Source organism: Promicromonospora sp. NPDC050249 (genome assembly GCF_040656015.1).
Classification (GTDB): Bacteria; Actinomycetota; Actinomycetes; order Actinomycetales; family Cellulomonadaceae; genus Promicromonospora.
Genome location: NZ_JBFAKY010000019.1, coordinates 1 through 57,671 on the forward strand (window position 1 = coordinate 1; position 57,671 = coordinate 57,671).

Annotated in this window: 45 protein-coding genes (1 of these 45 running past the window's edge); 18 read left to right on the forward strand and 27 right to left on the reverse strand. The window is 71.7% G+C overall.

Annotated elements, in window-relative coordinates:
- Positions 1–1,200, forward strand: a 1,200-nt coding sequence (locus AB0I32_RS16445; RefSeq protein ID WP_357507808.1) for a DUF222 domain-containing protein, incomplete at its 5' end; no start/stop codon positions are given.
- A 160-nt stretch (positions 1,201–1,360) separates the two neighbouring features.
- Here AB0I32_RS16445 and AB0I32_RS16450 read toward each other — a convergent pair.
- Positions 1,361–2,377: a LacI family DNA-binding transcriptional regulator gene (locus tag AB0I32_RS16450; RefSeq protein WP_357507810.1), complete on the reverse strand. Its 1,017-nt coding sequence runs from the start codon at positions 2,375–2,377 to the stop codon at positions 1,361–1,363.
- Positions 2,378–2,464: 87 nt separating this feature from the next.
- Here AB0I32_RS16450 and AB0I32_RS16455 point away from each other — a divergent pair, with 87 nt between their 5' ends.
- On the forward strand, positions 2,465–3,220 hold the full coding sequence (locus AB0I32_RS16455) for an aminotransferase class IV (RefSeq protein WP_357507812.1): 756 nt from the start codon (positions 2,465–2,467) through the stop codon (positions 3,218–3,220).
- A gap of 13 nt (positions 3,221–3,233) precedes the next feature.
- On the opposite strand, the gene AB0I32_RS16460 is transcribed toward AB0I32_RS16455, so the two are convergent.
- The gene (locus AB0I32_RS16460; RefSeq protein WP_357507814.1) at positions 3,234–3,710 is read right to left on the reverse strand and encodes a helix-turn-helix domain-containing protein; all 477 of its coding nucleotides are present in this window, start codon (positions 3,708–3,710) and stop codon (positions 3,234–3,236) included.
- A gap of 71 nt (positions 3,711–3,781) precedes the next feature.
- Here AB0I32_RS16460 and AB0I32_RS16465 point away from each other — a divergent pair, with 71 nt between their 5' ends.
- Positions 3,782–5,209, forward strand: a complete 1,428-nt coding sequence (locus AB0I32_RS16465; protein ID WP_357507816.1) for an MFS transporter — start codon at positions 3,782–3,784, stop codon at positions 5,207–5,209.
- A gap of 253 nt (positions 5,210–5,462) precedes the next feature.
- Positions 5,463–9,281, forward strand: a complete 3,819-nt coding sequence (locus tag AB0I32_RS16470) for a phosphodiester glycosidase family protein (RefSeq protein WP_357507818.1) — start codon at positions 5,463–5,465, stop codon at positions 9,279–9,281.
- 167 nt (positions 9,282–9,448) lie between these two features.
- On the opposite strand, the gene AB0I32_RS16475 is transcribed toward AB0I32_RS16470, so the two are convergent.
- A complete protein-coding gene (locus AB0I32_RS16475) occupies positions 9,449–13,450 on the reverse strand; it encodes a S8 family serine peptidase (protein WP_357507820.1) in 4,002 nt (1,333 codons plus the stop codon).
- A 350-nt stretch (positions 13,451–13,800) separates the two neighbouring features.
- Between AB0I32_RS16475 and AB0I32_RS16480 the strand changes: the two genes are divergently transcribed.
- Complete coding sequence (locus AB0I32_RS16480; protein ID WP_357507822.1) at positions 13,801–14,211, forward strand: nitroreductase/quinone reductase family protein; 411 nt, start codon at positions 13,801–13,803, stop codon at positions 14,209–14,211.
- A gap of 76 nt (positions 14,212–14,287) precedes the next feature.
- Here the strand turns inward: AB0I32_RS16480 and AB0I32_RS16485 are convergent, their stop codons facing one another.
- The 4 genes from AB0I32_RS16485 to AB0I32_RS16500 all read right to left on the reverse strand — a co-directional run bounded on the left by AB0I32_RS16485 (position 14,288) and on the right by AB0I32_RS16500 (position 17,742).
- Positions 14,288–14,887 carry a TetR/AcrR family transcriptional regulator gene (locus AB0I32_RS16485; RefSeq protein WP_357507824.1) on the reverse strand — a complete coding sequence of 200 codons (600 nt, stop codon included), beginning with the start codon at positions 14,885–14,887 and terminating at the stop codon, positions 14,288–14,290.
- Positions 14,888–14,957: 70 nt separating this feature from the next.
- Complete coding sequence (locus AB0I32_RS16490) at positions 14,958–15,752, reverse strand: strictosidine synthase (RefSeq protein WP_357507826.1); 795 nt, start codon at positions 15,750–15,752, stop codon at positions 14,958–14,960.
- A gap of 59 nt (positions 15,753–15,811) precedes the next feature.
- A complete protein-coding gene (locus tag AB0I32_RS16495) occupies positions 15,812–16,678 on the reverse strand; it encodes an alpha/beta hydrolase (protein WP_357507828.1) in 867 nt (288 codons plus the stop codon).
- 68 nt (positions 16,679–16,746) lie between these two features.
- Positions 16,747–17,742 (reverse strand): NADP-dependent oxidoreductase, encoded by a 996-nt coding sequence (locus AB0I32_RS16500; protein ID WP_357507830.1) that lies wholly within the window; start codon positions 17,740–17,742, stop codon positions 16,747–16,749.
- A 60-nt stretch (positions 17,743–17,802) separates the two neighbouring features.
- Here AB0I32_RS16500 and AB0I32_RS16505 point away from each other — a divergent pair, with 60 nt between their 5' ends.
- Complete coding sequence (locus tag AB0I32_RS16505; RefSeq protein WP_357507832.1) at positions 17,803–18,768, forward strand: NAD(P)-dependent oxidoreductase; 966 nt, start codon at positions 17,803–17,805, stop codon at positions 18,766–18,768.
- A gap of 30 nt (positions 18,769–18,798) precedes the next feature.
- Here AB0I32_RS16505 and AB0I32_RS16510 read toward each other — a convergent pair whose 3' ends face one another.
- Positions 18,799–19,824: a DUF6879 family protein gene (locus AB0I32_RS16510; RefSeq protein ID WP_357507834.1), complete on the reverse strand. Its 1,026-nt coding sequence runs from the start codon at positions 19,822–19,824 to the stop codon at positions 18,799–18,801.
- A gap of 115 nt (positions 19,825–19,939) precedes the next feature.
- Between AB0I32_RS16510 and AB0I32_RS16515 the strand changes: the two genes are divergently transcribed.
- Positions 19,940–23,755 (forward strand): S8 family serine peptidase, encoded by a 3,816-nt coding sequence (locus AB0I32_RS16515; protein ID WP_357507836.1) that lies wholly within the window; start codon positions 19,940–19,942, stop codon positions 23,753–23,755.
- A gap of 4 nt (positions 23,756–23,759) precedes the next feature.
- Here AB0I32_RS16515 and AB0I32_RS16520 read toward each other — a convergent pair whose 3' ends face one another.
- The 8 genes from AB0I32_RS16520 to AB0I32_RS16555 form a co-directional block, all read right to left on the reverse strand.
- A complete protein-coding gene (locus AB0I32_RS16520) occupies positions 23,760–24,713 on the reverse strand; it encodes a sugar phosphate isomerase/epimerase (RefSeq protein ID WP_357507838.1) in 954 nt (317 codons plus the stop codon).
- Positions 24,710–25,384, reverse strand: coding sequence for a nucleoside deaminase (locus AB0I32_RS16525; RefSeq protein WP_357507840.1), 675 nt, complete (start codon positions 25,382–25,384; stop codon positions 24,710–24,712). The genes AB0I32_RS16520 and AB0I32_RS16525 overlap by 4 nt, the downstream gene beginning before the upstream one ends.
- Before the next feature lie 70 nt (positions 25,385–25,454).
- Positions 25,455–26,969: a GMC oxidoreductase gene (locus AB0I32_RS16530; RefSeq protein ID WP_357507842.1), complete on the reverse strand. Its 1,515-nt coding sequence runs from the start codon at positions 26,967–26,969 to the stop codon at positions 25,455–25,457.
- A gap of 70 nt (positions 26,970–27,039) precedes the next feature.
- The gene (locus AB0I32_RS16535) at positions 27,040–28,182 is read right to left on the reverse strand and encodes an ROK family transcriptional regulator (protein ID WP_357507844.1); all 1,143 of its coding nucleotides are present in this window, start codon (positions 28,180–28,182) and stop codon (positions 27,040–27,042) included.
- Between the two features lie 13 nt (positions 28,183–28,195).
- Entirely contained in the window at positions 28,196–29,089 is an 894-nt protein-coding gene (locus AB0I32_RS16540) for a carbohydrate ABC transporter permease (RefSeq protein ID WP_357507846.1), read from the reverse strand.
- Complete coding sequence (locus tag AB0I32_RS16545; protein ID WP_357507848.1) at positions 29,086–30,042, reverse strand: sugar ABC transporter permease; 957 nt, start codon at positions 30,040–30,042, stop codon at positions 29,086–29,088. Before AB0I32_RS16545 ends, AB0I32_RS16540 begins: the two co-directional genes overlap by 4 nt.
- Before the next feature lie 7 nt (positions 30,043–30,049).
- Entirely contained in the window at positions 30,050–31,348 is a 1,299-nt protein-coding gene (locus tag AB0I32_RS16550; protein ID WP_357507850.1) for an extracellular solute-binding protein, read from the reverse strand.
- A gap of 209 nt (positions 31,349–31,557) precedes the next feature.
- The gene (locus AB0I32_RS16555) at positions 31,558–32,160 is read right to left on the reverse strand and encodes an XRE family transcriptional regulator (RefSeq protein ID WP_357507852.1); all 603 of its coding nucleotides are present in this window, start codon (positions 32,158–32,160) and stop codon (positions 31,558–31,560) included.
- Between the two features lie 69 nt (positions 32,161–32,229).
- Between AB0I32_RS16555 and AB0I32_RS16560 the strand changes: the two genes are divergently transcribed.
- Positions 32,230–33,279 carry a 2-oxoglutarate and iron-dependent oxygenase domain-containing protein gene (locus AB0I32_RS16560; RefSeq protein ID WP_357507854.1) on the forward strand — a complete coding sequence of 350 codons (1,050 nt, stop codon included), beginning with the start codon at positions 32,230–32,232 and terminating at the stop codon, positions 33,277–33,279.
- A 4-nt stretch (positions 33,280–33,283) separates the two neighbouring features.
- Here AB0I32_RS16560 and AB0I32_RS16565 read toward each other — a convergent pair whose 3' ends face one another.
- Both AB0I32_RS16565 and AB0I32_RS16570 read right to left on the reverse strand, forming a co-directional pair.
- A complete protein-coding gene (locus AB0I32_RS16565; RefSeq protein WP_357507856.1) occupies positions 33,284–34,576 on the reverse strand; it encodes an MFS transporter in 1,293 nt (430 codons plus the stop codon).
- Between the two features lie 306 nt (positions 34,577–34,882).
- Positions 34,883–35,476, reverse strand: coding sequence for an XRE family transcriptional regulator (locus tag AB0I32_RS16570; protein WP_357507858.1), 594 nt, complete (start codon positions 35,474–35,476; stop codon positions 34,883–34,885).
- A gap of 92 nt (positions 35,477–35,568) precedes the next feature.
- Between AB0I32_RS16570 and AB0I32_RS16575 the strand changes: the two genes are divergently transcribed.
- Together AB0I32_RS16575 and AB0I32_RS16580 are read left to right on the forward strand one after the other, a co-directional pair.
- On the forward strand, positions 35,569–36,552 hold the full coding sequence (locus AB0I32_RS16575; protein WP_357507859.1) for an NAD(P)/FAD-dependent oxidoreductase: 984 nt from the start codon (positions 35,569–35,571) through the stop codon (positions 36,550–36,552).
- Positions 36,549–38,153, forward strand: a complete 1,605-nt coding sequence (locus AB0I32_RS16580) for an MFS transporter (protein ID WP_357507861.1) — start codon at positions 36,549–36,551, stop codon at positions 38,151–38,153. Before AB0I32_RS16575 ends, AB0I32_RS16580 begins: the two co-directional genes overlap by 4 nt.
- An 80-nt stretch (positions 38,154–38,233) precedes the next feature.
- On the opposite strand, the gene AB0I32_RS16585 is transcribed toward AB0I32_RS16580, so the two are convergent.
- Together AB0I32_RS16585 and AB0I32_RS16590 are read right to left on the reverse strand one after the other, a co-directional pair.
- The gene (locus AB0I32_RS16585) at positions 38,234–38,797 is read right to left on the reverse strand and encodes a hypothetical protein (RefSeq protein WP_357507863.1); all 564 of its coding nucleotides are present in this window, start codon (positions 38,795–38,797) and stop codon (positions 38,234–38,236) included.
- A 239-nt stretch (positions 38,798–39,036) separates the two neighbouring features.
- The gene (locus AB0I32_RS16590) at positions 39,037–40,059 is read right to left on the reverse strand and encodes an aldehyde reductase (RefSeq protein ID WP_357507865.1); all 1,023 of its coding nucleotides are present in this window, start codon (positions 40,057–40,059) and stop codon (positions 39,037–39,039) included.
- A gap of 54 nt (positions 40,060–40,113) precedes the next feature.
- Between AB0I32_RS16590 and AB0I32_RS16595 the strand changes: the two genes are divergently transcribed.
- A complete protein-coding gene (locus AB0I32_RS16595) occupies positions 40,114–40,767 on the forward strand; it encodes a TetR/AcrR family transcriptional regulator (protein ID WP_357507867.1) in 654 nt (217 codons plus the stop codon).
- Positions 40,768–40,854: 87 nt separating this feature from the next.
- Entirely contained in the window at positions 40,855–41,463 is a 609-nt protein-coding gene (locus tag AB0I32_RS16600; RefSeq protein ID WP_357507869.1) for a class I SAM-dependent methyltransferase, read from the forward strand.
- An 11-nt stretch (positions 41,464–41,474) separates the two neighbouring features.
- Here the strand turns inward: AB0I32_RS16600 and AB0I32_RS16605 are convergent, their stop codons facing one another.
- The 6 genes from AB0I32_RS16605 to AB0I32_RS16630 all read right to left on the reverse strand — a co-directional run bounded on the left by AB0I32_RS16605 (position 41,475) and on the right by AB0I32_RS16630 (position 49,406).
- Positions 41,475–42,203, reverse strand: a complete 729-nt coding sequence (locus AB0I32_RS16605; RefSeq protein WP_357507871.1) for an SDR family oxidoreductase — start codon at positions 42,201–42,203, stop codon at positions 41,475–41,477.
- 115 nt (positions 42,204–42,318) lie between these two features.
- Positions 42,319–44,004 (reverse strand): ribonuclease J, encoded by a 1,686-nt coding sequence (locus AB0I32_RS16610; RefSeq protein WP_357507873.1) that lies wholly within the window; start codon positions 44,002–44,004, stop codon positions 42,319–42,321.
- A 355-nt stretch (positions 44,005–44,359) separates the two neighbouring features.
- Positions 44,360–45,553 (reverse strand): AI-2E family transporter, encoded by a 1,194-nt coding sequence (locus tag AB0I32_RS16615; RefSeq protein ID WP_357507875.1) that lies wholly within the window; start codon positions 45,551–45,553, stop codon positions 44,360–44,362.
- Between the two features lie 146 nt (positions 45,554–45,699).
- Positions 45,700–46,110 carry a hypothetical protein gene (locus tag AB0I32_RS16620; protein WP_357507877.1) on the reverse strand — a complete coding sequence of 137 codons (411 nt, stop codon included), beginning with the start codon at positions 46,108–46,110 and terminating at the stop codon, positions 45,700–45,702.
- Positions 46,111–46,238: 128 nt separating this feature from the next.
- Positions 46,239–47,516, reverse strand: a complete 1,278-nt coding sequence (locus AB0I32_RS16625) for a hypothetical protein (RefSeq protein ID WP_357507879.1) — start codon at positions 47,514–47,516, stop codon at positions 46,239–46,241.
- Between the two features lie 297 nt (positions 47,517–47,813).
- Complete coding sequence (locus AB0I32_RS16630) at positions 47,814–49,406, reverse strand: peptide chain release factor 3 (protein ID WP_357507881.1); 1,593 nt, start codon at positions 49,404–49,406, stop codon at positions 47,814–47,816.
- Between the two features lie 191 nt (positions 49,407–49,597).
- Between AB0I32_RS16630 and AB0I32_RS16635 the strand changes: the two genes are divergently transcribed.
- The 6 genes from AB0I32_RS16635 to AB0I32_RS16660 all read left to right on the forward strand — a co-directional run bounded on the left by AB0I32_RS16635 (position 49,598) and on the right by AB0I32_RS16660 (position 56,217).
- Positions 49,598–50,119 (forward strand): PadR family transcriptional regulator, encoded by a 522-nt coding sequence (locus AB0I32_RS16635; RefSeq protein WP_357447535.1) that lies wholly within the window; start codon positions 49,598–49,600, stop codon positions 50,117–50,119.
- A gap of 47 nt (positions 50,120–50,166) precedes the next feature.
- Entirely contained in the window at positions 50,167–50,850 is a 684-nt protein-coding gene (locus AB0I32_RS16640) for an ABC transporter ATP-binding protein (RefSeq protein ID WP_357507883.1), read from the forward strand.
- Positions 50,847–53,129: an FtsX-like permease family protein gene (locus AB0I32_RS16645; protein WP_357507885.1), complete on the forward strand. Its 2,283-nt coding sequence runs from the start codon at positions 50,847–50,849 to the stop codon at positions 53,127–53,129. The genes AB0I32_RS16640 and AB0I32_RS16645 overlap by 4 nt, the downstream gene beginning before the upstream one ends.
- Positions 53,130–53,290: 161 nt before the next feature.
- A complete protein-coding gene (locus AB0I32_RS16650; RefSeq protein WP_357507887.1) occupies positions 53,291–54,370 on the forward strand; it encodes a DUF418 domain-containing protein in 1,080 nt (359 codons plus the stop codon).
- Between the two features lie 9 nt (positions 54,371–54,379).
- On the forward strand, positions 54,380–55,552 hold the full coding sequence (locus AB0I32_RS16655; protein ID WP_357507889.1) for a histidine kinase: 1,173 nt from the start codon (positions 54,380–54,382) through the stop codon (positions 55,550–55,552).
- Positions 55,549–56,217: a response regulator transcription factor gene (locus AB0I32_RS16660; RefSeq protein ID WP_357507891.1), complete on the forward strand. Its 669-nt coding sequence runs from the start codon at positions 55,549–55,551 to the stop codon at positions 56,215–56,217. The genes AB0I32_RS16655 and AB0I32_RS16660 overlap by 4 nt, the downstream gene beginning before the upstream one ends.
- 54 nt (positions 56,218–56,271) lie before the next feature.
- Here AB0I32_RS16660 and AB0I32_RS16665 read toward each other — a convergent pair whose 3' ends face one another.
- Positions 56,272–57,671, reverse strand: partial view of a family 43 glycosylhydrolase gene (locus tag AB0I32_RS16665; protein WP_357507893.1) — the final stretch only. The gene runs 1,981 nt beyond the window's last position; the window shows 1,400 of its 3,381 coding nt (coding positions 1,982–3,381); its start codon lies beyond the right edge, outside the window — the gene reads right to left on this strand; its stop codon occupies positions 56,272–56,274.

Sequence of the window (57,671 nt, forward strand, 5' to 3'; positions counted from 1 at the left end):
ACCGGGACTCTGGTCACGGGTGAGGGTCTGGTGCTGCGGGAGGCCACTGTGTTGAACGCGGACCAGTTCCGCAAGGTGGCCCGCCGGTTCGCGACGGTCATCGACCCCGACACCGACGACCTCGATGATGACAAGGCCGCTCAGGGCGAGTTCCTGGACCTGGCCAAGACGTTCGGTGGGTACCACGTCGCCGGGTTCCTCACCGACGAGCACGGCCTGCAGCTCACCACCGCGATCAACGCGGTCCTGGGCGCACCCTCCGCGGAAGACACCCGCACCACCACGCAGCGTCGCGCGCAGGGTCTCGCGGATGTGGCGCGGGTGGTGCTGGACACCAACCAGGCCTCCCCGGGGGCGGCGATCGCGCCGCACCTGAACGTGACGGTGTCCTGGAACGAGTTGGTCGCTCAGGTCACCAGGACCCGTGACGGGCTGTGCCTGTCCTGCGGACAGGCCACACCCGGTCGCGGCAACCGCCCGGGCGCTGGTGCGAAGGTCCCCGGCACAAGCACCGGTGCAGGTGCAGGCACCGGCACCGGCGCGGATGTTGGTGCAGGCGCGCTGGACACACGCCCTGCGGCCGGTAGCCCGACCAGTAGTTCGACCGGTAGTCCGAGTCCGGGTGGAGGTCCGGGTGGAGGTCCGGGTGGCTGGGATACAACGGAGCCGACACTGTCCACGCTGCTGTCGCCCGGCGGTCCGGTGTTCACCGAGACCGGCGGCCGCGCCCCACGCGCCCTGCTGCGCCGGTTGGCGTGTCACAGTGCGATCACCCGGATCGTGTTCGGACCCGACGGCGCAGTCCTGGACGTGGGTCGTGCCCAGCGCACGGTGTCGGGGCAGATGCGACGCGCTGTCATCGCCCGCGACCAGCACTGCGTCTATCCGGGGTGTGACCAACCGCCGTCACGGTGCGAGGTCCACCACGCCATCACCCACTGGGCTGATGGTGGGGACACCTCGGTGACCAACAGTGCGTTGCTGTGCTGGTACCACCACCAGCTCGTCGACACCAAGGGCATCACCATGCACTGGACCGGCAAGGCCCCGGCCGACACCACGGCTGGTGCTCTGCTGGAGACCGGGTGGGCCTTCACCGACGCCTACGGGCACCGCATCCACCTACCCGAACTCATCGAAGCCCAACTCCGACCGGGCACGGACGCGACCGCCGATCCGCCGGACGCCGGAGCCGCCTGACCAGGCCGGACCCGGCACGACCGCGGGCAATCCACCTGATCCGGCTGCCGGGCCCGCAGAAGCCGCCGGCCGCCGAAGCCGCCGTCCGGCGACTCATGGCCGAGGTCGCGCCGGGACCAGACCAACGCCGTCCGACGGGCCTCCGCCCGGGGATCCTCGGCTAAGCGCTCGCGCGCACCACCAGCTCGGGGGCGAGCACCACCTCGCGCGACGCGCGGCCGGGCTGCGCGATCTCGTCCAGCAGGAGCCGGGCCGCGGCGGTCCCGATCTCCGCGATGGGCTGGCGCACGGTGGTCAGCGGCACGGCGGCGACGGCGGCGAACGGGATGTCGTCGTACCCGACCACCGCTATGTCGTCGGGGACGCGGACGCCCGCGGACGTCAGACCCGCGATGATGCCTATCGCGTGCAGGTCGTTGCCTGCCACCACCGCGTCGGGCCGGCGGTCGGGCGGCAGGTCCGCGATCCGCAGCCCCACGGCGGTCCCGTCGGCGAGGTCGAGGTCAGGCGCACGGACTATCTCCAGGTAGACGCCCGGCGTCTGCCCCACCGCGAGCCGGCAGCCGTCGAGACGGCGTTCGACCTGACGCACGCCCTCGGGTCCCGCTGCGAAGAGCAGGCGTCGCCGCCCGGCGTCGAGCAGGTGCTGCGCGGCGAGCCGGCCGCCCTCGCGATGGTCGAGCGAGACGGACGACAGGCGGTGCTCCGGGTCCTCGTGGTCCACGAGGACGATAGGGGTGCCCTGGTCCCGGCGTCGGCGCAGCGGCTCCAGGTCGTCGTCCGAGGGCGAGACGACGACGCCGTCGAACCGGAGCTGCTCGAACAGGTCGAGGAACCGCTTCTGCTGGACCGCCGACTCGTGCGTGCTGCCCACCACCACGGCGAGCCCGTTGTCCGCCACCAGCTTCTCGACCGCCGTGGCGATGCCGCCGAAGTACGGGTTGGAGGCGTTGACCAACGAGGCGCCGACGATCCCGCTGGGCCGGCCGCGGAGCTGTCGCGCGGCCATGCTCGGCACAAAACCGAGGCTGTCGATGGCGGCAGCGATGCGTTCCTTCATCGCCGTCGAGACCCGGTCCGGCCAGTTGAGGAAGTTCGAGACCGACGCCACCGACACCTCGGCCTGGCGAGCGACGTCATAGATCGTTATTGGGCCTTCGTCGCTACGCCGATTCACGCCTCCCATCTCATCACGGACCGCGGCCGAAGACGGCGCAATTAATCCCTACCAGCAGAGATCACGGCGATTCACTAGGGTCCGAGGGTGCATATCGAGACCGACGGCCGCCCCGCGACGGCAGCAGAGCTGTTCAGCACCTACGGGCACTTCACCGCCATGCAGGTGCGCGACGGCGGGGTCCAGGGGCTGTCGAACCACCTCGACCGGCTCGACGCGGCGCACCGCGAGCTGTTCGGACGCCGGCTCCCGGGCGAGCGGGTCCGCGACCTGGTGCGGCACGCCCTGGCCGGCGCTGCCGATGCTGCCGGTACCGCCGCTACCGCTGACGCCTCGGTGCGGGTCCTGCTGCGCGACGCCGAGCGGATCTCGGTGTCGGTCGCCGAACCGAACCACCCGCCCGCCGCCCCACAGCGCCTGCGTTCCGTGCAGTACCTGCGCCCGTTCCCGCACCTCAAGCATCTGGGCAGCTTCGCGCAGCTCGAGTGGGCACGCCGGGTCCGCCTCGACGGGTACGACGACGCCCTCCTCACCGCGCCCGACGGTGCCTTCGCCGAGTCGTCGATCGCGAACATCGGGTTCCTCCGGGACGACGGCACCGTCGTCTGGCCGGATGCGCCGCAGCTGCACGGCATCGCGATGCAGCTGGTGGAGGCCACCACGCCGTCTACCCGACGAACGGTGCGGCGGGACGACGTCGCCGCGTTCGCGGGGGCGTTCCTGATCAACTCGACAGGGGTCGTCGCCGTCACCTCGATCGACGACGTGCCGCTGCCCGAGCCCGGGCCACTCCTCGCCGGAGTGGTCGAGCGCCTCGCCGACGTCCCGTGGGAGCGCGTCTAGGCGGAAGCCCGCGTCAGCCGGCGGCGTTGGCCGCCTCGAACTTCTGACGGGCGTTGGCGATCTCCTCCTGGTGCTCCTCGGACCAGCTCACCAGGGCCTGCGTGGTGCCGAGCAGCGTGCGGCCCAGCGCGGTCAGCTCGTACTCCACGCGGGGCGGCACCTCGGGGTACACGGTGCGGCCGACGAGACCGTCCCGCTCGAGGTTGCGCAGGGTCACCGTCAGCATCCGCTTGCTGATCCCGTCGATCTCCCGGACGAGCTCCCCGAACCGGAGCGTCTTCTCGTCCAGCAGCGCGATCACCAGCAGGGACCACTTGTCGGCGATCCGGTCCAGGATCTGCCGCACCTGGCAGTCCTCGCGGGCGTCCCACTGGAAGGGGTCACGCTCGAACCTGCACGCCTCGGCGTCCTCCCGGCCGACGTCCGTGGTGCCGACGGGCTTGGTTCCCTCGAGGGAACCGGGTGACGTCAAAGTGCCTTCTTGTGCCATCCGTCGATCGTGCCCAAGGATCGTCATGGTTACAAGTGGTAACCATGCGGGACTTGAGCGAGGAGATCCTTGTGACAGACGTGCGAGATTCCGTACGGCCGGCAGCGAACCCGTCGGCGAACGCCGCACGAACCGGCTGGGGAGTACTGGCCGTCGTGTGCGGTGCGCTGTTCCTCGAGGGGATCGACATCGCGATGCTCAACGTCGCGGTGCCGGCCATCGCCGCCGACATCGGCCTGGCCACCGCCGACGCGCACTGGGTGATCAGCGCCTACGTGCTCGCCTACGGCGGCTTCATGATCTTCGGCGGGCGCACGGCAGACCTGCTGGGCCGACGTCGGACGTTCCTGGTCGCCCTCGCCGTGTTCGTCGCCTTCTCCGGGCTCGGCGGCCTCGCCGACGAGGCCTGGGTGCTGATCGTCGCCCGGTTCGTCACCGGCGCCACCGCGGGGTTCATGACGCCCGCGGGCTTCAGCCTCCTGACGACGAGCTTCCCCGAGGGGCCGCTGCGCGACCGGGCGCTGGCCATCTACGGCGCCATCGGCGCCGGCGGGTTCACGCTCGGCGTGGTGGCGGGCGGCTTCCTCACCGACGTCGGCTGGCGCTGGGTGTTCTTCGCACCGGTCATCGTGGGCGCCGCGCTCTGGATCGCCGGACGGGCCGTGATCCGGCCGGACACCGTCTCCGAGCTGCCGCGCCGCGGGTTCGACCTGGGCGGCGCGATCACCCTGACGTCGGCGATGGTCGCGCTGATCTACGGGGTCGTGGCGATCGGTGAGGGCGAGACGGCCGCTGCCGGGGTCATGTCGTTCGTGGCCGCCGCCGTGCTCATCTCTCTGTTCGTGGTGATCGAACGCCGGGTGGCGGACCCGCTGCTGCGCCTCGCGGTGCTGCGTGAGGGGCTGCTGCTGCGGTCGAGCGCCGCGGGGCTGCTGTTCATCGGGGCGTTCTTCGCGTTCCAGTTCCTGGTCACGCTCTACCTGCAGGAGTTCCAGGGCTGGTCCCCGATCGCGACGGGCCTCGCGTTCGCCGTCATGGGCCTGGACATGATCCTCGCTCCCCTGGTCACGCACCGGCTCGTCAAGCGGTTCGGGAACGCGCCGGTGATGGTCGCCGGCCTCCTGGCCGGCGCGGTGGCCTTCGCCCTGGCGCTGCGCATCGACGGCTCGTGGGGATACCTCGACCTGCTGCCGTCGCTCATCCTGATCGGTGTGATGTTCGCGCTGGTCTACGGGCCGCTGACGGCCGCAGCCACCGCGGGCCTCGACGAGTCCGAGCACGGGGTCGCCGGCGGCGTCGTCTACACGGCGTTCCAGTTCGGCGCGGCGCTGGGCGTCTCGATCGCCACCATCGCGCTCGTCGAGGGGCACGCCGCGGACGCCGACTGGTCCGACTACCGGCGCGCTCTCCTGGTCCCGGCGATCGGCGCGGCGCTGGCCCTTGCTCTCGGCATCTCGACCTGGGTCCGCGCCCGCCGGCCAGCCGTGGCAGCGCGCTGACGGTCCCCAAAGTCTCTTCCCGGCAAGTCCTTGCGCATGCTTCCGCACCCAGGAGCATGCGCAAGGACTTGCTCGGGACGAACCTTGGGGACCAGCCGAGCGGCGGGTGATTCCCGGATAAGTTCATCGGCCTGACGGAACCTGTTCATCGGTGCGTGGCCGGAGGGATCGATCGTGTGCGTGCGCCGCCGTCCGACGGCGGCGCGACGGCGTGCACCATGCGCCCGCCTCCCCCTGCACACGAGGAACCCCCATGAGTACAACGACCCCGAATCGCCGGTGGTCCAGGTCCCTGGCCGTGGCTGTCGCCGCGGCCACCCTTATGACAGCGCTGCCGTCCGTCGCCCAGGCGGACGAGCTGACCCTGACCGACACGGTCGAGGACGTCGGCCCGGGCATCAGCCTGCGACACCTGAAGGCGGTGGACGAGGCCGGCTGGTACGACGCCCGCTTCCTGACCGTCGACCTCGCCGAGGACGCCGTCAGCACCGACCTGCTGACGGCCGGCCCGGTCGCGTCGGCCGGTCCGCTGACCACCGCCGCCAACCGGGCGGGCGCCGTCGCGGGTGTCAACGGCGAGTTCTTCGACATCGGCAACAGCAACGCCGCGCTCGGCGGCGAGGTGCAGGACGGCGTCCTGCGCAAGTCCGCGGACGTCGGCGGGCGTGAGCACGTGGGCGTGACCCGCGACGGGATCGCGCAGCTCGTCGACCTCGCCGTCGACGCGAGCGCCGACCTGGCGGGCGCCGCGCACGACGTGCTGGCGGTGAACGCCGCGAACGGCGGTGGCGTGCCCGCGAACGGCATGGTCGCGTACACCCCCGTGTGGGGCGAGTACAGCCGCAACCGCGGGTTCACGGGTGTCGCGGCCGACCGGATCGCCGAGGTGATCGTCGACGACGGCGCCGTGGTGTCGGTCGCGCCGTCCGGTCCGGCCGGTTCCGGGACGCTGCCCGAGGGCGGGTTCGCCCTGGTCGGGAGGGACAGCGCGGCCGACGCCCTGCGTGCGCTCACGCCGGGCGACCCGGTGTCGCTCAGCTACGAGCTGGCTGACGACGCCGCCCGCGACCTGGAGTTCGCGCTCGGCCACGGCGGCACGATCGTGCGTGACGGCAAGGTGGTCGACGGCCTGCAGACGTCGGTCGCACCGCGCACCGCGCTCGGCTTCCGCGACGACGGCCGCACGCTCGTCCTGGCCACCTGGGACGGCCCGGGCGGTACGGGCAAGGGCGGCGTGGGCATCGACAAGGCCGCGCGCGACCTGGTCCGGCTCGGTGTCGAGACCGCGGTCAACCTGGACGGCGGCGGCTCGACCACCATGGTCGCGCGGGCGCTCGGCGACCAGGACGCGACCCTGCGGAACGTGCCATCGGACGGGCACGAGCGCAACGACCCGAACGGCGTGGGCGTGTTCGTCGCCCCCGGTGACGGGCGCCTGCACGACCTGCTGCTCGCACCGGCCCCTGGTACGGCCTCGGCCGACGGCGACGTCAAGGTCTTCCCTGGCCTGCGGCGCACCCTGGTGGCCAAGGGCGTGGACGACCACGAGACGCCCGTCGTGGTGGACCCGCGCTCGGTGCGCTGGGACGCCCACGGCGCGTCCGTGGACGGCGGGGTCGTCGAGACCTCCGAGAAGGCCCGCGGCGAGATCGAGGTCACCGCACGCTCCGGCCGCGAGCGCGACGCCCTGGACGTCCAGGTGCTCGGCCCGGTCGACGACGTCGAGCTGTCGACCGACCGCCTGTCGATCGCCGACGCCGCGACGTCGTCCGCCGTCACCGTGGTCGTGACCGGACGCGACGGCCAGGGCTTCACCGCACCGATCGAGGCGTCCGACCTGGAGCTGGACTATGACCGCTCCGTCGTGCGCGTCGAGGCGGCGGCCGGTGGGCTCCGGATCACCCCGCTGAAGGACGCGGCGACGATCCTGACGGTGTCCGTGGCGGGCGAGCAGGTGCAGCTCCCGATCACGATCGGCGTGGAGAACGTCACCGCCTACGACTTCGACGACGACGTGCTCGCCCGCTGGCGCAACAACAGCACCCGGGCCACGACGTTCTCCGCGGACCCGGACGGGCTGCGGGTCGACTTCGAGGGGATGCGCAACGTCGGCATCTCCGCGGCGTCGGCGGCCGTGCGCGTCCCGGTGCCCGGCCAGCCGCTGCGCCTGCGGATGCGGCTCAGGTCCAGCATCGCGGTGCCCAGCGGGCTCACCTACCTGGCCTACGTCGACGCCACCGGCAAGAGCGGCGGCGTCTACGGCACCGGGCTGACGGCGTCGGACGACTGGCAGCAGGCCACGTTCACGCTTCCGGCGGCCACGGCCTACCCGATCGCGGTCTCCGGCTTCCAGGGCATCAACACCAACGCCGCCCAGCAGAAGCCGGGCACGTTCGTCCTGGACCGCATCGAGGCCGACGTGCCGACGTCGATCGAGCTGCCCCCGCGCCCCGACCTGGAGCCGGACCCGCTCGTCTCGGCCGACGGCGCGGGGCTCGACGGCCGCGGCACGTGGAACTTCGCCACGCTGTCCGACGTCCAGTTCACCGCCGACAACACCGAGCTGACCCAGGTCGCCACCACGGCGCTGCACACGATCCGCGCCACCAAGCCGGACCTCGTGGTCCTCAACGGTGACATCACCGACCGCGGCCTGCCGCAGGACATCGCGCTGGCCCGCCAGGTGCTGGAGGACGCCGGGTGCGACCTGGTCCCGGTCGGCGAGGAGCCGCCGTCGGGCAGCACGCCGGACCCGCGCGGCGGCACCGTGCCGTGCTACTACGTGCCGGGCAACCACGAGTCGTACGGGCTGAACAACACGCAGGCGACGCTCGACCCGTTCGTCGCCGAGTTCGGGCAGCCGTACCGGACGTTCGACCACAAGGGCACGCGGTTCGTGCTGCTCGCCAGCTCGTACGGCACGCTCCGCGGCACGGCGTGGGACCAGCTCCCCATGCTCCGCAAGGCGCTGACCGACGCCGAGCAGGACCGGTCGGTGCGCAACGTCGTCGTCTTCGCCCACCACCCGGTGGCCGACCCGGGCGACACCGCCGCCAGCCAGCTCGGCGACGGCAACGAGGTGGCCCTGGTCCAGAACATGCTCACCGGCTTCCGGGAGCGCACGGACAAGGGTGCCGTCATGGTGGGGTCGCACGCCCAGATCGTGGACGTGCACCGCGAGGAGGGCGTGCCCTACGTGGTGCTGCCCTCGTCGGGCAAGAGCCCGTACGGCACCCCGGACCGGGGCGGCTTCACCGGCTGGGTGAACTGGTCGGTGGACCCGGGCGAGGACGCGGACGAGCAGTGGGTCGAGGCCGACGTCCGCGCGTTCGCGCAGTCGGTCGCGCTGACCACGCCCGAGACGCTCGAGGTGGGCGCGACGGCACAGCTCAGCGGCAGCGTCGTGCAGCCCAACGGCGTCGCGCCGGGCACGCGGGTGGTGCCGCTGCGCTACCCGATGTCCGTGCACTGGAGCGGGTCGCGCAACCTGGCGATCGGCACGGGCGAGCGCGCGGTCGAGTCGGCCCGCAAGGCCGGCAAGACGGCGGTCCTCGACCCGGAGACCCGCACCCTGACGGCGCTGCGCCGCGGCGAGGTGACCGTCTCGGTCACGAACGACGCGATGCGGCCCTACGCCGGATCCGGTTCGCTCGCGCCGGTCACGACGTCGGAGACGATCGCCGTCGTCCCGGCAGCGAACGCCGGACCGCGGATCACCGCAGAGGCTCCGGTGTTCACGGCGCAGCCCGTGGGCACGCGCGGCCAGGTGCAGAAGGTGACGATCACGAGCAACGGCACGCAGCCGGTGCGGATCCGCTCGGTGGACGTCGTGGACGACGAGCGGCGCGGCCCGTTCACCGTCGACCACGACCGCTGCGACGACCGGACGCTCGCCCCGGGACGCACCTGCGAGGTGTGGGTGCGGTTCGACCCGGAGCGTCCGGACGTGACGTCGACGGCGGAGCTCCGGCTCACGACGGACGGCGTCGACCGCACCGTGACGGTGCCCCTGACCGGCACGAGCACCAGGCTCACCTGGGCCTGGGGTGACGACGGTCCCGCGCGTCACTGAGACGCGCGGCCGGCTGGTGACATGAGAAGGTCCGCTTCCAGGATGCCGTTGGGCGCGATTCCGGCGTGAAGACCGTGCCCGACCGTGTCCTGGAAGCGGACCTCTGTCACCCGGGGCCGGACCGACGCTCACGCGCCGGCCCGGCCTCCGTCACGAGTCCGAGCGGACTAGCCGCAGAACTCGTTCAGCTCGAAGTTGTGCACCACCGTCGTGCCCTTGATAATGCGCGCGTTCTTCGACTCCGGCGGGTACCCGGTCGCCGAGCTGAGCAGCGTCAGCCGGTTGTTGGAGACCCCCATCCAGCGGGCGTAACCACCGTCCGCCCCGGTCACGAGCGTGACGTCGTACTCGGACCCGTCGATGACCACGAAGGCGCCCTTCAACGGGACGGTCTCGTCGTCACAGGTCGCGCCCGTCACCGTGCCGGCGATCTTGCCCCAGCTGGGGGGCGGGGTCACCTTGAGCGACACCTGCACGCGCGGCTCGTCGTACGGCGTGCTGCCGTTCGCGATGACACCAGCGGTGTAGGTGCCTGGCTGGTCCACGCGGCTGCTGTCGAGGTCGACGTACACCTTCGCGGACTGTCCGGGCTCCAGCGTGAACGCCGGCGGCTGGACGTCGAGCCACGGCACGTCGACGGTGGTCTCACCCGTCACGTTCAGCACCGTGTGCATGAACGGGAAGCCGAGCTCGGCGACCGTCGTGGGCTCGGGCGTGTTGCAGTCCGTGGACGCGATGTACGACGGCGCCGTCTCCGGCTCGGCGTTGGACCCGATGAAGAACCCGGGCTCCGCGACCACCTCGACCACGAGCGTGCCGCCCGCCGGCGCGGTGCCGGTGACCGGCACGTCCACCATCGTGAGCTCCTGCGGCTCGATGGACACGACGGACGAACCGAGCAGGGTCATGTTGTCGTAGACGAACTCCCCGTCCAGCTCGTACAGGTTGACCGTGACGTCGGAGGCGCTGTCGGCGAGCTCGATGCCGAAGGACACGTTCGTCACCGCGAACTCACCCTCGATCTCGAAGTCCTCCAGGGTGAACGTGCGCAGGAACTTTGTCAGACCGGCCGGGCACGCCGCGGAGTTGCCCGGTGTGATGTCCTGCGACGAGGAGTGGGTGATGGTGGTTCCCTCGCCCGCCAGCAGCGACGGCGGGGCCGCCGGAGTCACTGCCTTCCCCGGGCGCTTCCCGTTCCGTGCCAGGCGGTCGCCGTCCTTCGCGGCGGCCGTTCGGTCCGCGACCGCTGCCTGTGTGCCCGACGTCGCCGTGCGCACCTCGGTCGCCTCACCGGTGGCACCCTTGATGACGCCGGAGCCGCCCTTCGACCCGAGGATCTCGAAGTCGGACGATCCCGGAGCCACCTCGACGGCGGCGGGCGCGGTGCCCTCGTTCGTCACGGTGAAGCTGCCGGACCTGGTGCCGCCCAGCTGCACCTCCCTGGCCAGGGAGCCCGGGGAGACGGTGAGGAGCGGGGCCGCCAGCTTCACGTCCTGCCGGACGATGGCGTCGGCGACGACCTTCACCGAGGCGTTCTTGGACTTGTAGTCCTTGGCCGCGTAGCCGATCTTCTGCGCACCGACCTTCGGCGAGAACAGCGAGTAGTACCCGGCGCCCGCCTTCGGGTTCTCGGGGTCGGTGGACTCGGCGCTGTGGTCGGCGCCAGCCGTCACCGTGGCGCCGTTGACGCCGTCACCGGTGTTGCGGTCCTTGACGAACCCGGCCACGAGGCCGCCGTCGACCGGCGTGCACGCCCCGAGAGCGACGTTGTCGACCTGCCACCATCCCGACCACGCGGCGTCGCCGTAGTGGAACTGGACCCGTACGTCGGACTGACCGCCCGCGCCCGGCAAGGCGACGATCGTGCGGCCGAGCCCGTCGGAGGTCTGGTGCAGCGCCGTCGCCCAGGTCTCGCCGCCGTCGACGCTGACGTTGACGTCGGCGAAGTCGTCCACAGCGAAGTAGCTCTGGTCGAACGTCAGGAGCGGCGACTCCAGGTCGCTCAGGTCGTACGAGGGCGACGTGAGCGTCGTGTCCTGTGCCCCGTCCTCGCCGTAGGCATCGCTGTTCACCTCGGCGAACAGCCCCTCGCCGCCGGTCATGTTGCCGTACTCGAAGGCGTCGTCGAAGGTCCAGACCTGCTCGGTGCCCTCGAGGTCCTCGACGGTCCAGCCGTCGGGCACCTCGCCGGACTCGAACTCCTCGGTCCCTGCACCCGCCCCGGTCATGGCGTAACCCGGGGCCGTGCACTCGTTGAGGACGGGCAGCGCGGCGTTGGCGGACGTCGGCTCCGTGCCCACCTCGATCTCCTGCCTGAACGCCCCGTACCCGGTCACGGACGGCTGCACGACCAGCGTGTGCGTCGCCTCCTCAGGAAGCTTGATCGAGTACTTGCCGGTGAACGGGTTGGTCCAGGCGACGACGCTGCTCGGTGCGCCCTGCACGGAGATCTTGGCGTCGAGCGGCCAGCCGTGCCCGGAGCCGTCGGTGACGGTGCCGCTGACGGTGGTGGTGGGCGCGGCCTCCAGGGTGACGTCGACAGTGGTGGTCTCGCCCTCGACGACGTCGGCCTGCGCGGTCCCGGTCAGGAAGCCGAAGGCGGAGACGCTCAGCTCCTGGGCGCCCTCCTCGAGGCCCAGGCGGTAGGCGCCCTCCGCGTCGGTGGTGTCGGAACGCTCACCGGCGGTGACCCGCGCGCCGGCGACCGGCTCGCCGTCGGGCCCGGTGACGGTGCCAGCGACGAAACCGAAACCGTCGATCGGCGCCTTGGCGATCAGCGCCTCGACGTCGAGCTTGCCCTCGCCCCACACGTTGTTGTCGGCGGGGGTGCCGCCGCAGGAGTCGTCGGCGACGTCGGTGGACGTCTGGTCCAGCAGCTGCTTGGTGAACTCGATGTCGCCCACCAGGACCGGAGCGGCGCTCCACAGGAGCGCGACGGCGCCCGCGAGGTGCGGGGACGCCATGGAGGTTCCGCTGAACGCGGCGTAGTCGCCACCGGGGACGGAGGAACGCACCTCGTCACCGGGTGCGGACAGGTTCGGCTTGGTCTCGCCCTCCTCGCCCGGGCCGCGGGAGGAGAACACGGCGATGTCGCCGCTCTCCCCGAACGCGCCCGCCGCGTAGGTGGCCAGGTTCGCCCCGGGGGACGACGTCGACTGGCAGCCCGCCTCGCCCGCGTTGCCCGCAGCCCACGCGCCGAAGATGCCCGCGGCCTCCCAGGCCGCGATCTCCTCGGACATGAAGTCGTTGATGGCGCCGGGCTCCTGCATGCCCCACGAGTTGTTCACGACGTGCGGGCGCTGGGACGGGTCGGGGTCCGAACCGTCGGCGCGCGTCGGCGCGAGGATCCACTGCCCGGAGGCGAGCAGGTCCGCGTCGGAGCAGGTGGCGCAGCCGTTGGCCGCGATCCAGTCGGCGTCGGGTGCGACGCCGATCTGGTTGCCCTCGCCGTCGTCGCCCACCATGGTGCCCATCACGTGGGTGCCGTGGGCGTCGATGTCGCACGGCGCTCCGTCGCACGAGCCGCTCGCGTCGAACCAGTTGTAGTCGTTGCTCAGGCCGTCGTCGCCCAGGTAGCCGCGGTAGTGCTGCAGCAGGGCCGGGTGCTCGACGTCGACGCCGGAGTCGATGTTGGCCACGGTGATGCCCTCACCCGTGTACCCCTGGTCCCACACGTCGGGCGCGTTGATGGCGTCAAGGCCCCACTCGGTGGCGAGCGGCGCGTTGGCGGTCGGCGCCTTGCGCTCGACCGGCTCGATGGGCTGGGCCACGAACCGCTCGTGGACCTGCTTGACCTCGCGGCTGGCGGCGACCTGCTTCGCGAGGGCCTCCGTGCCGTCCTCGACGAGGATCGCGTTGCTGATCCAGTAGGTCTCGTAGTCCGCGCCAGCGGCCTTCAGGTCGGCGACGACGTCCGCCTGCGACGCCTTCGCCGTGCTGGTCAGGGCGTCGTAGACGAACTGGCCGCGCTCGCCCCAGTCGGCGATGTCCTTGGCCGGCTCCAGGTCGGGCGAGTCCGCGAACCGGATCCAGAAGTCGGCGGACTCCTTGGTGTCGAACCGGGTCTGCACGGCGGGCGTGATCTTGTCCGCCGCCCGCTCCGGGACGTCGGCGGTGACCGCGGGCCGTGGCCCGGCCGACGTCGGCGTACTCGCGAGTGCAGGTGTCACGCCCACCGCTGTTGCCAACAGGGCGCCGACCGCTGCGACAGCGATAGGCGCGCGTCGTCGTGGCATGCGACTGTGCATTCTTGCCTCCGGGGTGCAAGCGCCCCGCGCGGGGCGCGACCACTGGCCCACGAGCGTGTGCCAGGTCACACTCTGTGAGGCGGGGGTACAAAGGGCAACGAAAGTCACCCGGGTGAGAGGCCCGGGGATGCCGTCGGTGGTCCGCTCCGGGAACGCGGTTCGGCTTGATTCCGGGCACGGGAGCATGCCGGACGACGTTCTCACCACGGACCGGGTGAATTAACGAGCACGTGCTCGGAATGTCCTGAGCAGACGGCGACGTTGGGGCCGACATGGACTTCAACCAGCAGATCATCGACACCTTCCGCGCCAACGGCGGAGAGGTCAACGAGCCGATCCAGTTCGGCAAGGGGCTCGTCCTCGTCCACGTGCCCCGCAAGGACGGCAGCATCCGCATCGCGCCGCTCGCGGCCATCCACGACGACGGCGCCTGGCACATCGTCGGGTCGGCGGGCGGCTCGCCCAAGAACCCCGCCTGGGTCTACGGCCTGCGCCGGGCCGAGCAGGTGGACCTCGAGGTCCCCGGCGACCCCGTCCAGACCCTGCAGACCAAGGTCGAGGAGCTCACCGGCGACGAGCGCGACGCCTGGTGGGAGCGTTTCAAGGCGTTCTCGAGCGGCTTCGCCGCCTACGAGAAGACGGCGGAGGGCCGCGTCTTTCCGATCTTCCGGCTCGTCCCCTGACGGATCCGGCCCGGCCGGCGACCGCCGGCCGGGCCGTCCCGCTCGCGGTTGACGGCCACGCCGGCCGTCGGCGGCGTCACACCGGAAGGATCACGCGGACCTGGGCCCGGATCTCCTGCACGACGTCGTCCACCGGGTTGGCGCTGTTGATGGTCGGCGCCATGGCGACGAACATGATCGCCGACACGATGTGCGCCAGCGTGGCGGCGTCCGGCGCGGTGCGATCGTCACGGAGCAGGACCGCGACGATCGCCTCCTCGGTCTGGATCGTCAGGCCGAGCGCCTCGCGGTGATGCGGTTCGGCGGGGTCGCCGAAGACGATCTCGCGCAGGTAGGTCCGCCCGTTGTCGACCTGCTTGCGGTTGCACTCCACGACCGGCCGGACGATCGCCATCACCGCGTCGAGCGGGTCGGTGATGCCCTCGGCCGCCTGCTTTCCCTGGACGAGGGCTTCGGCGTACAGGGAGTTCTGCACGAGCAGCAGGAGCTCGCCCTTGGTCTTGGCGTAGAGGAACAGCGTGCCCGCCCCGATGTCTGCCTTGTCGGCGATCTCCTGGGTGGTGACCTCGTCGACGCCGCGCTCGGCGAAGAGCTCGCTGGCGGCGGCCATGATGCGTTCACGCTTCAGCTGCTTGTTCCGCTCGCGCCGTCCGACCGGCTTGGAGGCGAGTGGCATGGCTGCCCTCCTTCGTTGCTGGGTGGGATCAGTACTGAGCGCGGTCATTCTTCCACGGTGACCAGCGCCGTCATCGCTCGTACTGCTGGAGCACCTTGCCGTCCTTCACGAACGTGAGCGCATCGGTCACCTCGTAGGCGTGAGCGGCGGAGGCGTGCGGGGCGAGCATGTCGGACAGCCTCGCGAGCTCGGCGCTCCCGAAGAAGGCCGCCCGCGCCGCCGGGTCCGCGAAACCGAGGATGAGGGACGCGTGGAACTGCTGGTCGACAGGGTTGTCGTGCGCGACGTTCGGGGTGTCCCAGAGCTTCTCGTTCCAGGGCAGGAAGACCTGGGTGCGCAGCTCCCGCAGTACCCCGGTCTCCGCCAGGGCGGGTACGAGCTCGTTCGTGAGGAACTTCCGGAACGCGCCGGTCCGGACGCCGTCTCGCCGCCTCAGGTAGACGAGGGCCCGGGCGCCGACCTGCTGGCCCGGCCCGGCGACGTCGTACCAGCGCGCCGAGCTCGGCGGCCCGGCGTACAGGAAGGTGCGCCGGAAGACGTTGATCTCGTCCTGGTAGGCCAGCTTGGTCTGCTTGCGGCCCAGCAGCGGCGACAGCACCGACCGGAAGGTGACCTCGGCGACGCCGTCGATCCGGCGGTCGGCGGGGATGGCGGTCTGGACACCGGGGGTCGCCGGCCACAGCCCGGGGTTGTGCTCCGCCAGATGGATCTGGCGGTACTCCTCGAAACCCGGCGTCGCGGAGATGATCTTCGAGTGCGGGCCCTTCCAGTAGTCCACGCCAGTCTGGCGCGGCTGGTCGGTGCGGAACCACAGCGGGATCGAGGAGACGAACGCCTTCTTCGTCGCGCGAGGTGCAGTACCCATGTCCTTGCCTTCGTTCTGTCGGTCGGGGCGTTCAGGGCGGGGTGGGGTGGGACGAGCGGTCAGCCGGCGAGGAACTCGGCCGCGACCGGTGCGAACTTCTCGTGGAACTGGAAGATGCCGCCGTGCCCGGAGTCCGGGTAGATGACGAGGGTCGAGTTCTTGATGCGGCGGTGCAGGTCCTCGGAGAGGACCGAGGGCACCATCCGGTCGTTGTCGCCGTTGGCGATCAGGGTGGGTTGCGTGAGCTTCGACAGGTCGGACGGCGCCGAGCGCCCGAACTTCTGGATCGCCTTGAGCTGCGTCCGGAACCCCTTCAGCGGCATGTCCGTGTCGCGGTCGATCGTGCGCTCCTGGAGGCGCTTGATGAACGCCTTCGCGGCGGGCTTGCCGGTGGCGTTGCGGTTGAAGAACAGGAACTCCTTCGGGTCCGACCGGGTCAGGGTCGCGCGCAGGATGTCGTAGTAGGTGACGCCGACGACCTTGTCCATGTCCTTGCCACCCCGGGGTCCGGTGCCGGTCAGGACGAGCCTGCGGACCAGCTCGGGGTGCTTGACCACCAGGTCCTGCGCGACCATGCCGCCCAGGGAGAACGAGAAGATGTCGATGGTGTCGAAGCCGAGGGCCTTGATGAACGTGTAGGCGTCGTCGGCCATGGCCTCGACGCTGTCGGGCACGCTGCCCGTCGAGCTGCCGACACCCCGGTTGTCGAAGGTGATGACGTGGCGGTTCTGCGCGATGGCGTCCACGATCCGGGGGTCCCAGTTGTCGAGGGTCCCGGCGAGGTGCACGAAGAAGACGACGGGGATGCCGCCCTTCGGGCCGAGCTCCCGGTAGGCGTAGGTGATGCCGCCGGCGTCGATCGTGCGAGCCGGGGCCAGCGCGTACGAGGTGATGACGGATTCGTTCGAGGTGTCGTTGGTGCTCATGGTGCTCTCCTGTTTCAGCTTCTGCGATGGGTGGTAAAGAGTGGAAGGTGGGGCGTTGAGAAGGCTGGTCAGGCCCTGGTGATGACTGCCTTGCCGCGGATGCCGCCCCTGCCGATCGACTGCACGGCCTCCAGGGTCTGGTCGAAGTCGTAGACCCGTCCGACGACGGGGCGCAGCACGCCCTTGTCGACGAGGGCGCCGATCTGGCGGAGCTGGTCGCCGCTGGGCTGCATGAAGAGGAACTCGTAGGCCACCCCGAGCTTGCGCGCCTGGCGGCGGACCTTCCCGCTGAGCGCTGCCATCACGAGGCGCAGCACGGGGTTCAGGCCTCGCTCCCGGGCGAACGCGGCGTCAGGCGGCCCGACGATCCCGATGACCTTGCCCCCCGGACGCAGCACCCGGAGGGACTTCTCGAGGGTCTCCCCGCCAACGGTGTCCAGCACCAGGTCGTACCCGTCCAGGAGCTGCTCGAAGTCCTGGTTGCGGTAGTCGACGACACTGTCGGCGCCGAGCTCCCGGACGAAGTCCGCGTTGCCGGCGCTGGCCGTGGTCGCGACCGTGGCGCCGAGGTGCTTGGCGAGCTGGATCGCGATGCTCCCGACGCCGCCGGCGCCGCCGTGGATGAGCACCCGCTGACCGGGCCGCACGTTGCCCCTCTCGACGAGCGCCTGCCACGCGGTCAGAGCGACCATCGGCAACGAGCCCGCCTCCTCGAGCGAAGCCGTCTCCGGCTTGAGCGCCAGATCGGCCTCGTGCACCGATATCCGCTCGGCGAACGTCCCGATGCGGTCCATGCGGGGCTGGGCGTACACCTGGTCGCCGAGCGCGAAGTCCCGCACCTTCGCGCCGACGCCGATCACCGTTCCGGCGACGTCACTGCCCATGACCTGCGGCAGCTCGAACGGCAGGAACGCCTTGAACGCCCCCGACCGGATCTTCTCGTCCACGGTGTTGAGCCCGGCGGCCTGGACCTGGACCAGCACGTCGTGCTCCCCGACGACGGGCTCGGGAACGTCCGCCTCCTGCAGCGGCTGCTGGTACCTGGTCATGACGAACGCGCGCATGGTGTCTTCCTTCGAGGGTGTGTTTCTGAGTTGACTCAACTTTGAGCGCACTCACTGAAATTGTCAAGAGATGGCGCACTGAGACGCGCGTCACCGCTCGACAAATGCCATACGAATGCCGTCGAACGCGGGCAGAATGACTCCCGACATCCACCCGAGGAGGACGCCATCACCCGGTTTCAGCGCGTACTGGTCACCGGAGCCGCAGGCCGCATCGGCCGCGCGGTCCTCGACGTGCTCGCCAGGGAGTCGGTGCCCGCCACCGCGCTGGTCCTGGAGGATCCGGGCGACCTGCCCGCCGACCGCGTCGTCGCGGGCGACGCCCGGTCGCCGGAGGTGGCGGAGCGGGCGATGGAGGGGGCCGACGGCGTCATCCATCTCGCGGCCATCCCGACCCCGCTCGACGACCCGCCGGAGGTCGTCTTCGGGACCAACACGCTGTCGACCTTCACCGTGCTCGACGCGGCGGGGCGCGCCGGCGTCCGCCGTGCGGTGATCGCTAGCAGCCAGGCCGCCTCAGGTCTCCCGTTCGCGGGGCGCGAGCTGCACCCGGTCTACGTGCCCGTCGACCAGGACACGCCCGACCAGGCCGCCGACGCGTACGCCCTCTCGAAGCGGGCGGACGAGCTCACCGCCGACATGATGGCGCGGCGCTACGGGATGCCCGTGGTCGCGCTGCGGTACCCGTTCATCGGGGGCACCGACGAGCGGCTCCCCGAGTACGCGGACGCCGTGGCGAAGGACCCGGCGATCGGCGCGGGGAGCCTGTGGGCCTACCTGGAGACGCGCGACGCCGCGGACGCGGCCTGGCTGGCGCTCGGCTGTGCCGCCGACGGCGCCGTCGTCATCCACGTCGCGGCGCCCGAGACGCTGGTGCCCGCGCCTACTGCGGAGCTGCTGCGCCGGTACCACCCGGACACTCCGGTGCGCCGGCCGATCGAGGGGCGCGCGGTGCCCTACGACCTCACGGCCGCCGAGCAGGTGCTCGGGTTCCGCGCCAGGCACCACGTGGTCGGCACGCCGTAAGGGAGCCGCTTCGAGCCGGGGGCGCAGGCCTCAGACCGGAACGGTGACCGCCGACGCCGGCGCCCCCGCCCGCACCCAGCCGTGCGTCGCGGCGTGCCACCCGAGCTGCACGCGCGTCTCGACGTCCGCGAGGTCCATCAGTGCTCGCACCCGCCGCTGCACGGTCCGCAGGGACGTGCCGAGCTGCTTGGCCACCGCCTGGTCGGTCAGGCCGGCGAGCATCAGCCCGAGGATCCGCGCGTCGTCGTCGTCCACCTGGTGCGCCACGCCACCCGCCAGCCCGTCCGTACCGACGAGCAGCGGCGTCGCGTGCTCCCAGACGATCTCGAAGAGCGCCATCAGGGCGTCGAGCAGCGCGCTCTCGCGCACCAGCAGGGCGCCGACGACGTCGCCGGACGACGTGAGCGGCATGAGGGCGAGCTGCCGGTCGATGACGATCAGCTTGAGCGGGACCCGCTGCGCGAACCGGACGTCCTCCCCGGCCTCGGTCGCCTCCACCGCCTCGTCGACCGTCACGGCCTGGGTCTCGAGCATGCTGCGCTCGACCACGACGCGGTACCGCACCCCGCGCGCCACCGCCTGGTCCTCGGCGGAGTTCTCCTGGCTCGACGTCACGATCACCGGCGGCCGCACGAACGCGTCGACCCGCTCCCGCGCCCCCAGCTGGAGCTGCTCGAACCGGTGCCGCACGGCGTCCTCGCCCCGGACGACGTCGACCACGTCCGTGGGGCCCCGGCCGGCGGCGGCCACCCGGTAGACCTCCTCCAAGCGGTTCAGCTCGACCTCGGCGTGCCGCACCTCGTTCTGCCGCCGGGCAAGCAGCGCGCCGAGCGCGATGGCGGGCGGCGCGGCAGCGAACCGCCGCTCGTCCCCCGTGATCCGGGCGGCCAGGCCGTGGTCCTCCAGCCGCCGCAGCAGGCGGTGCGCGTCACCCAGCGACGTCCCGTAGGCGCTGAGCGCCGCCGCGAGGTCGGCGACGGTCGCCGAGGGCATGGCGACGAGCTCGCTGTACGCGAGGGTCTCGTCAGGGGTCAGTCCGAGCACGTCGCCGAGCATGGCACTCCTCCGTCAGGTTGCGGGCGGCCCCACTCTGGCGGAGTCACGCCATGCCGTAAAGCCGCCAGGACGCGGCCCTTGTGAGGTGTCGTGCCCGCTGGGAGTGTCCACCACCATGAGATCCAGAACCCGCCGCGCCCTACCGGCGGTCACCAGAGCCGCCACCCGGACTGTCGCAGCAGTCACCGCGTCCGTCCTGGCGGCCGCGGTGATGAGCAGCGCGCACGCATCCACGGCTCCCGAGCCGCCCCCCGGCACGACCAGGGCGGGTGGCACCAGCACCGCGGCCGGCACCGCGCCGCGCACACCCGCCCTGGCCGACGGCCGGACCACGGTCACCCTGGTGACGGGTGACGTCGTCGACGTCGGCACCACCGACTCGGGCGCGCTGACGATCGGCGTCGAGCCGGCCGACGGCGGAGCCGTGCGGACCCAGCAGGTCGGCGACCACCTCTATGTGCTCCCCGACGCCGCGCTGCCGTACCTGTCGGCGGGCACGCTCGACCGGCGGCTGTTCGACGTCACCGCGCTCCTGGAGCTCGGGTACGACGACGAGACCATGGACGCCACGCCGCTGATCCTGGAGCGGGCCCCGGCCCGCGCGCGCTCGGCCGAGCTGCCCGGTGCCACGCGGACGCTCGACCTGCCGAGCATCGACGCCGACGCCGTGACCGCGGACAAGTCCGCGGCCGACGCCTTCTGGTCGGCGGTGGCCGCTCCCGGCGACCGTGCCTCCGCGCGCTCCGCCGCGGCGGACGCCGGCTCGTTCGCCGGCGGGATCGAGAAGATCTGGCTCGACGGCAAGGCCGAGGCCACCCTGGACCGCAGCACGGCGCAGATCGGCGCGCCGGAGGCGTGGGCGGCCGGCCTGGACGGCACGGGCGCGACCGTCGCGGTGCTCGACACGGGCATCGACGCCACGCACCCGGACGTCGCGGACTCGGTCACCGAGGCGCGGTCGTTCGTACCCGGCGAGGAGGCGGCCACCGACGTGCAGGGCCACGGCACACACGTCGCGTCCACCGTGCTCGGCTCGGGCGCCGCGAGCGACGGCCTGTACCGGGGCGTCGCGCCGGGTGCCGACCTGCTGGTCGGCAAGGTGCTGGACAAGGACGGCTACGGCCTCGACTCCTGGATCATCGCGGGCATGGAGTGGGGTGCCGCCAACGCGGACGTCGTCTCCATGAGCCTCGGCGACTCCAGCCTGAACGACGGCACCGACCCCATGGCGCAGGCGCTGAACGCGCTGAGCGCCGAGACGGGTGCGCTGTTCGTCGTCGCGGCGGGCAACAGCTACGCCGAGGGTTCGCTGGGCAGCCCGGGCACCGCGGACGCCGCTCTCACGGTGGGCGCGGTGGACGACGGCGACGTGCGCGCCGACTTCTCCAGCTACGGCCCGCGCGTGGGTGACCACGCGATCAAGCCCGACCTCACCGCACCCGGCGTCGGCATCCTCGCGGCCCGGTCCCAGCAGTCGGGCGGCGAGGGCTGGTACGTCTCGATGGACGGCACCTCGATGGCCACCCCGCACGTCGCGGGCGCGGCGGCGATCCTCAAGGGCGCGCACCCGGAGCTCACGGGCGAGCAGCTCAAGTCCGCACTGGTCTCGTCGGCCGCCGACATCGACGCCCCCGCGTACGAGGTCGGCACGGGACGTCTGGACGTCCCGGCCGCGCTCGACGGCGTGGACGCCTCCGGCGGCGGGTTCCTCGGCTTCTACGGCTGGCCGCACGACGGCGACGAGCCCGCCACCAGCACCGTCACCTACACCAACACCACGGACGCCGACGTCACGCTCGCGCTGAGCACCGACGTCGTCGGACCCGACGGCGCCCCGAGCGACCTGGTGACCCTCTCCGCCGACGAGGTCGTGGTGCCCGCCGGCGGGACCGCCGACGTCACGGTCTCCGCCGACGCCGACGACGCCCCGCTCCCGGGCAAGTACAGCGGTGCCGTGGTCGCGACGGACGCGTTGGGCGAGGTCGCGGTCCGCACCTCGACGGCGCTCGTCAAGGAGGAGGAGCGGTACGGGCTCGACATCACGGCGCTCGACCGCTCCGGCGAGCCTGCCACGGGCTGGGTGGACTTCTACCGCTACGGCGACCAGTTCGTCAGCACCCTGCCCATCGACCCGGCCACGGGTGAGGTGCCCACGCAGCGCCTGCTGCCCGGCGTGTACTCCGCCACCGCGTTCCTCGACGTCGACGGCTCCAAGGGGGCCGGCTCGACCGGCGTCGCCCTGGTCGGCGACCCGCAGGTCGTCGTCGACGACTCCGACCAGTCGCTGGTCCTCGACGCACGCGAGGCCACCGAGCTGACCCTCGACACGCCCCAGGAGAGTGAGGTCGCCCACCGGCGGTTCCAGTTCTTCAACGACTCAGGCATCGGCGGGACGTTCGCGACGTTCGGCGCCACCTACGCCGTGCCGCTCGACGTCGACTCGTTCTTCGCCGTGCCAACGGGCGCGGTCGACAGCGCCGACTTCGACTTCGGCGTGCGGTGGCGGGCCATCGAGCCGGCGCTCGACGTCCGCGCATGGACGCCGCGGCCGGTCCGGTTCGAGCCGGTCTACCAGGCCGGGTCCGCCCGTCTCGACGGCCGGGTCGCCCTGCGGGCCGTGGCGGCCGGCACGGGCACGGCCGCCGAGTACGACAGCGTGGACGCCGAGGGCAAGGCCGTGCTCGTCACCCGCGACGCTGCCGTGTCCGCCGAGGAGCGCGAGGCCGCGGCCCAGGCCGCCGGCGCGGCGCTGCTCGTGGTGGTCAACGACCGTCCGGGGCCGCTGGTCGAGTACGTCACGCGCGACGACCTGCCCGTCGTCTCGGTGACTGCCGCCGAGGGCCCGAAGCTGCTCGCGGCGGCCGCCACGGGGCGGCTCACGCTGACCGGCACCGCCCAGGAGTTCCCGTCCTACCTGTACGACGTGTCGCGGAGCTGGCCCGGCGAGATCCCCGGCAACCTCGCGCTCGCGCCGACCACGCGGCAGCTCGCGACCGTGGAGAGCCGCTACAACGATACCGAGGAGCGGCTGGTCCTCGACGACCGCGCCGACTGCCGCGACTACCAGTGGCCGCCGTGCCTCAGCGTCCACGCGCTGCAGGACACGGCGACGGTCCGGACCGACTACGTCTCGACCTACGACGACGTCACCTGGTACGAGGACGTGCAGCACGAGAGCGGCTGGGGGCAGCGCGGGGTGCGGCAGGCGTACGAGCCCCGCAGCACCACCGTGCGCGACTGGTTCGCCCCGGTGACGGCGCCCCGCACGGGCGACGGCTACTGGGGTCCGTGGCACGGCGGCGACTGGTTCGCGGTCAACGTGGCCCCGTCGAGCGGCCAGGACGGCATCACCGGCGGCTTCCCGTGGGGCGAGACCCCGGTGACCTCCCGCCTCTACCAGGGCGACACCCTGGTCCGGGAGAGCATCGGCCAGGCCGTCCAGACGACGGTCCCGGTGGCCGACGGCACGCAGGAGTACCGGTTCGAGATCGACACCGACGCCGCGGACGACCAGCACCGGTACTCGACCAGCACCCGCACGTCGTGGACCTTCGTGGCCGACCAGGCGGACGACGCCGTGCCGGGCCAGCAGGGCACGCCGCTGCCGCTGGTCCAGCTCGACTACGACGTCGACACCGCGCTCGACGGGACGGTGCGGGCGGGCAGCACCGTCCCGTTCGTGGTGGCGCCGTACACGGTGCCTGGCGCTCCGCGCGCCGGTCAGGTCGTCGGGGCGACGCTCGACGTCAGCTACGACGGCGGCGACAGCTGGTCGAAGGCCAAGCTGTCCAAGGACGGCGACCACTGGGTGACCCGCCTGCGCATCCCGTCTCGCGGCGCCGAGCTGGTCTCGCTGCGGGCGACCGCCCGGGACGACGCAGGCAACGCCGTCACCCAGGAGGTCGTCTCGGCGTTCGGGGTCAGGCGCTAGCAGCTCACGTGAGCCGGGCCTCGACCCAGGCCCGGCTCACGTCCGCGCTGGCCCTCGGGTCCATCGAGGCCCGGTCCACCTCGATCATCACCCAGCCGTCCCACCGGTCCGGGAGCGCCGCGAGCACCGCGTCGAGGTCCATGTCGCCGAGTCCCGGCTCGCGGAAGAGGCCGCGGTCGACGACCGTGCCGTAGGGGGCCGGTTCCGCGCGGCTGGCCGCGGCCACCGTGAGGTCGAGATCCTTCACGTGGATGTCGACGAGCCGGTCGGCGTGCCGCTCCAGCATCCGCACGGGGTCGATCCCCGCCCATGCCAGGTGACCGATGTCGAAGGAAGCACCCAGCAGGGACGCGGGTATCGCGGCGAGAGCGTGCTCGATCTCCTCCTCGGTCTCGATCCACGTGCCCACATGGTTGTGCAGTCCGGCGCGCACGCCTTCCGCGGCGAGGACCTCCGCCGCGGTCCCGAGCACGTCGACGACCCGGTCCAGACGAGCGGCGTCGAAGTCCGCCCCGACGGCCGTCCGCTCCAGGGTGCGCCGGGTCCCGGGCGCCCAGCTCATCGCGGGCGCGAGGAAGACGGTGTCCAGCCCGAAGTAGTTGGACTCCTCGGCCTTGCGGCGGATGCCGTCGTACCAGCGCACCTCCTCGGCGCTGCCCGGAGCCGGCAGCGCGCCGTGCTCCTCCGGCAGGGCGATGCTCGCGTAGCCGGGCGCCAGGACGAGGCCCGCTTCCTGCACCATCCGCTCGTACGACTGCAGGGTCTGGGTGTCGAGCACCTCCATCATCACCGCGGTGAAGCCGGCGTCCCGCACCTGGGCGAGGACGCCGGGATAGTCGGCCCGGAAGGCGGGGTCGGCGAAGAGCCAGAGGTCCTCGCTGTCCGGGTCCGACGGGTCGGCCTTCAGGTTGACCCACTGGATCGGGTTCAGGGCTACCCGGTCGGCACGCAGCTTCATGCCGTCACCTCCGTCGTGCCGGGAGTCGTGCCGGGAGTCGTGCCCGCCGTCGTGCTCACCGTCGTGCCCTGGCGCGCGTTGTAGACCGTGGACCCACCCGAGTCCACGCCCTCGCGGTAGGCGCGGAAGACGCCGAGCGCCTCCTCGCGGAGCACGTCCCGCACCACGCGGATGCCGCGGCGCTCGAACTGCTCCGCCCAGTCGCTGCCGAGCGGACCCTCGTCGAAGGTCGTGATCTCCTCGAGCTCCGGCCCTTCGCCCGCGACGACGAGGGTCCGCACCCCGGACCACATGGCCGCCCCGTAGCACTGGATGCACGGCCGCCAGTTGACGACGAGCTCGTACGCGGGCAGCCCGGCGCCGCCGAGGTCCCACGCTCCTGACCGGCTCTGCGCGAGCCCCAGCGCGACGACCTCCGCGTGACCGCTGGACACCCCGCTGGCGAGCACGACGTTCACGCCCACCGCGACGATGCGACCGGTCTCGCTCTCCGCGACGAGAGCGGCGAACGGGCCTCCGTTCCCCTCCCGCCAGTTGCGGTCGGCGAGGCGGTGCACGAGCCGCATCCGGTCGCCCTGGTCCGGGACGACGTCCGGCACGTCGGCCAGCTCGTCGCTCACCCACGATGGCAGGGCGATGCGGTACTCGGTAGCGATGTGCTCTGCGAGCATGTTCGGCTTCCTCTCGTCAGTCCAGCGAGTAGTCAGTTGGCGAAGTAGAGCGTCTGTCCGGACAGGCGCTCTACTTCGCGGAGCGCCGCGCGACCGCCCGGGCGGTGCGGACGGCGGTCACCGCACCGGTGAGGGTGGCGTTCGCGACCACGGGGGTCGGCACGGCACCGGTGCCGGCGACGTAGAGGTTCTCGAAGCCCCAGACCCGTCCGGTGGCGTCCGCGACGCTCGTGCCGTCGTCGTGCTCCCCGATCCGGACGGTGCCGGTGAGGTGCAACGACGACCCGGCCGCCAGGAGCGCCCGCTCCGTCTCGGGGTCGAACGGCCCGAACAGCTCCGCGATCTCCTGCACCCGGGCAAGCGCGCGGTCGATGAGCTCGAGGTCGGTCGCGGAGTAGGCGAACTCGACGCCGATCCGCGGCAGGCCCGCCGCATCCGTCTCGGTCTCGGAGAACACGAGGCGGTTCGCGGGCCGCGACTCCACCGGGGAGTAGAACGACAGGCCGACCGAGTGCGCGAGGGGCCGCCCAACGGCGTCGACGTAGGTCGTGTTCATGATCTGCCCGTGGAACGGCTGGTCCGGGCCGTTCTGCGGGATCCAGAGCGAGTCGGTGCAGAACTCCCCCACCCGCGGCAGCGGCAGCGTGGCGAGGTCGAGCCCGAACCGGTCAAGGTCCATGAGGACCCGCCCGGTGACGAACGCGTGCTCGTTCAGGTAGCGCCCGAGCGCCCACGGCCTGATCCCCGAGGCGAAGAGCAGCTGCGGCGTGCGCAGCGCGTCCGCGCACACCACCACGGTGTCGGCGAGCAGCTCCTGCTCCGCCCCGTCGGCCATCCGCCGGACGCGCGCGCCCCGCACCCGGTCGCCGTCGACCAGCAGGTTGATCACGAGCGCGCCCGTGAGCAGCTCGAAGCCGTCGTCGCCGCCGGACGCGATCGGCGGGAAGATCACCGACGGCCCCGTGCGGGCGTTCAGGCCCTCCGCGACCGGGGCGACCGCCATGGGCATCGGCTGCGGCGCGCGGTCGGCCGGCCCGACGCCGGCCAGGTGCTCCCCGAGCACGTCGAGCACGACCTGCCCCGCCTTGGTGGGCCCGATCGGCGCCGGATGCACGCCGAGCACCCGGCGCGCGGTCTCCAGGTCGTCCGACCAACCGTCCGGGTCGCCGCCGTCGAACACCTCCTCGCCCGCGGGCCACGGGGTGGCCGCCGTCCAGTGCACGCCCATCCCGCCCGCGTTCCACGCGATCGCAGCGCCCGGCATCGCCTCGGCGTCCTCGCCGAACGCGAGCGCGTGGAACATCCCGGGCCTCAGCAGCCCGACGTCGCCGACGGGCTCCCGGTCGACGTCGGCCCCCGTGTACATGCCCTGGATGCCGCTCGCGACGCGCTCGTTGTAGCGCTCCCAGAGCTCGGGCTCCGGCACGTCGTGGAGGTGCAGGCCCGGGGTGGCCCCGATCGCCGTGCCCGCGTCGACCATGAGGATGCGGACGGCCGGGTCGGCCTCCCGGACCAGCCGGGCGACCGTTGAGCCCATGATGCCGCCGCCGACGACCAGGACGTCGGCGCTACGAGAAGAGGTCACAGCGGTACTCCTCATTCGAGGTACGTGATTCGAGGTAGGTGCAGGTGTCAGGCGTCCGTGCGGCAGGCCGTCACGCGTCGTGCACGACCGGGCCGAAGAGCTGGGTGTCCATGCGGTCCAGGGCGAACTTGAGCGCCCCGATGAGCGGGCCGTCCGGGCCGAGCGAGGTGGCCCGCAGCTCGATGTCCGGGTTGCGCGCCGCCCGCATCCGCTCCCGGACGCGCGGCAGGAGCACGTCCGCCGCGTCCTCCATCCCGCCGCTGAGCACGATGAGCGACGGCGCGATGGTCCAGGACAGCGTGGTGAGGATCGACACGGTGTGCTCGACGAACTCGTCGACCTCGGCCAGGGCCGCCGGATCCCCCGCCCGCGCGGCCTCCACCCGGCCGCGCGCGAACGTCCGCTCGCTCGGGACAGGGGACGTCAGCCACGCGATGGGATGGTCGTCGAGTGTGCCTGCCCGCATCGACGCCGCCTCGACGATCTCGCCCGCCGCACCCTCGAAACCGCGGTGCACCGCGCCCCGGATGAGGATGCCCAGGCCCGCGCGGCTGCCCAGCTGCGCCCAGACGACGTCGTCGTGGTCCCGCGCCACGCCCCGCCACCGCTCGGCGAGGGCGCCGAGGTTGGCGTCGTTGTCCGCGAACCAGGGGATGCCGATGCGGCTGCCCAGCTCGGCGGGCAGGTCGACGCCCGCCCAGTGCTCGGTGAACACCAGCCGCCGGACGACGCCGTCGGCGTCGATGGCCCCACCGCTCGCGACGGCGCCCGCGCGCAGGCGGTCGACCGTCCCGCCGGCGTCGACCAGCGCCTCCCGCACGAGGTCGGCGGCGTCGTCGAGCGTGGACCGCGGGTCGTGGTACTCCCGCAGGGCGCGACGGGCGCGGCCGAGGATGTTCCCGCGCACGTCGGACACCACCGCGGCGCCCTCGAGCGTGTTCACCCGGACCGCGGCGAGCAGGGCGTGCTGGGCGCGGAGCTCGAACCGCCGCGGCGGCCTGCCTGCCCCGCCCGAGAGCGGCACCCGGTCGAGCTCGGCGACCCAGCCCGCGTCCACGAGCGCGACGAGGATCAGCTCGATCGTGCGCCGTGACAGACCGGTCCGCTCGGCGAGCGCCGTCATCGTCAGCGCCTCGGCGGAGACCGCGAGCGCCCGCAGCGCCGCCGCTGTGTTGACCCGGCGGATGCCGCTCTGGTCCAGCCCCGACGTCATCGCAGCCACCTCGTCACTTCAGCCCCGTGGCGGCGACGCCCTGCACGAAGTGGCGCTGCAGGAAGAGGAACAGCACGAGCACGGGGAGCATCACCACGACGGCGCCGGCGAGCATGAGCCCGTAGTCGGTGATGTTCTGCGCGGCCTGGCTGGTAGCGGCCAGCCCGACCGGCAGGGTGTAGGTGGAGGTGCTCTGGGCCACGACGAGCGGCCAGATGAAATTGTTCCAGGAGGCGAGGAACGACATGATCGTGACAGTAGCGAGGGCGGGCCCGGCCAGCGGCAGGAAGATGCCGAAGAAGACCCGGAGCTCGCCGGCGCCGTCGATGCGAGCGGCCTCGAGCAGCTCGTCCGGTATCGCTGACGCGTACTGCCGCATGATGAAGATCGAGATCGGCAGCGCGAGGCTCGGCAGCGCGATCCCGGCGAGGGTGTCGACGAGGCCGATGTTCATGGTGACGACGAACTGCGGGACGAACGTCGCGGTGTACGGCACCATGAGCGCCGCCATCACGGCGCCGAAGGCGAGCCGCTTGCCGGCGAAGTCGAACTTGGCCAGCGCGTACCCCGCCGCCGACGCCGCCACGAGGTTGCCCGCGACGACGATGGCGGCGACCACGACGCTGTTCCCGAGGAACGTGCTGAATCCCTGCGTCGCGAACAGCCGCACGAAGTTGTCGAAGGTCACCTCGCTCGGCAGCCACGCGCCGGGGTCGGCGCGGATGTCGTCCAGGCTGCGCAGCGAGCCGCTCGCCACCCACAGGAAGGGCAGCAGGGTGAGCGCCGCGGCGGCGGAGAGGGCCACCTGCAGCAGAACCTTCGGTCCGGGGCGTGTGGCCTCGGTCGGCGCGGCCACGGCCATGTGCGGAGTGGTCATGCGCGGAGTGGTCATGTACGGAGTGGTCATGTACGGGGCCTCAGCAGTCTGAACTGGACGATGCTCACCACGGCCACCAGGACGAGGATGACGAAGGACGCGGCGGAGGAGAGCCCGAGCTGGCCGAAGCCGAACTGGTGGTACGTGTACAGCGCGACGGACTCGGTGGAGCCCAGCGGGCCGCCGTCGGTCAGCAGGTAGGGCTCGTCGAACACCTGCAGGTAGAAGACGGTGAGCAGCACGGAGACGAGCAGGATCGTGGGCAGGAGCAGGGGCACGGTGATGTGCCACAGGCGGCGCCACCACCCCGCGCCGTCCAGGGCGGCCGCTTCGTGCACGTCCTCCGGCACCCCCTGCAGCCCCGCCAGGAACAGCACCATGGCGGTGCCGAAGTTGCGCCACACGCCGAGCAGGATCACCACTGGCATCGCCAGGTCCGGGTCGCCGAGCCAGTTCGGCCCCGCGAACCCCAGGTTCGCGGCCACCTCGTTGACGGTGCCGTTCGTGTTGAACGCGTACTGCCAGATCAGTGCGACGGCCACGACGTTGGTCACCACGGGGGCGAAGAAGATGGTCCGGAACACGCCGCGCGTCCGGCGTGCTCCCGCGTTGAGCGCGAGGGCGAGGGCGAACCCGACCAGCATGGTGAGCGGGGCCCCCACCAGCACGAAGATCGCCGTGTTCCCGAGGTCCCGGACGAACCGGTCGTCGGCGAAGAGCCAGGCGTAGTTCCTTAAGGCCACGAAGTCGACCGCGAACGGGTCGCGCAGGTCGGTGCCGCGCAGGTCCGTGAGGCTGAAGCCGAGTGCCGCGATGGTCGGGATCGCCGTGTAGACGACGAACACCACGAAGAACGGCGTCAGGAACAGCCAGGCGACGGCGGTGCGGCGCTGCGCGCCGGATCCGCGCGGACGTAGCGGGCGGCGCTGACGTGGCGCGGGCCGCAGGGCCGGCGGTGCACCCGAGGTGATGGTCGCGGTCATGAGCGCCTCACTCCGTCCCGGTGCCCAGGCTCTCGGCGAAGGACTGGATGGCCGCGGCGGCCTGCTCCGGCGTCTGCTGCTCCTTGGCCACCGCCTCCATCTCGACCCCGAGCTGCGTCGCGATCTGCGCCCAGGGCTCCACCTGCGGGTAGGTCCGGGCGTTCTCGAGCTGGTCGAAGAAGGCGTCGAGGAGCGGCTGGTCCGCGATCGCGGGGTCGTCCCAGGCGGACCGGACCGCGGGGAGGGAGGTCAGCGCCTCGTACTGGGCGACCTGCGTCTCGGGCTCGGCGAGGTGGCGCAGCAGCTTCCAGGCCGCGTCCGGGTTGTCGCTGTCGGTCGGCACGCCCCAGCTGCCACCCGCGATCGCGCCGACGCTGCCGCCGGCTCCGCCGGGCAGTGGCGCGGTCGCGACGTGCTCCTGGGTCCAGCCCTGCTCGCCGGCGACGTCGTCGAGCTGCCCGATCACCCAGGGGCCGGTCATCATGGCGCCGGTCCTGCCCTCGACGAAGTACGGCTGGGAGTCGAGGAAGCCGGGCGCGTCGGGGTCGGCGATCCCGGAGGTGAAGAAGGACTGGTTGTACGTCAGGGCATCGACCATCTGCGGGGTGTCGAGGGTCCACTCGGTGCCGTCGTCCGACATCGGCGCGCCCCCGGCCTGCCACAGGTACTGCGTGACGTCCTGGCCGTTGTAGACGTCCCAGCCCACGTCCGCGCCCAGGCCCTGCTCGGCGCCGCCGTCCTGCAGGGCCTCGAAGAACGGGATCACGTCGTCCCAGGCGGCCGGCGCCTCCACGCCCGCGGCCTCGGCGAAGTCGGTGCGGTAGACCAGCGCGTACGTGTAGGCGTACCACGGGACGGAGTAGGCGACCCCGTCGACGACGCCGGACTCCCACGCGCCGGGGAAGAACGAGCCGCTGTCCACCAGGCCCTCGGGCACGGGCGCGAAGGCGCCGCCCGCGATGAACTGGGCCTGTGACTCGGTGTAGAGCTGCGCGACGTCGGGGCCCGCACCTCCGGCGACCGCAGCCTGCAGCTTTGTCGTGTACTCGTCCGCCGGGACCAGCGTGATCCGCAGGTCGAGGTCCGGGTTCTCCTCCTTGAAGGAGGCGAGGACGTCGTCGAGCGCGGTCGCGTCGCCGTCGGGAGCCCACAGCTCCACGGTGCCGGTGGCGGGTTCGTCGTCGACGCGGGCCGACGGGGCGGACGATGCGGGGTCGGCGCTGCGGCCGCAGCCGGCGAGCGCGAGGACGGGGACGAGGGCGGCGGCGGCAACGAGCCGGACCGAGGGGCGGCGAGAGTGTGGCACGGGGGGCTCCTATCGCGAGAGTCGGTGGGGGCCGACGCAAGCAGACACATTGTGCTGACTAGTAGCGATTTAGGACCCACTCGGTGCGGGCCTGTTTTTCAAGGTAGGGGCGGCCCGTTTCGCCGGCATGACGCGAGAGTGACGAATAATTTCGGCGAAAACAGCACAATCGCCGGCAGGGAGCCTCCGCCTGCGCCGTGCCGCCGGGCCTACGTGCGCGCGACCGCCGGGTGCGCGTGCGCGACCGAGAGCAGGATCCTCGCCGCCGCGTCTCCGACCACTGCCCAGCGGTGCCGGATGTCGGCCGGGTGGCTGATCGCGTCGCCGGCCCCCAGCCGCCAGGAGCCCTCGTGCTCCAGGGTTACCTCTACCTCGCCGTCGATCACGTAGACGGTCATCTCGCCGTCGGACTCGAACCAGCCACCGAGGTCGGCGTCGGGCTCGACGCGGTACTCGACCACCTCCAGCAGGTGGCCGGCGCCCCCGGACAGGAGCCGCCCGCTCGCCGCCCCTGGCGCGTCGGAGACCTGCAGCTCGCGCCCCTCGCCCTGGCGCAGCACCGACACGCCGCGCGGCGCGCTCACCGGCGGCATGAGCTGGCTCGGCGGCAGCCCGAGCGCGTGAGCGAGCCGGTAGAGGCTCGACAGCGACGGGCTCGTCTCGCCCTTCTCGACCTGGCTCAGGAACGGCTGGCTCATCTCGCTCGCGCGCGCGAGGGCACGCATCGAGAGCCCCGCGGCCTCGCGCGCCCGCCGGATCGCCTGCCCGACCGCGGCGCGGACGTCGTCAGTGGCGTCCGGATTCTTTAACACGGCCTTAACCACGACTCCTCGATCCTGATCCATGCTGATAACCAATACCTATCACTCAGGGAGACCAGCATGTCAGCATTCCACGTCCCGGCGATCGACATCGCCCCCTACGTCGCCGGCGGCACCGAAGCGGACCGGAGCGAGGTCGCCCGCCAGGTCGACGAGGCGGCCCGCACGGTCGGGTTCATGCAGATCCTCGGGCACGGCATCCCGCTGGAGGCCTGGGCGCGGCTCGGCCGGGCGAGTGACCGGTTCTTCGAGCTGCCGCTCGACGTGAAGAAGCAGTACCGCGCGCCCGCCGGCGTGAACCGCGGGTACAGCCCGCCCAGGTCCGAGCGGCTCAGCCTCAGCCTGGGAGTGGAGAAGGCCGAGCGCATGAACGACTTCTTCGAGGCCTTCAACCTCGGCGCGTCCGCCGCCGAGTACCCCCACGCCGACGTCGACCCCGGCATGTATCCGGAGAACATCTGGCCCGCCGAGAGCGACACCTTCCGGGGCGACGTCGAGCTGTGGATGTCGCATGCCAGGGCCGTCGCCCGGGTCATGATGCGGGTCTTCGCCGACGCGCTCGGCCTGCCCGCCGGGTACTTCGACGCGTACACCGACCACTCGCTCGACGTCCTGCGCATGAACAACTACGCCCTCCCCGAGGGCGAGCGGGTCGAGCTCGACGGCGACCTCATCGGCATGGGCGAGCACACGGACTTCGGCATCGTCACACTGCTGTGGGCCGACGACGTGAAGGGCCTCCAGGTGCTCGGCGCCGACGGCGGCTGGAACGACGTCTCCCCACTGCCCGGCGCCCTGCTCGTGAACCTCGGCGACCTGACCGCGCGGTGGACGAACGAGCGCTGGAGGTCGACGCTGCACCGCGTGAAGCCGCCGGTGATCGACGGCCGCATCAAGCGGCGCCGCTCCGCCGCGTTCTTCTTCGACGGCAACGTCGACGCCGTGATCACCGCCCTGCCGGGGTGCGTCGCCGAGGGCGAGACCGAGCTCTACGGGCCGATCACGGTCGGCGAGCACATCGAGGCGAAGCTCAACGGCTCACGCGGCCTCGTGAACAACACATCCGGCACGGAACGCGAGGCCGAGCGAGTGCTCACGAGCCGCTCCTGACCCCTCAGGCCGACGGCGCCGACGTGCGCGCCACGCCGTCGACCTCCGGCGTCACCCGCCGCCCCACGGCGACCGCCATCGCGATGATCCCGAGGCATCCCGCCACCACCACCCCGATGAAGCCGCCGGCCCACCCGCGCTCCAGCAGCAGTCCCGCGACCACGGGGCCGGCGATCGTTCCGGCCTGGAAGGCTCCGGAGCTGATCGCGTTGTACCTGCCGCGCAGGTGGGCGGGCGCCATGTCGTTCGTCAGCGAGGGCAGCACGGACTGCATGAGGGTCTCCCCCAGCCCGAAGAAACCGTGGAAGACCAGGACGATGACGACGGCGGCCGTACCGCCCGGCACGAGGCCGGCGACGCCGAGCAGCAGCCACGCCGTCGCCCATACCACGGCCATCACCGCGAGCACGCGGGTGCGGCGCCGTCCGCCGACCCGGTTCATCACCCAGAACTGGAGCGCGACGATCACCACCGTGTTCACGACGAACGCGAAGCCGATCGTGCGGGTCGAGACCTCCGCCACCAGGCGCGCGAACGCGGGGAACCCGCCCTCCATCTGGCCGTATCCCACGAACGCCGCGAGCAGCCCCAGCCCGGACAGCCAGAGCACCTCGGGCCGGCGCAGGATGCTGAGGTAGCCCTCCGCCGCCTTGCTGCCACCCTCGCCGTCGTCCGCCGGCCGGTCGACCCTGCCGTGCAGGTGCCGCAGCGGCCCCATGAGCACGACGACGGGGACGACGAACGTCGCGGCATTCACCAGGAACGCCATCACGAAGGTCTCGGGCCGCTCGACGTCGACCACGAGCCCACCCACGACGCCGCCCACACCGACGCCGAGGTTGAGCAGCGCGAAGTTCACGCCGTAGTACCGCTGGCGCAGGTCGCCGTCGACGACCGTGGCGACGAGCGCGTTGACCGACGGCCACCCGACACCGAGCTGCACCCCGAAGAGCGCCAGCCCGAGCGCTGCGACCGCCGGGACCGTCGCGAACGCGAGCACCGCGTATCCGGCGACGGCGAAGAACAGACCCGTGAGCATCACCCGTCGGGCGCCGTACCGGTCGACGAGGGCTCCGGCCGGACCGGTGACGAGCAGGCCGACCACCGCGATCAGGCCCATGAGCGTGCCGGACAGGCCGAGCGAGAAGCCGCGCACCTCGTGCAGGTAGATGATCGTGAAGGGCAGCGTCAGGCCGCGGCCGAAGAACTGCACGATCACCGTGGACAGGAGCCAGCGGCCGTCGTTGGGCAGCTCCGACCAGAATTCGAGGGCGCCGGAGCGTGGAGAGGACGTCACCGGCTGATTCTCGCCCGTGCCGTGGCGGGGCGACTAGCGGATATCGGACGCTGTGGTGTGCGCGACACCCGCACCGCCGACGGCGGTGATGGGGTCGGGTGCGAGGGACGGCGGGGCCGGCTCATCAGTTCATCGAGGCGCGGGAGCGGGAGCCCAGGGTGACAGTACGAATTCGAGCTCGGTCACTGAGAGTAGACATTGTCTACTCAGGGCAACACACCCCGAATTCGTAGGGTCACCCCGGCAGCTCGCGCGCCGGCATCCTCGACGCCTCAACGCGGGCGGCAGCTCCCGCCTGACCGGAGGTCACGACGCCGTCCGCCCCGACTTTCCGGCTTCCTGCCCGCGCTGGTGACCCCGCCGCGCGTCGCGGTCGAAGATGCCGATGATCTCGCACGGTCCGCCCTCCGCACCGATGGCGTGCGGGAGCATCGTCGGGAACTCCGCCGCCTGGTTGGTCTCGATGCGGATGCGCCGGTTGCCGAGCAGCAGTGTCGCGGTGCCGGAGATGACGACGAGCCACTCGCGGCCGGGGTGGGCGCGCATGCGGGCGGGGTTGTCCGGCGCGGGGCTCGTCATACGCTGCCTGACGACGCTCATCCCGGGCTCGGCCTTGATCGACCACCGCATCCCGCCGTGCGAGCCGTCGACCGTCGGGTTGATGACGACGTCCTCCGTCGCCGTCTCCACGAGCTGGTCCAGCGACGTGTCGAGCGCCCGCGCCAGCGTGACGAGCTGGTCCAGGGCCAGGCGTCGCTGGCCGTTCTCGATGCGGCTGAGCGTCGACTGGCTGACCCGGGCGCGAGTGGCCAGATCCTCCAGGGACCAGCCCTGCGCCACGCGCAGGGCGCGGATGCGTTTGCGCACCAGGCTGTCCAGCTCGCCATCTTCTTGCGTCATGAGCAAGATCCTATGCTCTCTCCGCAAGAGGGAGCTAGCGTCGTTCGTGTCCGGCCCGCCACCCGGGCCGCGCCACGAAAGGGAAGAGAGACATGCCTGCAACCAGCTCCACGCCCACCCGAGAGCTGCCGGACGAGACAGTCGACGCCGTGGTGATCGGCGGCGGCGCGGCCGGGCTGAACGGCGCGCTGATGCTCGCCCGGTCCCGCCGCTCGGTGGTCGTGATCGACAGCGGCACCCCGCGCAACGCGCCCGCCGAGGGGGTGCACGGCCTGCTCGGCCTGGACGGCACTCCCCCGGCCGAGCTGCTGGAACGCGGCCGGGCCGAGGTCCGTGGCTACGGCGGCACCGTACTGTCCGGCGAGGTGATCAAGGCCGCCGCGGCCGGCCCGTCCGCCAGTGGCGACCTGCGCTTCACCGTCAGCCTGGCCGACGGCGCCACGCTGCACGCCCGCCGCCTCCTGGTCGCCACCGGCCTGCGCGACGTGCTGCCCGACGTGCCCGGGCTGGCCCAGCAGTGGGGTCGCGGCGTGGTGCACTGCCCGTACTGCCACGGCTGGGAGGTGCGCGACGAGCCGATCGGCGTGCTGGCGACGAGCCCGATGTCGGTGCACCAGGCGCTGCTGTTCCGTCAGCTCACCGAGGACCTCGTCTACTTCACGCGCGGCACCACCCTCGACGACGACGCGCGGGCCCGCTTCGCGGCCCGCGACATCCGTGTCGTCGACACCCCCGTCGCCCAGGTGACAGCGGCGGACGACGGCAGCATCGCCGGCGTCCGGCTGGACGACGGACAGCTCGTGGCACGGCGCGTGCTAGCCGTCGCCACCACCATGCTGCCGCGCGTCGAGGGCCTGGAGGACCTCGGGCTGCCGCTGCAGGACCTGCCGAACGGGATGGGCCGCCACGTCGTGACCGGCATGGCCGGGACCACCGAGGTGCCCGGCGTGTGGGTGGCAGGCAACACCGCCGACGCGTCCGCGCAGGTCGGGGCGTCCGCCGCAGCAGGGGCCCTGGCCGGCGCCCACATCAACGCCGACCTGGTCACCGCTGACACGACGGCGGCCCTGGCATGAGCGGGCCGGACACGAGCACGTCCGGCACGAGCGCGCTCGAGCCCACCGGTCCCGACGCCCGCCAGCGGCGCACCATCCTGATCGCCGTCTGCGTCGCGCTGATGGCCGTCATCGCGTCCGTGTCCGGGCTGAACGTCGCGCAGCCCGACCTCGCGATCACCTTCGACGTCTCGCAGAGCACCGTCCTGTGGATCATCAACATCTACACGCTCGGCCTGGCAGCCCTCCTGCTGCCGCTCGGGGCGATCGGTGACCGGTTCGGACGCAAGCCCATGCTCGTCGCCGGCCTGGCCGTGTTCGGCGCGGCGAACGTGGTGGCCGCCCTGGCGCCATCGGCCGAGGTCATGCTGGCCGCTCGTCTGGCCGGTGGGGTGGGCGCGGCGATGATCATGCCCATCACGCTCGCCGTCATCACCTCGACCTTTCCCCCGGCGGAGCGAGGTCAGGCGATCGGCGTGTGGACCGGCGTCGCGGGCGGTGGCGGCATCATCGGCATGTTCCTCTCGGCTGCCCTGGTCGATCTCGTGACGTGGCGGTGGCTGTTCGCCCTGCCCGTCGTGCTCGTCGGCGTCGCGCTGCTCATGGCGCTGCGATCCGTGCCCAACTCGCGCGAGACGTCCGGACACCCCTTCGACACGGTCGGCGCCCTGACATCGGTCGTCGCCATGGTGGGCCTGATCTTCGTCCTGCAGGAAGGGCCCGAACGCGGCTGGACCGCCCCGCTCACCCTGCTCGGACTGGTCGTCGGGGTCGCCGCCGCGGTGGCCTTCGTGGCCTGGGAGCTGCGCCGCCGGGACGCCGCGCTCCTTGACGTGCGGCTGTTCGGCGAGCGCTCGCTGGCCGGCGGCTCGATCACGCTCCTCGTGGTGTTCGGCGTGCAGGCGGGCATCTTCGTGGTGCTGTTCCCGTTCCTCCAGGCCGTGCTCGGCTGGTCGGCGCTGGTGTCCACCCTCGCGATGATGCCGATGGCCGTCCTCATGATGGTCGCCTCCGGCCTCGCCCCGCGGCTGGCCCAGCGGGTCGGCCCCCGGGTCACGATGGCGACCGGGATCCTCCTGGCGGGCGCGGGGCTGGCGCTCATGGCGACGGTCGTCTCGGTCGACGGCGGCTACCCGTCGATCCTGCCCGGCATGCTCACGATGGGCCTCGGCATGGGCCTGTCGATGACACCCTCCACGGAGGCCATCACCGGCGCACTGCCACGGGAGCGGCAGGGGGTCGCGTCCGCGCTCAACGACGTCACACGCGAGCTCGGCACCGCGCTCGGCATCGCGCTGCTCGGCGCGCTCCTGTCGGCGGGCTACCGCGGCGCCATCGACGCGCGGCTCGACGACGTTCCCGACGGCGCCGCCGACGCCGCTCGGCAGGGCGTCGCCAACGCGCTCGACGCCGCGGCGGACGCCGGCCCGCAGGCGCCGGGGCTGGTCCGAGCCGCCCAGGAGTCGTTCGTCGAGGGCTGGCAGAGCGCGATGTGGGCGGGCGTCGTCGTCATGGCCGCCCTGTTCGTCTACGTGCTGGTCCGCGGGCCGCAGTCGCCGTCCGACACACCTGCCGGCACGCCGACGGACGAACCGGAGCCGGTCCGGGCGTCCGCGAGCTGACCCCGGGCAGAGGAGAGCCGGTGGGCTCCCGCAGAGTTCTGCGGGAGCCCACCGGCTCTCTCACGACCGGACCGGCGACGTCAGTCGCAGGCGTCGCAGCGGCCCGTGGCGGGCAGCTGCATGTAGCAGCCCGGGCAGCTCGCCGGGGCCGCGTCGGGCGCGTGCGCGAAGGTGTTGGTCTGCGTACCCGAGAATCCGGCCATCAGGATGCGCTTGTAGCCGCCGCCGGCCTGCTGGAGGTCGACGAAGCCCTTGTTGAAGAAGGCGGTCGCCTCCTGACCGGGGCCGGGCGAGACGGCGACGTACGAGCGGGACGACGGGATCCAGATGCGGGTCTTGTCGAGGCCTTCGGCCATCTCGCGCATGACCGGCCGGTGCACCGCCGGGATGGGCAGCGCCTCGAGCGCCGCCTCGAAGGAGTCGAACTCGTCGCGGCTCGTGCCGGTGAGAGCGACGAGGCAGGTCTTGCACACCTTGAACTTCTGCCTGTCGAGCTCGGTCGCGGGCTGAAGAGCGGCCAGACGATCCTCCGACAGGTGCTGGCAGTCCCTGCCGTGCAGGACCTTGCCATATGGAACCCGAAAGAGAAGCTCTATCGGGATCTCTGCCCCTGCCACCGCAGGGCTCTCGCTGGTCATAGTCACTCATCAAGTATCGCTGCTGAAAGTGGCCTGTGGGGCCGCTCGGCCCAACTGATCTTCGACGGGCGCCCGAGCCTGCCTCCCCGACCGTGCGTCCGTGCTCGTCAGAGGCCCCTGCGAGGTCCGTTCCACATGGTCATGCCGACACCGCGGCCCGGCAGCACGCGGAGCCGGCCGATCTCGGTGGCGTTCTTCATGAGCTCGAAATTCACCCGGTCGGCCAGGGTCGATCGAGCCGTCGACTAGGAGCGCGCCCGCACGAGCCCGAGATCGATGATGCTGCGACCCGTGTCGACCACCGTCTCCCGCACCGGCCGCATGCTCCAGCCGAGCTCGCGCCGGGCCTTGTCCGCGCTGACCTGCTCGGCGCTGCCCACGAAGTCGAGGCCGAGCCGCACCTCGCGGTCGAAACGGGCGGCCGTCCACAGCATCCAGTAGGGCATCCGCCGGCGGGGCACGCGATACCCCTGTGGCCCGAACTCCTCGCCGAGGATCTGCGCGATCTCCCCGAACCACACGTTCTCACCGGCGCAGATATACCTGTTCCCCGCCGCGCCGGGCGTCTCGACGGCCAGCACGTGCGCCCGCGCGACGTCGCGCACGTCCACCGGCGCGAACCCGAGCTCCGGGACGGCCGGGAGCTCGCGGTTCAGCAGGCGGCGGACCAGTGCCACCGACGTGCCGGCCGCCGCATGCTGGAGGGGGCCGAGCACGAGGCCCGGGTTGATCACCGCCAGCTCCAGCTCGGGATGCTGCGCCGCGAAGTCCCATGCGGCACGCTCGGCGAGGGTCTTGCTCTTCGCGTACGGGGCGGTCCGGTCCAGGTCGCTCCAGTCCTGCTCGGTCCGACGCCGCTCGTCGTCGCCCGACCTGCCCGCCGTGATCGCGGCGAGTGACGACGTCATGACGACGCGCCGCACACCCGCCCGGACGCTCGCCTCCAGGACCCGCCGCGTGCCGTCGACGGCGGGCCGCACGAGCTCCGCCTCGTCCCGCGGCGGTGTCGCCGGGAAGGGCGACGCCATGTGGAGGACGTAGTCCTGACCGGCGGCGGCCGCGTCCCACCCTTCGTCCCCGGACAGGTCCGCCTCTACCAGCTCGAGGCTTCCGCCCAGCGCGTAGGCGATCTGGTGCAGGTGGGCGACCCGTGCCGGGTCCCGCAGGGAGCGCACCGTCCCGCGGACCTCGTGACCGCCCTTGATCAGCTCCTCGATCGCGTGCCCGGCGATGAACCCGGTAGCGCCGGTGACAAGAATCCTCGACATCACGTCTCCAGTCTGAGCGGTGTTCAGATTATGAACACCGTATAGATTGTCGGGATGGAGGTCAACGGTGCGGAGGTCAACGGCGTGCGCAAGCGCGAGACGTATCACCACGGCTCGCTGCGCGAGGAGCTGGTCGAGGCGTCCGTGCGGCTCATCGAGACCGAGGGCATCGGCGCCGTGAGCCTGCGGCGCGTCGCCCGCGAGGCCGGCGTCAGCCCGGGGGCGCCCTACCACCACTTCGCCGACCGGGCCGCTCTGCTGTCGGCGATAGCAGCCAGGGGCTTCGACCTGCTCACCGAGGACCTGCTCGGTGCGGTCGGCACGTCCCCGGGCACGTCGAGGACCGACGACGTCGTACGCGTCGCCGCCGCCTACGTCGCCTTCGCCCGGCGGCAGCCGGGCCACTTCCAGGTGATGTTCCGCCCAGAGCTCTCCCAGCCGGAGAAGCATCCGGCGGTGCAGGAGGCCGGGGACGCCGCGCTCAAGGTCCTCACGGACCTGGTCGACCGGCTCGGCGTCGCCGACCCGCAGGCCGTCGGCATCACGCTCTGGGCCCTGGGCCACGGCCTCGCGTCGCTGACGCTCGACGGTCTGCTCGCGCTCAAGGCCGAGGCCTGGGACACCGACCCCGACGACCTGCTCGCCAGGGCGCTGGGCCAGATAGGCCGCTCGTTCGACGTCGGCGACCCGTGTACTGCCGCCCCGTGAGCCGTCCCGGCCCGCGCAGTTGACTTCATGTCGACCTGAAGTCGCACGATGGGCCCGGCACGATCAGGCCCGAGCGAACGAGGACACATGGACGCGCAGCACTGGGACGAGCGGTACAGCAGCCGGGACCAGCTCTTCAGCGGGAACCCCAACGGGGTGCTCGTGACCGAGGCCGCCGGCCTGCCGCCGGGTCGAGCGCTCGACGTCGGCTGCGGCGAGGGTGCCGACGCCATCTGGCTCGCCGGGCACGGTTGGCAGGTCACCGCCGTCGACATCTCCCGGGTCGCGCTGGACCGCGGCGCGGCGGCCGCAGCCGCTGCGGGGCTCGGGGGGCAGGTGACGTGGCAGCAAGCAGATCTCACCACCACGCCACCGCCCGCGGGCCCGTTCGACCTGGTGTCGCTCCAGTACTTCCCGCTCCCGAACCGGCCGGACCATGGAGCGCTCCGCCGCCTCCTGGACGTGGTGGCGCCCGGGGGCACCCTGCTCGTCGGCAGCCACGACATGGCCGACGTGGCCACATACCGGCACCCGGACTTCGACCCCGCCGACTACTACACACCCGGCGACATCGCGCAGCTCCTCGGCGAGGGCTGGACGATCCAGGTCGACGAGAGCCGCCTGCGCACCACCGCCCCGCCCGAGGGCACGCACCACGTCCACGACACCGTCCTGCGCGCCGTTCGGTCGCGCTAGGCGGGAGCGGCTCAGGCCGCCGACAGCCCGGAGAGGGCGCGCCCCATCGCGGCGTTGAACTCCTCCGGCGTCAGCGGCAGCCGGGCCTTGACGTCCCGGCTCCACTGGTCGGCGAGCACCTCGGCGGAGCCCGCCTCGACGCCGTCCAGCACGGCGTCAGCCAGGTCCGAGGGCGCCAGCTTGGGCACCGACCAGCCGGCCGACATGTCGGTGTCCGCGAGGCCCAGGTGGACGGCGGTCACGAGCGTGCCCTGCTCGGCGAGCTCCAGCCGCACGCCGTTGGTCATGGCCCACGCGGCCGCCTTGGTCAGGTGGTAGGCGTTGGCGCCGTTGATCCCGAACCACGACATCGCGGAGAGGACGTTCACGACCGCACCTCCGCCGTTCGCGGCGAGGGTCGGCGCGAGCGCCCTGATCAGGCCGAGGGGACCGAGCGTGTTGGTCTCCAGCTCGAGCCGAACCGCGTCCATCGAGCCGGTCACGAGGTCCGTTCCCGTCGAGATCCCCGCGTTGTTGACGAGCAGCGAGACGTCGGACGCCGCCGCGGCCGCCGCCCGCACGGAGTCGGGGTCGGTCACGTCGAGGGCCAGCACCTCCACGCCGGGCAGGTCCACGGTCTCGGGGCGGCGGGCCGTGGCGTAGACCTTGCGCGCCCCCCGTTCGAGGAGACGCTGTGCGAAGGCGCGGCCGAGGCCTCGGTTGGCTCCGGTGACGAGGGCGACTGAGTTGTTGATGTCCATGCCAGGAACGCTAGAACCTGACGTTGACGTCAGGGGCAAGTGCGGCCCGCGGCCCCGGACGTGACGTAGGCAACCCATCGGGCTGCCGACGTCGTTCCCCGCCCGGGGCGCGCCGTCACGCGTCGAGGACGACGGCGATGACCACCGGTTCCCGTCGCGAGCTGCGCGCGAGCGACCGCGCGACGGTGGTGGCGATGATCTCCTCGAGCTGGTCGCCCGCGGTGGTCTTGTTCCGCGTGGCGTCCGCGAGCGCCTTCTCGACGGCGCGCGAGGCGTTGTCGAGGCTGTCCTGCCCGTGCACGGAGCCGCGGTGGAGGTACTCGAGGGGTTCGGCGAGCTCCGCGGTCCCCGAGCGGAGGAACGCCAGGACCGTCAGGACGCCTGCCGCGCTGAGCTTGCGCCGGTCGGCGAGGGTGTCCTCGGTGACGTGGCCGACGGTCTGGCCGTCGACGTAGACGAGGTCGTTCTCCACCTGGCCGACGATGCGCGCGACCCCGTCGACCATGTCGATGACCACGCCGTCCCGGACGATCAGGACGTTGTCCGCGGGAACGCCGGTGCGCTCCGCCAGGGCGCCGTTGGCACGCAGGTGCTTGGGCTCGCCGTGGACCGGCATGACGTTGCGCGGGCGCAGGATGTTGTAGCAGTAGACGAGCTCGCCGGCGCTGGCGTGCCCGGAGACGTGGACCCGGGCGTTGCCCTTGTGCACCACGTTCGCGCCCAGGTCGGTGAGCTTGTTGATGATGCCGTAGATCGCGCTCTCGTTGCCCGGGATCAGGGAGCTGGCGAGCAGGACGGTGTCGCCGTCGCTGATGCGGACCTCGTGCGTCTCGTTGGCCATCCGGGCCAGGGCCGCCATGGGCTCGCCCTGGGAGCCGGTGCAGATGAGCGTCACCTTGTTCGGCGGCAGGTTACGGGTCTTGGCGTAGTCGATCACCAGGCCGCGGGGGACGGTGAGGTAGCCGAGCTCGCGCGCGATGCGCATGTTGCGCACCATGGACCGGCCGACGAACGCGACCTTGCGGCCGCGGGCGTCCGAGGCGTCCAGGACCTGCTGGATGCGGTGGACGTGGCTGGCGAAGCTGGAGACGATGACGCGCCCCGGCGTCGTCGTGAAGACCTGGTCGATCGCGGGGGTCAGCTCGGTCTCGGAGATGGTGAAGCCCGGGATCTCCGCGTTGGTGGAGTCCACCAGCAGCAGGTCGAGCCCTTCCTCGCCCAGGCGGCCGAAGGCGCGCAGGTCGGTCAGGCGCCCGTCGAGCGGGAACTGGTCCATCCGGAAGTCACCGGTGTGCAGGACGACGCCGGCGGCGGTCCGGATCACGACGGCGAGGCCGTCGGGGATCGAGTGGTTGACGGCGATGAACTCGAGCGCGAACGGACCCGCCGCGTGCCGGCCGCCGGCTTCGACGTGGACGAGCACCGGCTTGATGTTGTGCTCGGTCAGCTTGGCGGACAGGAACGCGAGCGTGAGCTGCGAGCCGACGACGGGGATGTCGGGCCGCTGCTTGAGCAGGTAGGGCACGCCGCCGATGTGGTCCTCGTGCCCGTGGGTGAGCACGATGGCCTCGATGTCGTCGAGGCGGCTCTCGAGGCTCGTGAAGTCGGGCAGGATGACGTCGATACCGGGCTGGGTGTCCTCGGGGAAGAGGACCCCGCAGTCGACGACGAGCAGCTTGCCCGCGTGCTCGAAGACCGTCATGTTGCGGCCGATCTCGCCGATGCCGCCGAGCGGCGTGATGCGCAGGCCCTGCGACGGTGCGACGGGCGGGCGGTTGAGGTCTCGTGGTGCGGTATGCATGGTGTTCCTCCGGAACAGGTTAGCTGCCGGTGTGCTCGGGATCCTCGTGACGTGGGACGACCGTCAGGACGGGTCGGGGCTCACCGGGTCAGGCCGCGGGTGCGGCGCTGTGGGTACTGCTGAGGTCTGTGTTCAGTGGCCCCTGGCCGCGTACCGGGTGCTCATCGCGGCTCGCCCTCTACGGCGTACACACGGGTGCTGTCGGCAGCCTCGAGGGCGGGCGCCGGGGCAGGACCCGGGTAGGTCGGCAGGGCTGAGTGACACGCAGAAAAGTTCCTTCGGGCTCTGGGGTGGCGACGATCTCCTGGCAGAGGCGGAGGTGCGCGGACTCGATCCTATCCGCCGACGGCGCCCCTCACGCCTTGCCCAGCCCGTCCGGGTCCCGCAGCATGTGCGACTCGACGAGCTCGTGCCGCCGGAAGTAGGTGGTCGCGACGGCCTGGATCGTCGCCGCGACGGGCAGCGCGAGGAACGCGCCGAGCACCCCGAAGACCGCGCCGAACGCCAGCACCACCAGCAGGCTGACGGCGGCGTTCATCTCCAGCGCGCGGGCGGACACCTTCGGCGCCAGGTACAGGTTCTCGAACTGCTGGTAGCCGATGACGAAGGCGAGCACACCCAGCGCCTGGGGCCAGCCCTGCGCCGTCAGCGCCACCATGGTGGGCAGCGCGCCACCGAGGTAGGCACCGATGGTCGGCACGAACTGGGAGACCACCCCGACGAAGACGGCCAGCGGTACCGCGTACGGCGTCTGCAGGATCGCGAGGAACACGAAGGTGACCACCGTCGAGACCGCCGCGAGCACCACGCGGGAACCGATGTAGTCGGACACCTTGCCCTGGGTGACCTCCCACAGGTGCAGCATCTCCTGCTGCCGCGCCGGCGTCAGCCAGCCGCACACAGCCGCACGGAAGCGCGGCCCGGCCGCCAGCAGGTAGTAGGAGACCAGCAGGATCGTGAGGGTGGCGAGCAGCCCGCCCACCACCGTCGTCCCCACCAGCAGCGCCCCGGACGCGACGTCCTCGCCGAACCGGTCGAACGCCTGCCGGATCAGGTTCTCGGACTCGGGGATCTCGATGCCGAAGCGCTCGACGACAAAACCCTGCAGGCCCTCGTAGAGCCGGGGGACCGACTGCGCGAGCTCGACGAGCTGCTGCACGAACAGGTTGCCGAACAGGGCCATCAGCACGATCACCACGAGGAGCGACCCGAGCAGCGTGACCGCGGCGGCCAGCCCGCGGCGCCACCCCCGCCGCACCAGCCAGACCGTTCCCGGTTCGAGGGCCAGCGCGATGAAGACCGCGATGAGCACGTTGACGAAGAGCCCCTCCAGCTTCCCCATCGCGTTCCACGCGAAGATGGCGACGAACACCGTCACCACGGCCAGGAACAGCGCCCGGGGCAGCCAGCGCGGCGGGCGCGGGGAGTCGGGCGCGCCGGGCGGCGGGACCGGCTGATCCGCCGGAGGCCGGCCCGGCGAGGGCTGGTCGGGACCGGTTGGCACGTCAGGACCGGTAGCGCCGGTCTCGGACGAGCTGGGCGACGTCATGCCAAGACCGTAGCCCTCGCTCCCCCGCGGCCCGGCGTTCTCCGGCCGGAGTGTCGGCGCCAGACCCCGCTGGTGACCAGCTAGACCACAGGCCGGACGTGGTGCGAGCGAAGCGATGCCTCGCGGTCCGCTCCGCTCGCACCGCGTCAGATGTCGCTACAAGCGACGTCACCCGGCGCGCAGATCGAATTCTCGAAGAGAATGTCGAACGTCCCTTCGTTCCCGTCCGCACGCCAGTGCACCTTGAACCCGTCGGTAGTCGCGCTCTCGGGCGTCAGTCGCTCCATCTCGACCAACAACCTCGAGATTCCGTCGCCCCCCTCCGCCCCGCATCTAGTGGCCACGGTATGCGCGGTGGTATCGAACCCTTCCGCGCTGAGTGACTTGCGAGATGCCGCGAAAGTTTCCCGCTGTGCGTCTACCACCGTGAACGCGGTCACCTCGATGTCGTCAGTGCCGATCGGCTCGACCGCGGTGACCTCTCCCGAGTTCGCGCCATCGACACAGATCGACATCAGTCCGACAGCCAAGGGCGAGTGCTCCGCCACATCGGCCATGGCCGCGGCCTGATCTCCGCTGTCGCCCGAGCTACCCGCCTGCTTTACCTCGGCACCACTCGCCCCAACCGAACAGGCAGAGAACATCAACGCAAGCAGGAGACCCAGCGCCAGAGAACGAGGGGCCCTCACCGAGAGTTTGCCCCAATACTGGCGGACGCAGTGGGGCCATCCAGGTTGCTGTAGCAAATCTTGGCCGGCCCTGACTCCCACACAGACCCAGGAGGCCCACCAAACTGCAGCTTGGTATCGGCATTCCAACCCGATTGAGCGGTCAACGAGATCCCCTTCACGGTCAGTCCGGCCGACATCGTCACCGACTTCGTCCTGCTCTTCGTGTATGTCCAACCACTAGGCGTGTTATCACATCGAGCGAACGAGTGTCGGGTCGCCGTTTTTTCGACCGTCAGCAAGGTCGATATGTTGTGCGGCATCGAAAAGTAACGACGCGTCGGTGTGCAGTCATTGCGCAGGTTCTTGTAATTGACCCTGTTGCCTACGTAATAAGCTCCCGATCGCGGGCCCAGGGTAGCCGTATCATCCATGCTCACGGTCCGGGTACCATCCTGCTTCCAGACACCGTTGATATCAGCCGCAACCCCCATCGTGTGCGATGTTCCATACCCGGAGATCGCCATAGCCTTAAGATTAGGGGTGCCCTGCAACCTCGTTGGATACTCCGCGATGCCACGCGTGTAGTCGATCAGCTGCGCACCGCATGGCATGGGAATCCAGGTACTTGATCCTCGCTTTGCAGCGAGGTCTTGGTTAAATGTCTCGGAGCGGTCGGTAATACCGATCGCAAGTGACGCTGCCGCTTCCCCGCTTGAGAGCTGCTCACCGTCCGCACCTTCCATACTGGTGAAATCGATCGATGAATCCTTCACCCGGCCGGTTCCGAGGTCGATCGAAACGGACGGCTCCACCGCATCGATCCATCCGCCGGATGTACCGAAAGCCGGCCTGTCGCTGGCGTTGGTCCAACTTGATCCATCCGTGATCAGCGAGATGAAATACGAAGCTTCGGACACTGCGTCTGCGATGCGAAGCTCGATGTCGACCTGGCCATCGTCGTTGATGTAGTCGGCAGGAACGGCAGCGGGATCGAGCGAGATCGTGTACTGACCCACCGAGTCGGTCCGCCCAGCAGCCAGAGATGCCGTCCTCACCTGCTCGCCTATCGCGACAGTGTCGAATCGGTCCTGATCGGGCCACGCGACAACCAGGATGTCCGCCGAGGCTGGACTGCCCCCGCGGGTGATAGTTCCATGGATCGCCGACACCCCCTCGGCGGCTGTCGCTTCGCCGCCTCTGAAGCCCTGCGCTGGCGACACAACCAGGACGCCCAGCCCTAGTGCGATCGCTGCGACGGATGAAGGCACCCGTCGCGAGATGTTGTGCTTCATTTCGCGCCTCTCATGATCTTGACCGTGTGATCTGATCTGGGCGCCCCATGACAGGCTCCAGCACCGGCGTGACGTGATCATTCACTGTCGAGAGGCGAGCCGCAACGAAAATCGTCAACCTGACGAGAAATTCATCAGATGTACCGGCGAACACACTATGGCTGCGACGTGGTCGACCTGTTCGCCGACCGTGGCTGTGGCCGGGGCCCGAGCCATCGCCCCGAGCCAGGATCAACCCAGACGCCTTCGATCGTGGCCGCTCCTGCTGCCGTAAGGTCTGAATACTTGTGTGCGCAGTCAGACCCCGCTGGCGACCAGCGGGATGAGCGGCACGTCGGGGTGGGCGCGCTCGAACGCGCGGGCGTGCCAGACGTCGCGCAGCAGGACCAGCGGCGTCCCGTCACCACGCCGCACCACCTCGACACCCGGGTAGCCGGCGATGGTCTCGATGTGCTCCGGCGCGGCCTCGCGGGCGAGCGAGAGCCCCAGCGTCTCCATGCGGATCGGCGCGGAGAACTCGTGCTCCATCCGGAAGGTCGCCACCTCGAACTGCAGCGGGCCGACAGCCGCCAGGATCGGGTTGCCGTCGCCGCGCGCCTCCGAGACGAGGACCTGGACGACGCCCTCCTGCTCCAGCTGGGAGATGCCCTTGCGGAACTGCTTGGAGCGGCCCGGGTCGGCCACGCGTGCGGCCGCGAAGTGCTCTGGGGCGAACACCGGCATCGGCGGGAAGCGCACCTTCGGCCCGGCGGAGTCGAACACCGTGTCGCCGACGGCGAGCGTGCTGGCGTTCACCAGGCCCACGACGTCGCCGGGGTAGGCGTCCTCGACCGTCGACCGCTCACGGCCGAAGACCGACAGGGCGTACTTGGTGGCGAACGGCCGGCCGGTGCGCTCGTGCGTGACGACCATGCCGCGCTCGAAGCGGCCGGAGCAGACGCGGATGAACGCGACGTGGTCCCGGTGGTTCGGGTCCATGCCCGCCTGCATCTTGAACACGAACCCGCTGAACGGCTGGGTGACCGCGCGGTCCCCGCCGTCGACGTCGGGGCGGGCGCCCGGCGCGGGCGCGAGATCGACGACGGCGTCGAGCAGCTGGCGGACGCCGATGTTGGCGAGCGCCGCACCGAACAGCATCGGCGTCGTCGTGCCCGCGAGGAAGGACTCGCGGTCGACGGGCTCCAGGAGCTGCACGCTCTCGACGGCCTCGGTGTGGTCGTCGCCCAGGGCCTCGGCAGCGGCCTGCGGGGTGAGCACGCTCTCCTCGGCGATCGACGCGCCGCCCGGGGCGCGGCGGTAGGTGCGAACCTCGCCGCTGGCGCGGTCGACCAGCCCGAGGAACCGGCCGGCCTCGCCGATCGGCCAGGTGAGCGGCGTCGGGCGCAGGTTGATGCGCTCCTCGAGCTCGTCGCACAGCTCGAGAGCCTCGCGGCCGGGGCGGTCCCACTTGTTGACGAAGGTGATGACCGGCACGCCGCGTCGTCGGCAGACCTCGAACAGCTTGAGGGTCTGCGGCTCCAGACCCTTCGCCGAGTCGAGCAGCATGACGGCGGCGTCGACGGCGGTCAGGACGCGGTAGGTGTCCTCGGAGAAGTCGGCGTGGCCGGGGGTGTCCAGCAGGTTGATCACGACGTCGCCGTACGCGAACTGCAGCGCGGCGGAGGTGATCGAGATGCCGCGCTTCTGCTCCATCTCGAGCCAGTCCGACACGACGCCGGCGCGGTTGCCCTTGCCGTGGACCGCCCCGGCCTCCTCGATGGCGTGCGCGTGCAGCGCCAGCGCCTCGGTCAGTGTCGACTTACCGGCGTCGGGGTGCGAGATCACGGCGATGCTGCGCCGTCGGGCCGCCTCGACCTGTACCGGACGGGTTTCAGAAGTAAGGACGGTCACCGAGACTCACCGATCTGTACGTGCTGCAACAACCACACCTGTCTGATGCTGAACAGCGCCCAACTCTACCTGCCGCACCCGGCGCCCCGTTGAGTGCTGGATATTTGCGCCTCAAACCCCTCACGAGCACAAACAGCAAGCACTCCCCGGAGACTTCCTTGCGTGTATACATCGTGTGTATAGTCTCCCGCATGAGTATCGGACATGCGTTGCTCGGGTTGCTCGAGGGTGGGGCGCGCCACGGGTACGACCTCAAGCGCTCCTACGACGAACGCTTCGGCCACGACCGGCAGCTCGCGTACGGCCAGGTCTACTCGACGCTCGCCAGGCTGCTGAAGAACGGTCTCGTCGAGGTCGAGTCCGAGCCCGGCGCGGGCCCCGAGCGCAAGAAGTACGCGATCACGGACGCCGGTGTGTCCGACGTCGCCGCCTGGCTCGCCAAGCCGGAGAAGCCCGAGCCGTACCTGCAGAGCACGCTCTACACGAAGGTCGTGCTCGCCCTGCTCACGGGCCACGACGCCGAGGACGTGCTCGACACACAGCGTTCGGCGCACCTGAGCCTCATGCGGGAGCTCACGCGCCGCAGGGACGGCGGCGACCTGGCCGACCAGCTCATCTGCGACCACGCGCTGTTCCACCTCGAAGCCGACCTGCGCTGGCTCGAGCTCACCGCCGCGCGCCTGCAGCAGCTCGCCGCCCAGGTCCGCGCGTAGACCGTCCCCGCAGGTCGAGCCCGTCGAGACCCACACCTGGAGACCCCATGCCCGCCGAACCACTGCTCACCGCCGAGAACCTGCACCTCAGCTTCGGCTCCACCACCGCGCTGGACGCCGCATCGGTCGAGGTGCACGCCGGCGAGGTGCTGGCGCTGATGGGCCCGTCCGGGTCCGGCAAGTCCACCCTGCTGCACTGCCTGGCCGGCATCCTCCACCCGGACGCCGGCCGCGTGACCTACGCCGGCCGCGACCTGACCGCCATGCACGACGACGAGCGCAGCGCCCTGCGGCGCAGCGAGTTCGGGTTCGTCCTCCAGTTCGGCCAGCTCGTCCCCGAGCTCACCTGCCTGGAGAACGTGGCCCTGCCGCTGCGGCTGGGTGGCGCACCCCGGCGCGCGGTTCTGAGCAGCGCGAAGGCCTGGCTGGAGCGGCTCGAGGTGTCGGACGTCGCGGACAAGCGTCCCGGGCAGGCCTCGGGCGGGCAGGGGCAGCGGGTAGCGGTCGCCCGCGCCCTCGTGACCAGGCCGAAGGTCGTCTTCGCCGACGAGCCGACGGGCGCCCTCGACTCCCTGAACGGTGAGCGGGTCATGCGGCTCTTCGTCGCGGCCGCCCGGGAGACCGGGGCCGCCGTCGTGCTGGTCACGCACGAGCCGCGCGTCGCCGCGTACTCCGACCACGAGGCCGTCGTCCGCGACGGCCGGGTGCGGGCACGGGAGTACGTCCGATGAGGCGGATCGGCGACCTCGCCCTCGGCATCCGGCTCAGCGTCGGCGGCGGGCGGTCGGGCTGGGTCCGGCTGGCCCTGATCGCCGTCGGCGTGGGGCTCGGGGTGACGATGCTGCTGATCGCGGCCAGCATCCCCACGGTGCTCGACGCCCGCGACACGCGCGACGGGGCCCGTTCCGTGAACACGGATCAGGAGCTGAGCCTCGGCTCGCCGTCGGCCCTCGTCCAGGAGGTCCGGTCGGCGTACCGCGAGGACCCCGTCGTCGGGCTGATGGTCCAGCCGGAGCACGACGGCGCCCCGCTCCCCCCGGGCGTGACCCAGCAGCTCGCGCCGGGCGACCTCGTGGTCTCCCCCGCCCTCGCCGACCTGCTCGCCTCCACCGACGGCGCGGCACTGCGGGGCCGGTGGGGCGACCGGGTGGTCGGCACCATCGGCTCCGATGGCCTGACCGGCCCCGAGGAGCTCAGGTTCTATCTGGGCACCGACCAGCTGACCGTCGCGTCGGCCACCCGCATCCAGTCGTTCGGTGGGGCCGAGTCGCTCGACGAGGGCCTTGACCCGACGCTGCTGCTGCTCGTCCTGGTGGGCATGGTCGTGCTGCTGCTCCCGGTCGCCATCTTCGTCAGCACGGCGGTGCGGTTCGGCAGCGAGAGCCGGGACCGCCGGCTCGCGGCGGTGCGGCTCGTCGGGGCCGACGTCGGCATGACCCGCCGGATCGCCGCCGGCGAGACCCTCGCGGGCGCCGCGGGCGGGCTGGTCGTCGGCACCCTGTTGTTCCTCGCGATCGGCCAGCTGGCGGGCTACGCCGTGCCCGCGAGCATGAGCTTCTACCCGGAGGACCTGCGTCCCGTCCCGGTGCTCGCGGCCCTGACGGTGGTGCTCGTCCCGGTGACGACGGTGCTGGTCACGCTCTCCGCGCTGAAGCAGGTGCTGGTCGAGCCGCTGGGTGTGGTCCGGCGCAGCGGCGGGCGCCGACGGCGGTTCTGGTGGCGGCTGACCTTCCCTGTAGCGGGCGTGGCGCTGCTGACGCCGTTGCTTGGCGGGCTCGACGGCTCCCTGGGCAGCCAGGTGATGGTCGTGGCCGGGCTGGTCCTCGTCCTGGCGGGCGTCGCGTTGCTGCTGCCCTGGCTGGTGGAGGCGACGGTGCACCGGCTGAGCGGGGGCAGCGTCGCGTGGGAGCTCGCGGTGCGGCGCCTGCAGCTGGACAGCGGGACGGCGGTGCGTGCGGTCTCAGGGATCGCCGTCTCCGTCGCCGGGCTGATCGCGATCCAGGGGCTGGTCGGGGCGATCGGGGCGCTCAGCGCCGGGTCGCAGGCCGACACGAGCACGTTCCAGGCAGCGGTGCTGGACATCGAACCGGACGGACGTTCCGCCGGGACGTGGGCGGCTGAGCTGGCCCGGGCCGAGGGCGTGACGGCGGTCGGGGAGCTGACCTCGACGTGGGCACGGACCGAACCCGTCGGCGACGACGAGATGCTCGTCGAGTCCGGCACGTGCGAGGTGCTGGCCCAGGAGGCCCGGCTCGGTTCGTGCGCCGACGGCGACGTGTTCGTCGTCGTGCCGGAGGGTGCGACCGCACCTGCGCCCGGCAGCACCTACCTGCTCGGCCCGGCGGGGAGCGACGGCGGGCGGTGGACGCTCCCGGCGTCGGCGGAGGTGGTGGACCCGCCGAGCGGCGGGGTCAACGCGATGGGCGGGATGCCCGCGCGGATCCTGGTGACGCAAGGAGCCCTGGAGGGGATCCGGCTCGACCCGGAGTCGGTGACCGCGTACGTCGCGCTCGATCCCGCCGTACCGGACGCCCTGGACCACATGCGCACGGCAGCAGCGCAGGTGGACCCGGCCGCGTACGCCTCGCCCATCGAGCAGGAGCGCATCGCGTCCGTCCTGGGCGGCGTGCGGCAGTCCCTGCTGGTCGGGACGGTGGCGCTGCTCGCACTGATCGGGGCGAGCATGCTGGTCAACGTCGTCGAACAGCTCCGGGAACGGCACCGGCTGCTCGCGGTGCTCGTCGCGTTCGGCACGCGCCGTCGGACCCTCGGCGGTTCCGTGCTCTTCCAGGTGGCCATCCCCGTGCTGCTCGGGCTGACCCTGGCCGTCGCGACCGGATCGGGCCTGGCCCTGGCACTGCAGACCGCGGTCGACGCCCCGCTCACGTTCGACTGGGTGGGTGTTGGAGTGACGTCCGGGGCGGCCGCGCTCGTGGTGCTCCTGACCACTGCCGCCGGCCTGCCGCTGCTGTGGCGCCTGACCCGCCCGGAGGCCCTCCGCAGCGAGTAGCCCCCCGCCCGCCCGCCCGGCCAACCGTTGGTCGAGCCTGTCGAGGCCTGGTGGGGTCCCGACAAGCTCGACCAACGGGGGGAAGCCCGACCGGCGAAGGGTGTGGGAAGAGTACTTTTGGCCGGTACCGCGGCCGTACCCGGGGTCACGACGATTGGCGCATGCCCCGATCCTCCGTGGAACCCACCCTCGTCACCATCACCCCGCGAGAACCCTCACGGCCCCGCGTCGTCTCTCTCGACGTCATCCGCGGCTTCGCGCTGTGCGGTATCACGCTGGCCAACATCGTCCCGATCGCCAGCACCGCGATCTCGGACGGCCCGGTCGGCGTCATCGGCCCGGTCGCCGGCGGAACCGACCTGCTCCATCTGCTCGTGGACCACCGGTTCTTCCCGATCTTCTCGTTCCTCTTCGGCATCGGCTTCTCGCTGATCCTGGAGTCCGCGGCAGCCCGTGCACCCCGGCCTCGCGTGGTCCTGGCGCGCCGCCTCGTGGTTCTCCTCGCGATCGGGGTCGCCCACCACCTGCTGCTCTGGCCCGGCGACATCCTCGCCGTCTACGGCATCGTCGGGCTCGTCGTGCTGCTGCCGGCCACCTGGCTGCCTCGCTGGGCGACGCTCGCCCTCGCCGGAGTGTTCCTGGTGGGTGCGCTCCTGGACACCGGTGGCCGGTTCATGCTGGTCCCCGGGCTCTTCCTGCTGGGCTCGGCCCTCACCCGGTACGGCGTCGTCCGCCGGTTCGAGGGATCGACCCGTGTCCCGGCGGTGCTCGGGCTCGTCCTCGCGGTCTGCGCCGTACCCGTCGCCTGGGTCCAGGCCCGGTTCGAGGCCGTCGGCGACATCGACGCCGTCGAGTACCAGATCGCCTACCCGCTGGCCGGCCTGCTCATCGCAGGCGTCTACGTCTGTCTGCTGCTGGTGCTGCTGCGAACGCCCCTGAGGCCGGCGCTCCAGGCCGTGTTCGCCCCGCTGGGCCGCATGGCGCTGACCCTCTACCTCGGCACCAGCGCCATCGTGCTCGCCCTCGCCTACGTGGTGGGTCTCTCCGAGAACTGGTCGTCGAACGAGGTGCTCGTCATCGCGGGGTCGCTCCTCGCGGTCGAGTGGGTGTTCGCCGTGCTGTGGTTCCGCCGCTTCCGCCACGGACCGGTCGAGTGGGCCTGGCGCTGGGCGACGTGGCTGGTCCGTCCCCCGCTGCGCGAGGCGCCCGTCCCGGCGGCCGTCGCGCGCCGCTCCTCGTAGCCTGAGCGCGTGAACACGACCCCCCGCTGGGCGCGACCGGGGAGAGCCTTCGGCGACGTCGCTCTCGCGGTAGTGCTCGCCGCCGTGCTCGTCGCGACGGCCGTCGCGTTGGCGACGAGCTGGGGCGGGTACTACTGGGCGTTCGGTATAGCCGTGGGCGCCGTCGTCAGCGGGCTTGCGCTGCTGCGCCGCCGCAACCGGTTCGTCCTGGCGATCGCCGCCCTGGCGGTGACAGGAACGGCGATCGTCGTGGCCCGGATCGTCGGACTGCCCGAAGAGCCCGCGCCCGCCACGGCACTGGCCCTGGCCGTACTCGTCGCGTCAGGGGTGCGACGGCTCCCCACGGCCGAGGCCACGGCGGTAGCGGGCGGCGGGCTCGCCGTGGTCGCCGGGTCGTGGCTCGCGGCTGTTCCCTTCCTGCTGGCCCCCTCACCGGTATCGGCGGTCTGCGGTGTCTCCTGGCTCACCGCCGTCGCCGCAGGCCTGGGCGGCCGCCTCCTCGTGGCGCGGCGCGAGGCAGCGGTAGAGCGCGTACGCCGCGACGAGCGCCTCGCGGTGGCGCGCGAGCTGCACGACGTCGTCGCGCACCACATCACCGGCATGGTGGTCCAGGCGCAGGCCGCACAGATCGTGGCCGCCAGAGGCCCGGGCGAGGCGGCGCGCATCGCGGAGTCGCTGGCGGGCATCGAGGTGGCCGGCTCGGAGGCGCTCACGTCGCTCCGCCGCGTCGTCGGCCTGCTGCGCGACGCCGACGACGCGTCTCCCGTCGCCCCCGGCCCCGAGTCGCTCAGCGCCCTCGTCCACCGGTTCGGGGACCGCGGCCCGGACGTGCGCCTCCATCTGTCCGACGACGCGGCCGCCTGGCCCACGGAGGTGACCACCGCCGTCTACCGGGTGGTCCAGGAGTCGCTGACGAACATCACGCGGCACGCGCCACAGGCCCGGACGGTGACCGTGGACGTGCGCCACGTCCCGGACGGCCTGACCGTCGAGGTGTCCGACGATGCCCCGCACGCCGGCGTCCGTGCTGCCCGCGCCCTCGACACCGGGAGCGGCTACGGCCTGGTCGGCATGCAGGAACGCGTGGTGTCCCTCGGCGGCACCCTGCGGGCCGGCCCGCGGCCGGGCGCCGGCTGGTCCGTCGTCGCCACGCTGCCCCTGGCCGCGGAGGAGCTCCGATGACCATCAGCGTGCTCCTCGCCGACGACCAGCCCATGGTCCGCGGCGGCCTGCGGACCATCCTGGAGGACCAGCCGGACATCGAGGTCGTCGCGGAGGCGTCCGACGGCGTCGAGGCGGTCGCCCTGGCCCGTCGTCTGCGGCCGGACGTCTGCCTCGTCGACATCCGCATGCCCCGCATGGACGGCATGGAGGTGACCCGCACGCTCGCCGGGCCGGACGTCGCCGACCCGCTCCGGGTCGTCGTCGTCACGACGTTCGACGTCGACGAGTACGTCTACGGGGCGCTCCGCGGCGGCGCCGTCGGCTTCATCCTGAAGGACGCCGGCCCGGCGCTGCTCGTCGAGGCGGTCCGGGCCGCGCACGCGGGCGACGCGCTGGTCTCGCCGTCGGTCACGGTACGGCTGCTGCGGCGGCACCTGACCGGCTCGTCCCGGCCGAGGAGCGGGCCGGGCGGCGCCTCCGCCGTCCGGCCGCTCTCCGAACGGGAGACCGAGGTGGCCCGTGCGATAGCGCTCGGGCGCACCAACCTGGAGATCGGCGCGGAGATGTTCATCTCGCTCAGCACCGTCAAGGGTCACGTCGCCGCGGTCCAGGCCAAGCTCGGGCTGCGCAACCGCGTGGAGATCGCGGCCTGGGCCTGGGAGAACGGCGTGGCGGGTCGCTGAAGCGCCTACGGCCCTGACTCGACAGGTGCGTCGAGTCAGGGCCGCGGGCCTCGGCTAGCTCCTGGCCTGGACCTTGGCCGTCTGCGCGGAGACCGCCTCGCCCGGGAACGCCCCCGGCCGCGACGCCGTCACCCGCACCGACATGCGGTGCCCGATGTCGGCGGGCGTCAGCCGCAGCGTCTTGCGGGTCGCGTCGGCGACCGGCTCGCCGTCCCGGAGCCACTGGTACGTGAACGTGATGCCCCGCTTGTCCCAGGTGCCGGGCGTCCCGGTGAGGGTCCCGCCGACGACCGCCTTGCCCTGGACCTTCGGCGGGCGCAGCGCCGTCGCCTGGACGCCGTCGTAGGGCAGCGGGTCGACGCTCGTGAGCGTCGGCACCACGTTTTCGATGAGGCCGTCGTCGTTGAACGTCAGCCGGTCGATGGTGGTCTCCCGGTGCGTCCCGTCACCGCCCGGCATGCCGAACCGGTGGTAGGCGATGTACCACTCGTCGGTTCCCGGCACCTGCACGATCGAGCTGTGCCCGGTCCCGAGGATGCCCTGGCTCTGGTCCTTCTCGAGGATGACGCCGCGGTAGGTCCACGGCCCGTCGACGCTCGTGGCCGTGGCGTAGCCGACCCGGTAGTCGGCCGACCCGGTGTCGTCGATCGAGTAGGTCAGGTGGTAGAGGCCGTCGCGGTAGTTGAGGAACGTGCCCTCGCGGAAGTCATTGAGGCCGGCGATCCGCCCCAGCGTGTCCTGCTTGATCGACAGCATGTCGTCGCTCAGCTCGGCGTAGACCGGCCCGTTGGACGGCCCGCCGTTGCCCCAGAACAGGTAGTACTTGCCCGTCTCGGGGTCCTGGAACGCCGACGGGTCGATCGCCTGGCCCGACGTGATCGCCTCGTTGTTCAGGACCATCGCTTCTCGCTGCGCGGTGAACGGGCCCTCGGGGCTGTCGGCCACGGCGACGCCGAGCGTCTTGCGGTTGTACGTCGGGTTGTGGCCCGAGAAGTAGAAGTAGTACTTCCCGTCCCGTTCGATGATCGTCGGCGCCCAGGCGTTACCGCTCGCCCACGGCACGTTGCCGTTCGCGCCGTCCAGGGTCAGGAACGGCTCATCCGAGCGCTCCCAGTCGGCCAGGTCCTTCGACTTCCAGACGTAGAACTCCTTGCCGCCCCAGCCCGCGACGCCGTCGGTGGTCGCGTAGAGGTAGTAGTGGTCACCGAACCGCGCGATGTTCGGGTCGGCGTACAGGCCCGGCAGCACCGGCGACCGCATCTCGACGGCACGCACGGTCCAGTCACGGGTGGCGCCGTCCTGCGCGGTCACCGTGAACGTCTTCGCCGTCGTGAGGTCCACGGGACCGGTGACGTCGGGCGAGACCGTCGACGTCGAGACGGTCTCGAAGGCCGGCTCCAGCGCCGTCCGGTCGGTACCCGGGGTGACCGGCAGGGTCACCGTCGAGGATGCCG

Coding starts and splice junctions, on each gene's coding strand:
- AB0I32_RS16460 (WP_357507814.1), bottom strand. CDS start 3,710: ATGGCACAAGAAGGCACTTTGACGTCACCCGGTTCCCTCGAGGGAACC.
- AB0I32_RS16470 (WP_357507818.1), top strand. CDS start 5,463: ATGAGTACAACGACCCCGAATCGCCGGTGGTCCAGGTCCCTGGCCGTG.
- AB0I32_RS16480 (WP_357507822.1), top strand. CDS start 13,801: ATGGACTTCAACCAGCAGATCATCGACACCTTCCGCGCCAACGGCGGA.
- AB0I32_RS16485 (WP_357507824.1), bottom strand. CDS start 14,887: ATGCCACTCGCCTCCAAGCCGGTCGGACGGCGCGAGCGGAACAAGCAG.
- AB0I32_RS16490 (WP_357507826.1), bottom strand. CDS start 15,752: ATGGGTACTGCACCTCGCGCGACGAAGAAGGCGTTCGTCTCCTCGATC.
- AB0I32_RS16495 (WP_357507828.1), bottom strand. CDS start 16,678: ATGAGCACCAACGACACCTCGAACGAATCCGTCATCACCTCGTACGCG.
- AB0I32_RS16500 (WP_357507830.1), bottom strand. CDS start 17,742: ATGCGCGCGTTCGTCATGACCAGGTACCAGCAGCCGCTGCAGGAGGCG.
- AB0I32_RS16510 (WP_357507834.1), bottom strand. CDS start 19,824: ATGCTCGGCGACGTGCTCGGACTGACCCCTGACGAGACCCTCGCGTAC.
- AB0I32_RS16515 (WP_357507836.1), top strand. CDS start 19,940: ATGAGATCCAGAACCCGCCGCGCCCTACCGGCGGTCACCAGAGCCGCC.
- AB0I32_RS16520 (WP_357507838.1), bottom strand. CDS start 24,713: ATGAAGCTGCGTGCCGACCGGGTAGCCCTGAACCCGATCCAGTGGGTC.
- AB0I32_RS16525 (WP_357507840.1), bottom strand. CDS start 25,384: ATGCTCGCAGAGCACATCGCTACCGAGTACCGCATCGCCCTGCCATCG.
- AB0I32_RS16535 (WP_357507844.1), bottom strand. CDS start 28,182: ATGACGTCGGGGCTGGACCAGAGCGGCATCCGCCGGGTCAACACAGCG.
- AB0I32_RS16540 (WP_357507846.1), bottom strand. CDS start 29,089: ATGACCACTCCGTACATGACCACTCCGCGCATGACCACTCCGCACATG.
- AB0I32_RS16545 (WP_357507848.1), bottom strand. CDS start 30,042: ATGACCGCGACCATCACCTCGGGTGCACCGCCGGCCCTGCGGCCCGCG.
- AB0I32_RS16560 (WP_357507854.1), top strand. CDS start 32,230: ATGTCAGCATTCCACGTCCCGGCGATCGACATCGCCCCCTACGTCGCC.
- AB0I32_RS16570 (WP_357507858.1), bottom strand. CDS start 35,476: ATGACGCAAGAAGATGGCGAGCTGGACAGCCTGGTGCGCAAACGCATC.
- AB0I32_RS16575 (WP_357507859.1), top strand. CDS start 35,569: ATGCCTGCAACCAGCTCCACGCCCACCCGAGAGCTGCCGGACGAGACA.
- AB0I32_RS16580 (WP_357507861.1), top strand. CDS start 36,549: ATGAGCGGGCCGGACACGAGCACGTCCGGCACGAGCGCGCTCGAGCCC.
- AB0I32_RS16590 (WP_357507865.1), bottom strand. CDS start 40,059: ATGTCGAGGATTCTTGTCACCGGCGCTACCGGGTTCATCGCCGGGCAC.
- AB0I32_RS16595 (WP_357507867.1), top strand. CDS start 40,114: ATGGAGGTCAACGGTGCGGAGGTCAACGGCGTGCGCAAGCGCGAGACG.
- AB0I32_RS16600 (WP_357507869.1), top strand. CDS start 40,855: ATGGACGCGCAGCACTGGGACGAGCGGTACAGCAGCCGGGACCAGCTC.
- AB0I32_RS16605 (WP_357507871.1), bottom strand. CDS start 42,203: ATGGACATCAACAACTCAGTCGCCCTCGTCACCGGAGCCAACCGAGGC.
- AB0I32_RS16610 (WP_357507873.1), bottom strand. CDS start 44,004: ATGCATACCGCACCACGAGACCTCAACCGCCCGCCCGTCGCACCGTCG.
- AB0I32_RS16615 (WP_357507875.1), bottom strand. CDS start 45,553: ATGACGTCGCCCAGCTCGTCCGAGACCGGCGCTACCGGTCCTGACGTG.
- AB0I32_RS16620 (WP_357507877.1), bottom strand. CDS start 46,110: ATGGCCGATGTGGCGGAGCACTCGCCCTTGGCTGTCGGACTGATGTCG.
- AB0I32_RS16625 (WP_357507879.1), bottom strand. CDS start 47,516: ATGAAGCACAACATCTCGCGACGGGTGCCTTCATCCGTCGCAGCGATC.
- AB0I32_RS16635 (WP_357447535.1), top strand. CDS start 49,598: ATGAGTATCGGACATGCGTTGCTCGGGTTGCTCGAGGGTGGGGCGCGC.
- AB0I32_RS16640 (WP_357507883.1), top strand. CDS start 50,167: ATGCCCGCCGAACCACTGCTCACCGCCGAGAACCTGCACCTCAGCTTC.
- AB0I32_RS16645 (WP_357507885.1), top strand. CDS start 50,847: ATGAGGCGGATCGGCGACCTCGCCCTCGGCATCCGGCTCAGCGTCGGC.
- AB0I32_RS16650 (WP_357507887.1), top strand. CDS start 53,291: ATGCCCCGATCCTCCGTGGAACCCACCCTCGTCACCATCACCCCGCGA.
- AB0I32_RS16660 (WP_357507891.1), top strand. CDS start 55,549: ATGACCATCAGCGTGCTCCTCGCCGACGACCAGCCCATGGTCCGCGGC.